Below are 45,312 nucleotides of genomic sequence, written 5' to 3'. Positions count from 1 at the left end.
GTACAGAGGGCGCAGAGCGCCCTCTGACAGACCGTCAGCGCAGAGCGCTGACCGGCCCGCCAAGGGCCGGTTGTGGAGCCGGCCCGCGGGGCGGGCCGGAGGCCGGCGGATGGTTCGGCCTCGAATTCGGGTCCTCTTTCCGGGGGTTGGGGTCAGAGATTGGCTGGCTAGGTGGGAGGGGGTTCCCTCGTGGTCCTGGCGGGCCTTTTCTGTGGTTTCTCGACGGGTTTTCAGGTTGTCCCGGTGGTGTTTCTCTGCGGGTGGTCCTGATTTCTCGTGCGGCCTGATCATTCTAAGGGCTCGGGGCCCCGGAATTCAAGTTGTGGGGCGGGAATTGACGGGGTTTCCGTTTCCCCGGCCCCGGGGGTGACTCCGGTCCGGCCGGGCGGCCCCTGTGCGGCTCTGGCGGCAGCCTACAGGGGTGTTGGCAGTCGGGGAAGGGGATAGCGGGGGCGAGGCTCCAGGGGGCCGTGTGCGGCAATCCGGGGCGTGCGTGAGGGTGGCGTTAGATTCGCGTTCCGGGAATTGGCGGGTTGTTAGATTCGGTGGACCGGTGGTGTTAGATCCGGGGTCGCTCCAATCGTCGTGCGTGGGGCGGGTGTTAGATTCGCCGGTTGGGTTGGTGGGGGGTTCCCGGGGTGCCGTTAGATTCGGGTCGAGGGTCGGTGGGGGTGTTAGATCCGGGGTTGCGCGGGGGTGGGGTCGGGTGGCTCCGGTGGGTTCGGGGTGGGTTGGCTGCGCGGGCTCGGGTGGGGGGTGGGGGTGGTCGTTGGGGGTGAGGGGAGGGGGTGAGGTTTCTAGTTGGCGCTGGGTTTGGTTGAGCGTATGGGGGTGATCCCGTTCCGGTGTTGCGTATTCACGGTTCGGTGTGTACTGTAGTTCTCACGAGGTCGGCGGAACGAAGAACCGGCCGAGAAACCACCTACTGACCCTGTTGGAGGGGATCTTCATGTCCGGTACCCAGACGTTCACCACCCCGGCCGGTAACACCTACTCGTACGCGGTCGAGACGGGCGAGAACGGCGAGGCGGTCTACGACCTGTCCCGCGTCCTCCAGGACGGCGTGTTCCCGATCGGCACGGTCGTGGTCCACCCGAACTGGGAGCTGTTCCCGAAGGTCGCGGGTCTGCTGAACGTCCAGTTCGGCAAGGGCAGCGCGACCGACCGCCACGAGCGGACCGACGCCCCGAAGCTGGGCGACATGGACCTGCCGTACGTGGTCGGCAGCCACCTGGTCAACCCGGCCGACCTGACCGCCGAGACGGACAACGGGGCCGCGCCGCTGCTGACGTTCCGCAAGCGGATCATGGGTGCGGCCTTCGAGACCAACTCCCCGGCCGAGAACGCCAGCCAGGACACCTTCGAGAAGGTCCGCGACCTCGTCACCGGCCTGGTCACCACCTACCAGGCCGACAAGAACACCCCCAAGCGCGAGGCCACGTACACCAAGTTCCTCAACGGCAAGCGCGCCGAGGCCGTCCAGGCCGAGATCAACAAGCTCGACGACAAGGCACAGGCACTCGCCTTCATGCGCGCCGAGCTCGTCGAGAAGCTCAACGGCTACAAGACCGCCTGACCCCCCCCCCACCCCCGGCGGCCCCAACCCCCAACACGGGGCCGCCGAACCCCCACACCCCCCACCCCCGCCCGTGTCCGGGCCCCCACGGGGCCCGGGCACCCACCCGCACCAGTAGAGATGAGCCGAGGATGACGCAGCGCAACAGCCAGCCTGAGATACCCGCCACCTGCCCCGGATGGGGCGAGGAGTGCGGCAACGAGACGGAGAGGGGAGCCGACCTCTGCCCTGACTGCCTCATGGGACGGCTGGACGCGCAATCCCCCCGGATCCCCTGTAGCCCTTCCCCGAGACGGCAGTAGCCCCAGACCAGGGTCGGGCGGCCCCGCCCTCCAAGGGCCGCTCGCGCCCGCCACAGGCCCGGCCCCGGCCCCCCTCACCCACCGGGGCCGGGCCGCCCCGCCCCCGCCGCCTGCCTTACCGCTCGACCGTTGCGTATTCGTGTTTCATTGTGTACTGTAATCACATCAGCCGGTCGCCGTCAGCGCCAAACTCCTGGGAGATTCCATGCTCGCCCTGCTTCGCCGTTCGCCGAAAGGTCGCTACGCCCGTCACCGAGAAGTCGGCGATGTGCCCCACGACCGGGCTCCCGTACGGCGAGCCTGGCTCCGTGGAGCGACTGACCTGGATTTTCGCCGAGCAGGACCTGGAGGACATCCAGGAGCGCATGGAGTACTTCGCGGCACGCGCCGCCGCGCGCCCCGAGTCCGGCCTGGTCGTGTCCAACATCAAGACCCCCATAGCCCGTCCGCACATCCTTCGCATCGGCGACTTCGAGTCCGACGGGGACCGGCGCGGCGGCACATGTGTTGAGTGCGGGGCGCACGGTGAACTGTCCGCGCTTCGGGACCTTGCCCGGCACGACCTCGGCTGTGAGGCGACTTGGTTCTAACGCCGGGTGCCGCCCCCCGGTGGGGGCGGCACCCATCCGACCGCACATCTCCGCGCCACCCTCACAAGCTAGGAAAGTGGGAGCAATGATGAACCACAGGATCGGCCGCAGGATCGGGCGCAGGACTGGAATCTTCCTGGGTGTTCTGCTGGGTGTCTCCGCGATCGTCCTTACCGTGTTCTGCTTCAAGATCTCCATGGATGCTTCGCGCGCGCTCTCGAACCCCGCCGCCGAGTCTCAGACCATGCCGCATTGCCGGTAACGGCTCGCGCTGGTGCGCCCCGAAAGGACCCCTGATGACTGACAGCAAGATCACGGAGTTGCTTGCCCGCGCAGCGGGTGGCGACTCTGAGGCGGCCGCCGCGTTCGTGCGAGCGCGAGCACTGCGACTCCACGCGGCGGAGCGCGTCAGCGCCAGCGGCCGGGCGGCCGCACGGCGGATGCTCCGGACAGCCTCCTAATCTCGCGCGCCGCGCCCCCCCTTCCGGCGCCCCCTCCCCCGCCTCCCTTGTTCGCGCCCCGCTCAGCGTTTCGCTGGGCGGGGCCGCTTGCGTTCCGCAGCCCTCGTCGCGACCTGCTCAACTCCCCGCCCCTCTCGATCCTGTCTCGGTTCTGCCTCGTGCTGACGGTCCCTGGCTTTCTCGCTTCCGTGCTCCCTGTCTGGCTCCGTGCTTCGTGGTCTGTCTGTGTCTCGTCTGTCGTTGTGTGCTTCGGCTGCTCCTCTGTCTCTTCGGCTCTTGTGCTCCTCGGCCTCTTCGTCTTGCTTGCCGTTGCCGGTCCGCCTGTTCTCTCTGTTCGCTGCTCCTCTCTCCCTCGCTCCTCCCGTCCTGCTGCTCTCCCCTTCCGTCTCCCTTCCTCCTCACTCCCCGCCGGCTTCCTCCTTCCTGTCGTTCGCCTGTGGCTCTTCGCTGATGTCCTCAGTGCCCTTGGGGGTCTCGTAGAGAAGTAGTCGGCGCACTCCAACCCCCTTGACCGTCGCCCTGAAGTGCAGGTTTCCGTGTCGAGGGCGCAGCCTGGGGGCAAGTTGTAGGGCAAGTTGAAAGGCAAGCTGTAGAGCAAGTTGTAGGGCATGTTGTGGGGCAAGTTGTAAGGCAAGCTGGCTTCTGGCGGTGGTCTGCGCGGCCAAGTCCCGTCTTTCGCGGGGGGTGATTTCTCTCCCCTCCGGCATTCACGGAGGGGAGAGAAATCACCCTCCCCTGCAGTTGGGCTCCCTGGGAAGGGGAGGAGAAATCTCCCTCCTTTCAGGTCAGGGGGGAGATTTCTCAGTTGCCGCGCTGGGGGGAGAGACTTCTCTCCCCCTCAGGTCGGGGGAGAGAAATCACAGTCCAAGGGAGCGGCCCTGGGACGGCCGGCGCCTGCGCAGGTGGGGCGTGCCGCTCGGCGCCGGCTGTTCTGGCTGCCTGGGACGCGGCGGGGTCATGCTCCCTGCGACGCCACGGTGGCCTCGATGGGCTCGCCGTCGCAGATGCGCCCGTCGAGGCAGAGCTCGCGGTAGCCGGTCGTGTAGGTGAAGCCGTGTCCGCCGCAGGTGGCGCAGTCCGAGGCGTGGGCGGTGGGGGCGCCGAAGCAGAGAATCGGCTCCTGGTGGACGGCGGTGTAGTTGTCGTCGCCGTGGTGCTCCCAGGTGAGCACGGTGAGGACTTCGCCGGTGCCGTCGCAGCGCCCTGCGCAGTTGTGGGGGTGCGGGTCCTCGTCTTCGTGCTGGTCGTCGAAGTCGCGGAAGGCGTCCAGGAGGTAGGCGCGGGCGCGCAGATCGTTCAGGGCTGGCCGGCGGTCGAGGGCCCGCAGGGCGTGGCCGGCGGTGGCCGCGGCCACCGCTGCGGCGCTGTCGGCCGGTGCCGCGGTGGCGGCCCAGTCGAGTAGGAGTCCGCGGGTCATGAGGTGTCGCCGTTGTTCGCTGGCCACGTCGACGGCGGGGAAGCGGGAGGTGAGGCCGAGGTTGGCCCAGGCGTAGGTGTCGAGCATTTGGCGAACCAGCCGGGGGCCGGGTCGGAGGAAGGGGCGCTTGGGTGGCAGAGAGTCGTCAGTGGCTTGGGGGGCTAGGCATGAGTCGCCGTGGGTGTGCTGGTGGAGTCGGGCGTACTGGGCTCGCAGGTGGTCGAGACCGTTGTGGGGGTGGTCGTCGAGGGCCAGGCCGTCGACCTCGCGGAGGAGGGCGCCGTGGTCGCGGGCGGCTTCGTAGAGGTCGGGGTCTCGGGTGCGCAGGGCGAGGACGTCGACGAGTGCGCCGGCGTGCAGGAGGTTGAAGCGGCGCAGGGCGGGGACGGCGTCGCTGTCGGGGTCGTATTCGAGAGCGTCGGTGAGGCGATAGTGGGCCCAACGCGCTTCGAGGATGAGCCGGGTGATGGACGGGCGTTCATCGCGGTACGCCTTTACGGTGTGTTCGGGGTGGTGGCTGACGGGCACGAGGGTTCCCTTCAGGTGACTGGTGGCGGGTTAGCGGGGCCTGGTCGGCCCGGGCTTCATCGGGTCGTTGCAGGCGAGGTCACGATGGCGTCGGCTAGGCGGTGAAGGCTGTCGCCCTGCGGAGCTTCAGCCTTGAAGACGCGGTGCGCCGCTCCGGCGGGGGCGTGGGGCAGTGCGAAGACGCGGCCGCGGTCGAGGACGGCGAGGAGGCGTGCGGCGTGATGTTCGCATCCATCGGCGCCAGCGTTGTCCGCGTCGAGCACGGTCACGGCGACGGGGCCGGCGCAGGTGGTGTGATCCGTCGGGAGTGTGGCGGGGCAGCGGGCCATCGGTCCTCATCTGGTGGGCTGGGTGAAGTGGCAGTATGGGGCTTCGAGTTGGCGGGGACGGAGCCTGGGCTGCGGCTAGCACCGTTCTTCGTCGAGGAGGTGCGCGTGGCCCCAGGGGTTCGGTTCCGGGACCGGGCGTCGTGTGCGATGTCGCGGAGGCGCTCGCGGCGTCGTTCTTGTACGTAGCCGCGGCAGTGCAGGGGCGTGCTGGGAGGTGGGCCACGCCGAGGCGGTGCGGTCGCCTGGTCAGGCGCCGGCTGAGGGCGAGAGCGAGCAGGGTGACGACGGCTCGGAGGACTTTTCCGAGAACGAAGGGGTGCATCTGGTGTCTCCCACTGGATGATGCGGGGCCACCGGGTGGTGGCCCCGCATCGGAGGTAGTCGGGACGGGTGGGCTGGGGGTGGGTAACTGGTCGCGTGGCAGCGGATCGCCAGGGAGGAGGGCCAGTCGTGACTCGCCGGGGCTCCGTGGCGTCGGTCCTCGTTCCGTTTCGATCACCACCAGTGCCGGAACAGGTAGTCACCGCGCGGGATCTCGCCGCGCCGGATGAGATCGGCCAGGACCAATTTCAGCGAGGGAGAGAAAGCGCGATCGGCGAATAATCGGTTCTCGAACACGGCGTTCTCAAGGTCTTGCGTTTCAGGCGGGTTCGCCTCGACAGTGGCTGGCGTGTTCTCGTCAGCGACGCGGATGCTCAGCCAGTAATCCAGCTCAGTCATGCCGGTCTTGACGACGCTCTCGCCGGTACGGGAGTCCCAGCCCAGGTACAGCTCGGCGTCGTCGAGGTCTCCGAGTGCTTCCAGGTAGTCGTCGTCGGAGGTGAGTTCGTACAGCTTCACGCTGTCATTACCGATGTGCTCGTCGTCCCGCTGGCATCCGCGTAGCGAGCTATACGGCTTGCCGTAGACGCGTTCGGCAATGGCTTCGATCGGGATGTGGCCGTTCTCGGCGGTCGCATGATCAGCGTGTGGCTCCAGCATGTAGATGCTGTAGGGCGTGTACTTGGGTGCGTCGGGCATGACCGATCTTCCTCGTGGGTCTCCGGGGTCGGTCAGATGTGGTCGTGGAGATCGGTGTCGTTGTAGGTGGTCTGGGAGACCGTGATCCAGCCGGTTCGGTCGCCGTCGCGGAGCTGGAGCTCCCACTTGCCCGGCTGCCAGTGCTGACCGGTCTGCTTCCGGCCGACGTATTGCCGCTGGCACTGCTTGGTGGGCTGGCTGCTGCCGTCTGTGGTCGAGCCGGAGGAGCCGGGCTGGGTGGTGCCGGAGGTGCCTCCGTTGGTGAGCGACTTGCCGGGCTGGGTACCGCCGGACGAGCCGCCGGAGCCGTCGGGGGTTGTGTCGTTGTTCTTCTTGCCGGTGCTGCCGGACGAGCTGGACTTGCCGCTGCTGGACTTGCTGCCGCTGGAGCCGCCGCTGCGGCCCGCGAAGGCGGTAGTGGTGAACGAGCTGGTGCGGATGGTCGAGCAGTCCTGGCGGTACACGTCCTCGTAGTCGGTGATCCAGCGACCGGCGTAGCCACGCTTGTCGATGACCTCGCCGTGCTTGATGGGCTCGTTGGTGCAGCCGGTGAGGGCGAGGAGCGCGGCGGCCGTTAGGGCGGTGCCGAGCGTCAGGGTGCGGGGCGTGGGCACGTTGGGCTCCAGGAGGTGTGTGGGTGCGCTCGTCTGCTACTGGTGTTGTGCGCGAGCGGCGTGTGACACAGAGGCGGAACTTTCTCCGTGAAGATCACAGTACACATTGAATCTTCAATACGCAACGCACAGTTGAGGTGTCGATCCGTCTCCTCGTCATGAGGCGTTGGGCAGCCCGGCGTTGGGCGCGTCTGAGCGCTGTGTGAGTGCTTGCGCGTCAGCTAATGGACTGGATGATCCAGGCGAGCAGGCAGATGCCGGCGATGACCGCCCACATGCGCAGGGCGGCCGGATCCTTAGCGATCGACTTGGCGTTGGACTCGAACACCTCGGCCGTCGGCATCATGCCGGGGTGGACGGTGTCCCTGTGCTCATCCCGCTTGGCGGCGGCCTGATCCTTCGGCAGCCACCCGGTCGTGATCCCGCATGGGCCGCACTCGTACCGCCATGCCACTGCGGGCTCCTCTTCCGCCGGTCCTGTCGGATGTGGTTCGACGGTACCGGGGTGCCGCGCCCTACGGGATCGGAACAAGCCGATAGGGAACGGTAGATGGGGGCGGTAGATGCTTCTAGCGTTGGCATAGATGCGCAGGTCAGACGGTCGTAGATGTCGCCGATAGATGGCTGGCGGCGCCTCCGCGGGGGAGGGGAGTGATGGCCGGCCGAGAGGGGTTTCGGGCGCCCGGGAGCCCCCTCTGGCCGGCGGCCGGGGGGAGCTCCCGGGCGGATGGTTCAGGCACTGTCCGCAGGGGCCTCGAGGAAGGCGACTTCGGGGGGTGGAGCGGGGGGCTCGGCAGGGGGTGCGGCGGGGGCGTTCGGGGTGAGGTCGGGGACCAGCTGGGCGGGGATCCGTAGGGCCCTGCCGAGGGCCTGCTCGAGGTCGGCGATGTGCACGCCGAAGTAGTTCCTCCCCTGGATGCCCATCTGGGTTCGGACGGGGATGTCGAGGGCTTTGCACTTCTGTCTGATCATGGGTTCCGTCCAGTCGGCCAACATCCTCTCCCGGTGGATCCGTTCGAGGAGAGTGTCGGTGTGGACGCCCTTGCGGCCCTGGCGGACGGCGAAGGCGACGCTGTGCTCGACGAACGCTGCGAAGGCGGCGTCGGCTTCGGCAGAAGTGACTTGGGCCTGCGTCGTTTCGGGGTCCCACTCCCCCGCCGTTTCATGATCGTTTAGGGTGTCGGTTCCCTGAGGCGCTTCCTCCTCGGCAGTGGTGTGCGCGTCTTCCAGGTCCTTCACCGTGCGGCCGGCCGACAGTCCGGTACGGACGGCGACGGTCGTGACGATGACCAGTCCGGTTGCGCCGTAGGCGTACCAGAGGCCGGGGTGCTTCTGAGTGAAGTAGAGGGCGATGTAGCCGGCGGTGCCGAGAGCACCGAGGCGGACGAGGAACCCCCCGCTCTCCTGGTCGCCGGCGCGCAGCCAGGCTCCCACGTAGCGCAGGGCGACCATGGTGGCGCTGGCCACCACGGGCACCTCGCGCACGAACGGGATGTGCTCCAGCCTGATCTTCCGCCGGCCCTGCTTGGCGGTGTTCGTCGTGTCCGGCTTCCCGCTCATGCCCCCACCAGGGACAGCCCGGCGGTGGCGACGGCGATGACCGCCCGCCAGATGGAGCCCTGTGCTGCGGACATGGCGGCCGCAGTGAGCATCCCCCACAGGGCGCCGGTGAACGGCACGATGGGGGCGAAGGCGGACAGCACGAGCAGGATGATCACGACGGCAGTCATGCCGATGGATCCCAGGTCGGGGTTCTCGGCGATCTGGCGCGGGATGTCCTGGACGGCGGTGCCGAGGTCGTGGGGCCAGGAGCCGGCGCGAAGGAAGGCGAGCTCGGCGAAGAAGCCGATGGCCTGGGCTGGGCCTCGGGCCAGCTTCTTCTTCCCCTTGCCCCAGATGCCGTAGATGAGCGTGACGATCAGGATGACGCTGACGGCTGTGGCGGACATCGGGCCGAGGGCGCTGGTTCCGGCCCCGGCGGCGAGCAGGGTGGTCACGGGTGTCCTTAGAAGGTGGGGGCGGAGAACAGCAGGACGGCGATGCCGGCGGAGGCGACCGGGATGTGGGTGAGGAAGCGGACCGCGGCGCAGAACGAGGGCAGCCGGTACAGCCACCTCTCCACGAAGGCGGAGATGCCGCCGCCGACGACCGCGGCGAGCAGGATCACGCCGCCGCCGACGATGAACGGGGTGGACGGCTCGTTGCTGCTGGCCGCAGCGTCGTGCATGACGGCGAGCGTCCATTGAGGCAGGCCGGTGTTCCACTGGGCCGTGAAGACGCCCCAGCTCCAGGCGCCGGCGGTTGCCGCGGCTCCGTTGTGGAGGATGAACCGCTGCAGCGGCGTGAGCGACGCCCACCAGGCAGTGAGGGAGCTGCGGTTGCGGCCCGGGCCGGCCGGGCCGGTCCCTTCCCCTGCGGGGGGCGCCGGCTCCTGGCCGGTGCCGTAGTAGTGGTTGTGCACCTCGTAGGGGTCCGGATCCGGTGCCTGCGGATCGGCGGTCTTCCGTACGCGGAACCAGTCGGGCCCCTCGCCCTCCGGACCCGGGAGGTCTTCGTCCGCGTCCGCGGCCTCCGGGCCCCCGGCCCCCTCGGCCTGGTCGTCGTCCTTGCCCCGGCGCCAGGGGACACGAGACGACCACGTGCTGTTCGCCGGCTCCCCTGCGGGCTCCGATTCAGCCGTGGTGTCCTGGTCTTCGGCGGGCATCGGCTCGTCGGCCGGGTTCTGCTGGTCGTCCGTGAGGTTGATGGTCTGGCCGGGAAGGGGCAGCCGTCCGCCGGGCGACATCGAGATCCGACGGGTGGAACCGGCGGATTCCAGGTCCCGGTCGGGGCGGGCCGCGCCCGGCTCGGGCTCCTCCTCGACGGGCTGCTCGGCGTGGCCGAGCGGTCGGACGCCGATGCGGGACAGGAGGCGGCGCAGCCGCGTCTCGTCGTCCGGCATGCCGTCGCCCGTCTCCGGGGTCTGGGGCGGTTCGTTCTCGGTGGTGGCGGTGTTTGCCTGGTTGGTACGGCCGCGGGTGGAGGGTGTCGTGCTCACTGCTCGCTCCCCTCGTGGGAGGCGGGGCGCCGCACGAGGGCGAGGCGGGGCCGGCCGTGCTGCGGGGCGCCGGCGGATCGGGCCGGCCGGGCGGAGGTCACCGGGCGGCGGGCCGGGGCGATGAGGGCGAGGGCCTCGGTGACGTGCTGGTCGAAGGTGGTGGACATGTGTGGTCCTCACGGTCGTGCTCGCGGGCAGCCCTGCGGGGGCGCCCTGCGGAGCGGGGCGTCAGGGTCGGCTGCCGGCGGCGGGGACGAGGAGGCCGCTGTCGTGCTCCTCGAAGTGGTCACCGGCGGTCGGGTGGAGGCGGAGGAGCTCTTCGAGCTGCTGCTGGCCGGCCGGCGCCGGGGCGGGCTGGGGGTCTTGGGCGTGGGCGACCGGCTGCGGCGACTCGTTGGCGAGGGCGAGGGCCTGGTCGAAGTGGTCGGGCTCTTCGCCGTCGGCGCCGTGCGCGACGGGATGGGCGGCCAGCGCCTTGGGCAGCCATTCGGACTGGGTGTCCAGGAACTTCTTGGCCCGGCCGTTCCCGATGCCGAGGGCGGCAGAGATCTTGTTGATGCCCCAGGCGAACGTGCCGTCCTCCTTGCGTGGGACGGTCTCGACGAAGGCGGCCATGACTTCCTCGTCTGTCTTCCGCCCGGCAGCCGCGTCATCATCCTGCCCGGCGTCGGCGTCCGGGTCCGGCGAGGCGGTGTCCTCGTCGCCGGTGTCCTCCCCTGGCTCGTCTCCCTCGCCCATCCCGGCCTTGACCTGCCGGTCTTCCTCGTCGCGGGAGTGGGATGACGGGGCGGCATGGGGGTCGGCCGTCTGGGATGGGATGGCCGGGATGGTGCCGATCAGGGTGTTGAGGATGCCCTCGAACGCGACGGGATTGCGCAGGTTCATCCCGGCGATGTCGGACTGGCGTACGCGCAGCTGCAGCCGGGCGACGACGCGCTTCAGGATGGCGGGGTCGGAGCATCCCGCTCGTTCGCTGGCATCCTGGGCGCGGCCGTCGGCATGCATCTCGGCGAGGCGGTATGCCCAGCGGGTCATCCCACCGGCCCTCTTGACCGCGTCCTGGGCACGGCGCAGCCGGTACCAGCGGTAGGCAGCCCGGGAGATGCGGACCTCGGCGGTGGCCTCCTCCTGGGCCAGGTCCTGGCGGGCGGCGAGCAGCAGTGCGACGCGGAAGGCCTCGACGGGGTGGAGCAGGCGCACCAGCGCGATGCGGCGGTCGGGGCGTCCCCCCTTGGTGCGGGCGGCGCGGCGCTCCTCGAGCGAGCCGATCTCCCAGAGCACGGCCGCCAGGACCGGCCACACCGCGCGGACCGCGCCGCCGAGGAGGGAGCCGGCTTCGGACGCGGAGAAGACCGAGCTGATGCCGGCGAGGATCCAGAAGAGAGCGCCGGACAGACCCGATCCGTCGCCGTCGCGGGCACGGCGGCGGGCTCGGCGGCCGCAGACCATCGCCGCGACGTCGAGTGCGACGAAGGGCAGGAGGTCGAACGGGGCGTCCAGGCCCATCTGGTGGTGTCCGACCCGGCGCAGACCGGTGGCCGACAGGGCGGCCGCGGCTGCGGCGATGACGACGGTGAGGAGGTCCTCGACCCGGCGTCCGCGCCGGTCGGCTGCCGCGGCGCGCTCGACGTCGGTGAGCGCGGCCAGGGCCATGCGGCGTCGGCGCAGGGCGATCGCCGGGCCGAGGGTGAGGACGAGCGCCCCGAGGACGAACTGCCAGCTGCCGAGGAGTTCGGCGAGAGCCGCGCCGTGGGGGGCGAGGTCGGGTGTCACGGGGAGTCCCTCCGGGCGAGGTTGCTGGCCGCTTCGGCGGCCCGGGCGCGCAGCGGGTCGTCGCTGGGCGGGATCGGGTCCTGGGTGATCCAGTCCCTGTAGGCGTCGCGCTCGGCGGTGGCCTGGCGGAGCAGGACCAGGAGCAACGCGGTGAGCGGGTTGACGGGCGGTATGTCGGCGCCGGCCGGTACGAGGACGGGGAGTAAGAGGACGTCGTCGCGGCGGGCGAGCGCGCTGACCAGGGCGCGGTTGAGGGCGTGGGCGTCGCCGGCGGGGTTCATGCGGCGGCCGTCCAGCCGGCGGAGCGGCGGTGGTCGGCGACGAGCTCGTCGCGGTGACGTGCGGCCTTGCGGACGTTCTCGATGTTCTCCAGGCGCTTCTCGGGCTTCCCGGAGGTGCCGAGGTACTGGCCGGCGAGCCGCTGCACCTCGCGCGCCGCGGCGATGCGGGCCTGCTGCCTCTGGGCGGCGCGCTGGTCCTCGGCAAGGGCCTGGTCGAGCCGGTCGCGCTCCATGACGAGCCGGCGCTTGAGCTTCTCGGGGGTCAGCCCGCCGCGGATGCCGACGGTGTCGCCCTCGCGGAGGGCGAGTTCGGCGCACGCGGCGCGCACCGGGCACACAGCGCAGTGGTCGCGTACGGTCTGGGCGCGGCGCCGGCGCCAGTCGGTGTCCGGCTCTCCGTCCTCCTGGTAGAAGTGGCCGATGTCCGGGTCGGCGGTGAGGCAGACCGAGTACTTCATCGTCTGGCGCAGCTGCGGGGTGCGCAGCTCCTGCGCGACGTAGTGGCCGTCCTGCCGGTCGAGGAAGCCGCTGGCGACGAGGCTGTCGAGCGGATCGGTCGCGGCGACGAACTGGGCGATGCTGGCCTCGGCCGTGCCCGGGATGGCGCGGGAGGCTGGCGGGCGGGCTGCCATCATGGTGTTCACGCGTTCTCATCTCCTGTGACGCTCTGGTGGGTGGTGAGGCGCGTTCGCGGCCTCCGGGGGGACCAGCCCCGGGGGTCGCTTGCTTTTCCACGCGCCATCTGCCTTAACTGCCTTAATGCAGATGCGTCAGATGATGCATGCTGTTGGCGATCACGTCAAGGAAGAAGGTCCAGCGGATGAGCCGTGCGCTCTGGCGGGTGCGGCAAGATGTGCCCATGCCCATGACGTCCCATCACCCGCACGAGCAGGTCGCGGCCGCACTGCGCGCCGACATCCTGAGCGGCAAGCTGGCCCCGGGCGAGCAGCTCCCCGGTCAGCGCGAGTTGGGTGAGAAGCTCGGCGTCGCACCGAACACCGTGGCCCAGGCCCTACGACTCCTCGAGAAGGAGGGCCTGGTCGAGACGGCGCCGCGCCGCCGCAGTCGGGTACTGCAGCCGGCCTCCGCCATACAGGTCCGACTGCACGAGGACGGGCTGCTCCGGCCGAGGGATCCCGGCGACAGCGGCCACGACGACATCAGGCGCGGGGATCCCGGCACTGATGCCGCAGCCGTCGAGGCTCTGGCCGTCGCACCGGACGCCGCCCTGTCCGTCCGGCAGGCGGTGCTGCTGCAGGCCGGCACTCCATGGGCACTGCAGACCCTCTTCACCCCGGCCGCGCTCACGGTGACCGCGGCCGAAGCCGCCACCGTCGCGCCGTTCACGGTTGGCCCGCTGCGGCGCGAGGACAGCCACGCCAGCAACTGGGACGCGAGGCCGGCCACCACCGAGGAGTGCTCGCTCCTCAAGTCCAAGGTCGGCACCACGGTGTTCGAGATTCGAAGAGTCGGTTTTACGGATGAGCGCCCAACTTCATACCTTTTGACGGTAGTACGGGCGGATCGCGTGACCATCCGCACGGGAAGCGCCAGTTAGAAACTCTCCGAGTCAACTGCCCCTTTTGGTCGCACTTTTCGACGTCGAGTGGACAACGCGTCGAGTGCGTGTGCACGACGGGCGTCAGGGGATAGGGTGACTTTCGCTTGATCCAATACGCCTCCCCTCGGGCCCCCGGCGCACGGCGCCGAGCCCGGCGAACCGAGAAGGCGGTTCTCCCATGACCAGCACCGCACAGGCCCCGAGCGGATCCACCGCGCCGGGCGCGGAGCTGCCGTGGGCGCTGCCCGGCGTGTCCTGGCCCAGAAACGCGAATGCCCCCTGGAAGGGGGAGTTGAGGATGTCGTAGGTCTTCCGGGCGGGCGCCTCTAGCAAAGGCTGCTCCTCGCCCCTCTCCGCCGGCTTAGGAGTTAGCAGCTCCTCTGCCGGCCGTCACCGCTCAGTCCTGGGTTAGCAGCCCAGCTTGAGCGAGGGCCAGACCGAATGGTCCGGCAATCACTGCCCTCCAGCAGCAATTCCCCCGAGGGGGTTTGTCGTTTCCCGGGGCGACCCGGGAGAACGGGGTCCATCTTGCAGTACACCCATGCCCTTTGTCAGCTCGGACGCCACCGAAGCACGCCGATCACGGCTGTTTTTCGCCCGTCCGTGACTTCGACGCCACGCTGCGTACCCGCTCTCGCGACCGGTGCTCCCGCCGGGACCGGCCGGAGCGCAGCGCGGCCCGGTGGTCGGCCCTTGACCCGCTGCAGCCAGCACCCCTTGACCGCCTCGCTTCCCACGCCTGCCCGACGGGCCTTCACGGCCCCGGCCAGGTGGCTGGTCAAGGGGGTCTGCCGCCGCCCCGGGCACCCCCTTGACCCGCAGGTCACAGGCTCGCCAGGGATTTTCTCGGCCGGACTGTCACACCGTCGGCTTTTTCAACACCCGTAGCAGCTGAAGGACCTGTTCCTTCAGCTTCCGCCCGAGTGCCTTTGGCCAGACCCCAGACCGCGCGTCCTTGCCGGACGCCGCCGAGACCCAGCGCACCCGACTCGCCGCCCCGCGGCACCGGTGCGCCAGGAGAAGCGTGCCCCGCACAGCAGCAGTTCCCAGTAGCCCGCCGCCGACGGGCGATCAGGCGCGCCCGCAGCGCCGCCAGCGGGTGAAGGTGCCCCTGCGCCTCGTCGCCAACCCGCACTACGCCGACGTCGCGGTGACCGTCTACGTGAAGATCGCCGCGCTGGCGTCGCGTCCGGAAGGATGCACGGCGGCGACCGTGACCATCGCGGAGTACCTCGGCCTGTCGAAGTCCTCCGTCGAGCGCGGGATGACGCAGCTGATGCGCCCCGGACCCGACGGCGTCGTCGAGCTGTCCTCGACCCGGCGTTCCCTGCCCGGCGGGAACGGCACTTCGGCGGTGCGCCGTACCCGGCCGCTGTCCGCGACGGAGCGGTTCGTGTGGATCCCGGTGGCCGCCTCCGAGGACCTCACCCCGCGCCAGCTGCGCGCGTACGCGCTCATCGCCTATGCCCAGGCCCAGAAGATCCCGCTCACCGAGTCGCAGATCGCGGGGGCGCTGCACCACCACAGCGGCCAGCGGGCCGGTCAGCCGCTCACCACGGCGGCCGCCGGCGAGATCGTCGACGAGCTGGAGGCGACGCGGTGGATCACCGTGGAGCGGCGGGCGGGCGTACGCGGCCGCCACCACTTCGTCGCTCACGACATCCCGGCCGCCGCTCAGGACGCGGCCTGTGGACAGCCGTCCTCCACGGGCGTCGCGCCCTCCTCCACCTCTGGTCCTGGTGAGGGATCGGGTTCGTCGGCTGGTGCGGGATCACTCGCGACTATGGAAGAACCTAGGACTGACCGACCTGATGACGAGCGCGCCCTCTTCTCACCCGCCGTAGGCGAGGTACAGGTTGGTGAAGGTGTGGAAAACCGCGATGCGCAGCCGCAGCACGGCACCGGCGAAGGTGGGCTCGCGCTGCGCGCGGATGACCACCAGACCCCCTTGACCACCCCCTTGACCGAGCCCTCGGGCACCCCCTTGACCAACCGCGCAGGCGCCTACGGCGGGCCCGGGCTGACCATCAGCGCCCGGGTGCACGCCGTCCTCGAGCCGGTGCATCGGCTCTATCGGCAGACCAGCGTCTACATGCAGCGGCGCATCGCCCGGGAAGTCGGCAGCCAGCTGCGTTCCGGCATCGATGACGCCCGGCTTCGGCAGCGCCTGGAGACGCGACTCTGCCGCACCTTCACCGACGAGATCCGCGACCCCGGCCGGTGGATCCTCGGCGTCGGCCTGCCCCGCTGGGGCTGCGGCATCTTCGACTGCGAGGCCGGCGTCCTGTGGAGCAGCGGCCGCCAGTGCTCAGTGTGCGAGGAGATCGTCCGCGACCGGTGCCAGGGCACCGCACAGTCCGGCGCATCCACTCTCTCCATCGTCCGCCCCACCCCCGCTCGGGTTCCCGTCCCTCGGTCCACTCCTGCAGCTCCGCGGGGCCGGTGCCCTGAGTGCGGCTGCGCCGTCCTGGTGCTGAACCCCGCCGCCTCGGCCGCCCCCCGGTGCAGGCCGTGCCGAGAGGAGCACGAGGGTGGACGTGCCGGCGGTCCATCCCCGTCGGAACACCCCGAGGTGTGCGCGGGGTGGGACGGCAGTGGATGCACCCGTCCGGCGCTCGGCTCCACCGGCCTCTGCGTCCGGTGCCGGACCCGCCGGATGGAGTGGGCCGCATCATGAGCTGCGCACTCCACCCCGTCGAGGATCGCCACTGCCGGGTGGGGCAGGACCCCCTCCACTGGAGCGCGCTCCACTGCGCGCCGATGGGGCAGAGCTCGGCCACCCACCTCGCCGCTGCTTCAGCGGCCGTTCCCGGACAACGGGGCGCAGGCGTGGTCGACCCCCATGAACCGGACCCGGGCCTGAGGGCCCCTTGACCGGCCTCCCCGGCCGCCCGCGTTCCTCCTTGACACGCAGTCCGGGTCAAGGGGAAACCTCGCTGTGCATCGCCCAGCGCTGCGGCATCGGAAAACGTCGGCGCGGAGTAGGGCCGGGGGTGGCGGCCACCCGATGAGTGGACGCCACCGGGGCCAGTGCGACGGCCTCCTCCACCCCGGGCCACTCGCGAAGCCCACCATCCATCGCCGGCGCCGCGCACTGAGTGGGCTCCATCCGGCCCCACCGCGTACACGGTGGAGCCCACTCAACGGTGGAGCCCACTCAGTGGAGTTCAGCCCGGCCTCCGCCACCGAGTGGCGCCCACCGGCCCACTCCACTCGATGGGCAACACCCGATGGATCGGCCATGGTCCATCCACACGGTGGGCTCCACTCGATGCCCCGATGCACTACACCAGTGGCTCCCACTCTCAACCCATTGCTGAGGGACGGGCGATTGACGGAAGACGCCGTCAGCCCGAGGCACGGGACGGTCGTGGTGGAGCGGAGCGTGTCACCCACCCCGGGGGGCCGCCGCCGAACACCTTCGGGCGATGCCCCCTTCTCTCCGATCCACCCCTTGACCAGGTTCACCGCACGAGCTGCTCCCCCCTTGACCGGCCTCGCCTCCACCCCTTGACCATGGGTCGGGGCACCTGCTGTTTCCCCTTGACCTCGGCCCGGGGCAAGGGGAAACCCGGCGGCCGCTCACCGTGCCTCACCCGATGAGGCTGAGGGCTGCACCGACGCCAGCGGAAGCCGACCGGAGAGACGCCGGCCGGCCAGCGGATGGGCGGTGCGGCCGGACAGGGCTTCCTCCCGAGCGCGCGCCGGAGTCGTACAGGACGCCGTGCGGAGGCGATGGCGGCCCGGGGGATTCAGTCCGAGTTCGCGGTGGCGTCCATCGCGATGGACGGATGGGGGGCGGTGGCCCACCGTGGCCGGAGTGCGGGTGGACCCGAACGCCATGCGGCGGGTCATGGTCCACCCACTCGGTGTGCTCCATCCAGTGGATGGAGCGGGGCAGATGCGCCGCACTCCATCCACTGCCAGTGGGAGTGGTCTCCATCCCCTCCTCGGTGGAAGTGGGGCGCACCCATCCACCCCGCTATGTGGACGTCCATCCCCCTTGACCACTCCGCGCCCCCCTTGACCACGGCCCCCTTGCCCAGCTGGGCCACCCGGGTGGGCAAGGCCGGTTTCCCCTTGACCTCGTCAGGCCGCAATCGCGGTCAGACGGCGGTCAAGGGGCCCGTCGGGAGTGTGAGCGCCATCGAGACCAGATGGCGCGAAAGGACGGACACGGACGTGGCCACCACCCAGCACACCCCGGCACTCAACTTCTCCGAGTCCACGCCCCGCTACGACACGCTCACCGTGATGAACCGCGACTGGGCCGCGCTCTGCCGAGACCTGCGAGCGGCGGACCGCGTCGCCGCGTGGGCCGGGGAGCACCCGGACCTCGTCGGAGCGGCCAGTCCTCAGGACGTGGTCGACAAGATCTCCGCGTACCACCGCTGCGGGGACCTGGACGGCCACGACCGCGTGATGCACCTGCTGGTCGAGCGGGCCGGGGGGACCGGCTTCGACGCTCACCTCGCGTGGCGGGTGGCGGTGCGAGTCCTGCTGCCCAAGGCGGTCTTGATGGCGAAGACGCAGCGGCGGTCCTACGGCCTTCCGTGGGACGACGTCTGTGCGACGGTGCTCGGCGCCGCCTTCGAGGTCGTCCGCACCTACCCGCTCGACCGGCGGCCGCGGCGGATCTTCAACAACCTCGCGCTCGACACCCTGCAGCTGACCCGCCGCACCCTGGCCGCCTGCCTCGACGACGTGGAGGACGTCCAGGAGTTCGCCGCCGGCGTCGCGCCCTTGGCCGAAGCCGAGTCCCACACCCGATACGCGCACGTCGTCGCCAGCGAGGACCCCGACACCCCGCACCACACGGTCGAGCTCGCCGATCTCCTTGTGCGGGCCGCGCAGATAGAGCTCGTCGACGTCGACGAGCCGGCCCTGTCGCGTCACGAGACGCGGACGGAGGTCCTCGACCTCCTGCTGTGGGCGGTGGAGGTCGGAGCGCTGAAGGAGCTCGAAGCCCAGCGCATCGCCCGGTACTACCTGTCCACCTCGCAGCGCCCCGACCAGCGCCACATGACCACCCGGTCCATGGGCCACGAGGGAGACCTGCTGCGGCAGCACGCCAGCCGTGCCGTGCGCACGCTGCGCGCGCAGTCGGACCTCGCGCAGTACCACGCCGCGGCCTGAGGGCGCCCGGCGCCCCTCGGATCGGGCGCCGCAGAAGTCGTTCGAAAAAACCTCGGCCCCACTGTCACACCGCGCGCTTTCTCAACACCTGTAGCAGGCGAGAGGGCCGCCAGATCGGCTCCGCCCCACCTGAACACCCCCGCCCCCGCCCCTTCTCGACTCCGGGAGAACCGACGTGACCACGATGCCCCCGGCCTGCACCGGCCGACAGCTGCTCGACGCCGACGAGGCCCGTGTGGCCCGTGCCTCGCGCGAGCTGACCAAGATCGCTGCCGCTCTGGTGAGCCGGCCGATGGACCGTGACCTGCACGAGCAGATGCGCGCCTTCCTCGACAAGGAGTCAGAGGCCTCTCTGGCGTCGTGGGATGTGCTGCTGCAGCGCACGCCGGACCAGCTCAAGGAGCGCATCTCGACGGTCCTGACCGTCCAGGCCCTGCGGACGGCGTCGTGAAGCGGCAGCGCCGGCCGCGCAAGGCGGCCAAGAAGCAGCTCGTCGAGGCGGAGGCCTGGGACGACGAAGTAGACGAGCCCCAGGAGACGCCGGCGGACGAGCCGGATGAGACCGGGTGGAAGACGAGCACGGCCCAGATGGCCGGGCTCTCCCGGCTGGTCCGTGCCGGTGTCTGGGCGCTCGTGGTCTCCGGCCCCGTCCTCGGCGCGCTCGCGTTCCTCTCCTCGTCCGCTCCCGCCCAGGGGGCGGCCAAACCGGCCGCCGCGGCGTCGCCGGCGTCGCCGGTCGGGCCGGCCGGCTTCGCTGAACTGTTCGTCTCCGCCTATCTGCAGGCTGGCCAGGGCACCGAGCGGGACCTGGCGCCGTACTACTCCGGCTCCGTCGCGCTCGCGGTCAAGCCCGGAACCCGCACGGCCACGCAGTCCACCGTGATTGCCTCCCGCGAGGTCCAGCCCGGCTACTGGTCCGTCACCGTCGCCGCCGACGTCACCGCACACGACGACAAGGGCAAGTCCACGCGGCTGGGCGTCCAGTACTTCCGTGTCGGTATCCAGGCCACCGGCCCGGCCGGCGCCGGCGGCACGGAGCAGGGCGCCACCGCCGGCTACGCGGCGACGTCGCTGCCGGCGCAGGTGGCCGCACCGGCCGCGCTCAAGCCGGGCGGCCTGGCGTACGAGACCGACCGCGGGTCGAGCAGCGCGGACCCGTCGGTCGAGACCGCCCGCGGATTCCTGGCCGCCTACCTGACCGGTACGACCGAGCTCGACCGCTACACCTCGCCCGGCACGCGGCTCCAGCCGATCAGCCCTGCACCGTACGCCGCGGTGAAGGTGACCGGCGTCCAGGACGACTCGTCCGGCTCGGGCCAGCAGAAGGTGCCGGCCGACGGCACGGTGCTGCACCAGCTGGTCCAGGTCGATGCCACGGACCAGGCCGGCAGCCCGGTCTCGCTGAACTACGCGCTCACCCTCAAGTCCCGCGCCGGCCGCTGGGAGGTCGCGTCCGTCGACGACGCCCCGGCTATTCGCGCGAGCAGCCCGCCCTCGGCGGCGCCGCACACCACCACCCCAAGCCCCGACGCAGCCACGGCATCTGACTCGCCGTCGCCGTCGAACTCCTGAGAAAGAGGAATCGTTCATGCGCACTCTGGCAGCAGCCAACCCCGACCACGTCGTCCTCGCCGGCGACGTCCTCGACTGGGCCAACACCAAGACGGGGCAGGTCCGCACGCTGGTCCTCGCCGTGGCCGCCCTCATGGCGATCATCGCCGTGCTGATGGCCTGGTGGAAGACCCGGTCCTTCGTCGGCACCCTCGTCGCCTTCGTCCTGGCCGCCCTCGTGCTCTGGGGCATCAGCAACCTCAACGTCCTCAAGACCAAGGTCGGCTCCGAGATCGACGACACCGCAGCGTCGGTGTCCGTCGTCCACGTCACCGGCGACGCCCCCGCGCTGGCGGGTGAGGGCTGGCGGGTCTCGTGAGCGCCTCGGAGGAGGAGCTGATCGGGCACTCGTACACGCGAGCCCGTAAGCACCCGCTGGTCATCGGCAAGCTCCCGGGAGCCGGCCGGCTCCCGGGAGGGCCCTACACGATCACCCAGGTCATGACCATGGTGATCAGCTTCGGGCTCCTCGTCATGACCCGGGACCTGTGGGCCCACTTCGGCGCCATGAACTTCATCCTCATGGCACTGATCCCCTGGGGCCTGGCCTGGGTGCTGCGGTACGCGCGGCTCGACGGCCGGGACCCGGCACGCGCCGTGCGCAGCCTACTCATCTACTCCTCCACTCCGGCCCAGGGACGTCTGGCCGGCAAGCCGCAGCGGGTCGCTCGACCGCGACTGGCGACCGCCACCTGCACGGTGCGCGTCCGGTCCGCCGAGCGGCCCGCCCCGGCGGCCGCCGCCAAGCCCGCCCCGGTGCCCGCTCCCGTAGCCCGGCGCACAGCCCGCCCGGTACCGATGCCAGCCGCGGCCGCGGCGGTCCGGTCGGAACCCAAGACCGGGCTGCAGGCCCTCTTGGCCTCCCTCGACGAGCAGTGACGAACCGTCTCGTCATCACCACCAGCACAGAAGGAAGAACCCATGCGTCTCCCCGTCCGGCACATCAGCGGCCACCTCATCTGGACCACCGCCGCCACCGTGTGGGCGGTGTGGCGCGTCGACACCGAGAACTACACCCACGCCAGCAAGTCCACGAAGCGTGAGCGGCTGGACTCCCTGGAAGCCCTCTTCAAATCCCTTCGGGGCGAGGCCCTCCTGCTCAGCCTGTGCCCGAGCGTCGACGCCGCGTCGGTCGTCACCCGCATGACCGCCGGCGTCGACCTCGACGCCTCCCCCGAGTACGTCGACCTGGCACTGAAGGTCCTCGACCAGCTCCAGGACCTCGAACTCACCGGCCGCGTCGACTTACTCGCCGTCCCCCTGCCCCACCTCGACTTCAAGCAGAGCAGCCGGGCGGTCCTGTCCTCCCTCCAGGTCGAGGTCATGGGCGCACTCGGCCTGCCGGTCGCCCCGATCTCCCTCGCCGAGGAGCGCCAGCGCCTGGAGCAGGCCAACCGCCTGGCGGCCGGCTGGCCCTCCGGCATCAAGATGCGGCCGGCCACCGAGGCGGAGATCCTGTGGATCTACGGGCACAGCGCCCGCCGAGGCCTGAGCGAGCCGCTCCTTCCCGAGGACGGCGCACCGCGCGCCCTGCGCGGCCGCGGGCACACGGTGACCGCCCACACCCAGGTGATCCTGGACGAGGGCGGCCGCGGTACCCGGGCCTCCAAGGGCCCGACCAACCCCTTCAAGCGCCGCTACCTGCGCGCCACCAGCGAACACGGCGACTCCTACCAGGCGTTCTGCGTGCTCAGCGAGATGCCCGAAGCCTTCCGCTTCCCCGGCAGCGAGTACCTGGCGGCGCTGGACGAGTTCAACTTCCCCGTGGACTGGGCCGTCCGGCTGCACGTCGAGTCCGGCTCGAAGGCAGAGCCGAAGAGCCGGCGCCAGCAGCGCGAGCTCGCCCACCAGCGCGGCGAATACGACGGGGAGACCTCCGGGGTGCCAGCCTCCCTCGACAAGGCGTCCTTCGCCCTGGACGAGTACCGCGACCGGCTCACCGCCTCCAGCACCGAGGTCGAGATCCGCGCCACCGTCGCCACCTGCGTGTGGGGAACCACCCCCGAAGAGGCCGACGAGAAGGCGACGTCGCTGGCCAACCACTTCGGCGGCAACGACTACACGCTCGTGAGGCCCACCGGCGACCAGGTCGCGCTCTTCCACGGCATGCTGCCCGGCACCAAGACCCCGGGGCCGATGCTCGACTACACCCAGTACCTGCTGGCCAGGGACTTCGCCATGTCGATGCCGTTCTGCGGCGCCGGCCTGGGCGACGACTCCGGCAGCCTCTTCGGCCTCCAGCTCAACGGCGGCGGCGTCCGCCCCGTACTGGTCGACTTCTCCCACGGCCCCCGCGTCAACGCCTCGGCATCCGCCGCGTTCGTCGGCGAGCTCGGCTCCGGAAAGTCCGTCGCGATGAAGTGCGCGATGTACTCGATCCTCACCACCGGCCACCGCGCCGGCCAGAGGAACTCCCGCGGCCGCGCCCTGGTCATCGACCGCACCCCGCAGCAGGAGTGGTCGCGATTCGCGAACGCCTGCCCCGGCACGACCCAGATCATCAACGTCGACGAGAACGCCGGCGTCTCCCTCGACCCCCTGCGCGTCTTCCGCGGCCCGCGCGCCGCCCGCTACACCGAGTCCTTCCTCACCCCGCTCCTGGACATCGGCTCGATGAGCATCGAGGGCATCACCCTCGCCGAGGCGATCGAGGCCACCCGGCTCGGGCCCAAGCCCAGCATGACCGCGCTGATGGACACGCTCGCCGACCGGGCCCGCACGCCCGACCCGGAGGAGCCGAACGACAATGCGGTCCGCGCCGCCGCCTCCGAACTCGTGCGCAAGCTGCGGTCGCTGGCGAAGAAGGACCTCGGCCGCGTCATCTTCGACCCCACGCTGCCGGTCGTACGGATCACCGACGCCGACAGCATCGTCTTCGCCGTCGACCGCCTGGGCCTGCCCACCAAGGAGGAGCTCTCCGAGCACCGCCTCCCGAGCCTGGAGGTCGAAAAGCGCTTCGGTTGGCGGCTGATGTACCTGATGACGGCGCTCTGCCGGGAGATCGCGTTCGCCGACCCGAACGAGTTCGCCGGCGTCTTCCTCGACGAGTGCTGGTGGCTCACCTCGTCCGCGGAGGGCTCCAACCTGCTGCTCGAGCTCATCGCCGACGGCCGCAAGCACAACGCCGGCGCTTTCGCAGGCTCGCACGACCCGTATGACATCGGCCCGAAGTCGGAGATCGGCGACAAGATCCGGGCGCTGTTGTCCCACATCTTCGTCTTCCGTCACCGCGGCAAGGCGCTGGCCGCCAGGTGCCTGGAGTTCCTGGATCTCGACCCGGCTGACGAGGAGATGCTCAAGGTCATCACCGAGAACCTCTCCCCGCTCAACGTCAGCGAGACCGAGCGCGCCCTGCGGGCCGGCGAGGGCCTCTACCGCGACCTCCGCAAGCGGATCGCGGGGATCAAGGTGCTGATCCCGGCGGACGAGAACGCCGCCGCCGCGATCACTACGACGCCTGGGCAGGGCGCCGAGGAGGACGACGAGGCCGTGGAGTTCGCCGAGGCGGACGGAGCCCTCGCATGAGCCGCATACAGCGAAGGGGGATCAAGCGGCGCCTCGGTCTGATCGCCGTCCTGGTGGCCCTGTTCACCGTGGTGCTGGCCCCTGCGGCCACGGCAGACCCGTCGCCTTCGCCCAGCACCTCCGCGCCGGCTGCGGGCCCGGCCGGCAAGAACCTGAACCAGAAGCCGAAGGACGGCAGCGACGGCTTGCTCCAGCCGTTCAACGTCACCGACAAGGACGGCGTCCCGATCAGCTCCTACACCGTCAAAACGGATACCGGTGGCTGGAAGGACATCGACCTCAAGATCTGGAACATCGTCGCCCAGCTGCTCTTCGGCGTCTCGAAGTGGGTCATCGGCTTCACCTGCTGGCTGATCAAGTGGGCTCTGAACTTCGGGCTGGCCAAGGTCATGGTCGGCCCCGTCGAGGACATCTCCAGCACCATCAAGAACCAGGTCATCGACAGGTTGGGGCTCCCCGGCCTGTTTCTGACGTTCGCCGGCTTCTACTGCGGCTGGCTGATCCTCTTCAAGGAGCGCTCACGAGGCTTCGCCGAGATCGGGGTCTCCCTCGTCGTCGCCGCACTGACCACCACCGTGCTCGTCTCGCCGGCCCAGGTGCTGCTCGGCCAGCACGACCAGGCTCAGCCGCAGGGCTCCACCATGCTGCTCTCGGAGGGAGGCCTGGTGGGGAAGTCGAAGGACTTCACTCTGGAGGTCGCCTCCATCGTGCTGGCCGATGACCCGGCGAGCGCCAAGGGCAGCGCCGACCCCAACAACGTGGCGAAGCCGATCACTGACGCCCTCGTGGAGGCGTTCATCGTCAAGCCCAACCAGCTCATGGTGTACGGGCAGACCTTCGACGGACAGTGCGACAAGGCGTTCCGCGAGTTCAAGCTCGCCGAGTTCAACCTCGACCAGCTCGGGATGAACTACTGGGACGCCGCGATGATGGACTCGATCTACGACACGAACTTCATCGGGCAGCTCACCGAGAACTCGAAGAAGTTCGAGGCCGCGTGCGGGGACGTGAAGCCCAAGGCCAAGCGGGCCTCCGCCGACCTCGCCTTCTCCGCTCTGTTCGTCGCGATCGCCGCCGTCATCGTGGCCATCCTCATGATCCTGGTCACCGGCACGTTCCTCACCGCGCAGGGCTGGCTGGCCTTCGAGGCGATCCGCGGCCACTGGGCCCTCACCGCCGGCATCCTGCCCGGCGGCGGCCGCGCCACCCTGTGGCGCTGGTTCTCCGCGATCACCAAGGCAGTCCTCGGCGTCATCATCTCCATCCTCTTCCTGGCGATCTTCATCCTGATCGTCCTGGCCCTCATCGACGCGGACACCGGCGACGTCCTCGCCGTCAAATTCATCGTCATCGACGTCACCGCCGTCGCCGGTCTGGCCGGCCACAAGCGCATCAAGCAGACCGCGCAGAGCATCGCGGTCAACCTCAACCGCAAGCTCGTCAACGCCCGCGTCGGCGGATCCCGCCGCTCGGTGTTCAACAGCCCCGGCCGCTATGCCGAGACCGCCCCCGGCCTGAAGCAGATGTGGGGCGAGGCCCGCGGCGAGGCCCGGCGCGTGAGCAGGCCCGTCGGCCAGGGCATGAAGGCCGCCAAGAACGCCTGGGTCGGCTCGCCGCAGGCCAACCGCAAGGCCAGCCGACTGCGAACCGCGGCCCGGCTCGCCACCAACGCCGCCGCAGCCGTGGGCACCGGCGGCGCGAGCGCGGCCGCAAAGGTCGCGGCACAGCAGGCGGCCAAGCAGACCCTGAAGAAGCGGTTGGCCACGGCCGCCGCGAACAAGATGTCCCAGACCCGGGGCGGCAGGGCCACCATGGCCACCGGCAAAGCGGCCGCCGCCACCGCCAAGTACGGCGCGAAGGCAACCAAGTTCGCCTTCATGGCCACCGTCGGCGCGCCGGTGGGCATTCCCCGCGGCGTCGCCGCGACCAAGCGGGGCGCCGCTGCGGCCACCGCCCGGGCCGGGCAGGTGCGCGACCAGCTCAAGGCCGTCAAGGAACGCACCATCGACAAGAAGGTCCAGGAGGCCAAGGACTTCGGCGCCGAGTACAAGCGCAACGTCGCCACGGCCGGCAAGTTCGTCGCGAAGCAAGGCACGAAGGCGCAGGTCAACCTCGGCCTGGCACAGATCCAGTCGAACCCCAGGGCCGCGACTCCTCCCGGCCCGCGAGCCGGCGCCATCGCGCCGAAGACTCCTGGGGGCGCGCCGACGGCGGCCGGAGCCAAGACACCCGGCAAGCCCGCGACCACGACAGCCGGCACGAAGACGCCAGGTTCGGTGAAGCCCCCGGCCGCCGGGCCGGCGGCGGTGCCGAAGATGCCGACCCCGCCCACCCCTGCACCGCCGACACCGCCGGCCAAGCCGTCTGGTCCGCCTCGGGCCATCCGGCGAGCCACCCGGCCGCCCGGCCCGCCCAGGCCCCGGCCGTAGCCGGGGCGCGGCCGGGACCTCCAAGGTCCCGGCCGCCCAGATCACCGCACCAGAACCACCTCACGGGGGACCTCCATGCCCAAAACCGATGCCGCGCGTGTACGTGCTCAGCGCGGGACGATCGCGCTGTTCGTCGCTGCGGCTGTCCTGGCAGCTGTTGGTGTCGCCCTGCTCCTCGGACTCGGTGGAGGCGAGCGTCCCGCCGGCTCGGGATCGGCTCCGCGTACGACCGCGCCATCCAGCGCAGCGGTCGGGAACGGCAAGGACGACACACCCCCAGCCGAGGCCTCGCCCAATGCCGAACCGTCCGGGTCTCATGACGTACCGGACCCCGACCCGGCGCGGGTTCCAGCGCCGGTCGACGAAGTGGCCCGCGCCTTCACGACGGCATGGGCCAGCCACGACGCCCGGCCGGGCCGGGACTCGTCGTTCGACGACGCATCCAGGCGTGCCGCCGCCTACGCCGCCGGGGACCTCGCCGACGACCTGCGCACCCACACCAGCGGCAGCGCCGGCACGCAGCAGTGGCTGAGCTGGAAGGACCGCCAGGTCCAGGTGACCGTGACGGTTCTGCGGGTGTCGCTGCCGGACGGAGCGCCTGCCCCCAGCGAGGACTCCAGCTTCGCGCGCGTGATCTACAAGCTGAAGGAGTCGCCGGCCAAGGGGCCCGTCACCGAGTCCGAAGAGCAGGTGGCCCTCAAGCTGCGCCGCGGCGCCGACGGCAGCTGGCGTGTCGTGGGGCTGCCCAATGTCTGAGCAGGGCGAGTCCAAGGTCCTGCGACGGGTGCTGATCGCGGGCCTTGTCTCCTCCCTGCTCGGACTCGGCCTGATCATCAGCGCCGTGCTGGCACTGTCGTCGGCGATCGGTGAGGACAACACGAGCGACGCACTGGAGAACGCGGGATTCGGCGGCGGCCTGTCGGACACCAAAGAGATACCCGACTGGCTGCGCCCCATCATCCTCGATGCCGTGTCGAGGTACGGCTGTGCGGAGGTCACTCCCTCGCTGATCGCCGCCCAGCTCTACCAGGAGTCCACCTTTCGCAAGAACCCGCCCGACGGCGGAGCCGGCGCGTTGGGCATCGCCCAGTTCATCCCCTCCACCTGGGCGACCGAAGGCATCGACGCCAACAACAAGGGTGGTGCGGACCCGCTGGACCCCGAGGACGCGGTTCCGTCGATGGTGGCCTACGACTGCAAGCTCGCTGATGAGATCCGCAGCGTGCCCGGTGACGTCGTCGACAACATGCTCGCCGCCTACAACGCCGGCGGGAACAACGTGAAGAAGTACGGCGGGATCCCGCCGTACGAGGAGACGCGCAAGTACGTCCGCGAGATCCGGGACCGGGCTGAGCGCTGGTCCGCACCGATGGACGGCAAGACTTCCGGGGGTCTGGCCAAGGTCGTGGCGGGCGCCAAGGAGGCCTACAACACCCCCTACGTCCTGGGCGGGAACTGCAAGCCCCCGTTCCAGGGCTCCAACGGGTGCGACTGCTCCAGCCTGGTCAAGTACGCCTGGAGCAAGGTCGGCGTGAACCTCCCCAGGGTCACGTACGACCAGGTCGACATCGGCACCAAGGTGAACTCGCAGAAGGACCTGCGTCCCGGCGACCTGCTCTTCTCGGGCGGCAGCGCCTCCAGCCCGGAGCACGTCGCCATGTTCATCGGCGGCGGGGAGGTGATCGACGCGCCGCATACCGGTGCCCGCGTCCGGATCAAGCCCCTCTCGTTCTGGAAAGACCGGATCTTGATCATGAAGCGGCCCAACTACACCGAGCCCGGCTCGGGCAGCACCTCGGGCTCGTGGGTCGCCCCGGTCGCCGACAAGCACATCGGCACCGGCTACCGGGTCTCGGGGTCGATGTGGTCGAGCGGCTACCACACCGGGATCGACTTCCCGGTGCCCACCGGGACCGCGATCCGCGCGGTGGGCCCGGGCACCGTGGTGACGGCCGGCTGGAACAGCGCGTACGGCTACCAGGTGGTGATCAAACACGGGGACGGCAAGTACTCGCAGTACGCGCACCAGTCCTCGCTGAACGTCTCCGTGGGCCAGAAGGTGAAGGGCGGCGACCGGATCGGATACTCCGGGGCCACGGGCAACGTCAGCGGTCCGCACCTCCACTTCGAGATCCGCACCGGACCGGAGTACGGATCGGACATCGACCCGCTGGCCTACCTCCGCGGTCACGGCGTCGACATCTGACCCGTCGGTCGGCGTCACGTGCCCCTGCAAGGGGTCGTGACGCCGACCGACGCAACACCGCGAAGAAATTCGGAGCGGAGTGTCACACCGAGCCGGATCCCGACACCTGTAGCAGGTGAAAAGCCCGTTTGCTCTTTGGAGGTGCCGCCGTGCTCCCGACTCCCCCCGTGCCCGCTCCGGCCGCCGCGGCGCCGCCGCGCGACTCGTCCTCGGGCGGTGGGCGATGACCACGAACGACCTCGTCGACGGCGCGATCGGCTTCATCGGCGACCTTCCGGGTCACGCCGAGCGGCTGACGGACTCGGTGATGGCCAACGCCTGGTGGGTCGCGCTGCTCGCTCTTGCTGCCGGCGGCGGCGCTGCCGCAGTCCGCTGGGCCCTGTCCCGCGGCCCGATGGCCAAGCGAACGGCCCTGGAGGTACTGCCGACCACGGGCTTCGACCCGAAGCCGGAAGAGGTCATCCGCTTCGGACACCAGATGGCCCGCGCGCACAAGAGCGTGTCGCGCTGGCTCGTCTTTTCGACCCGCACCAGCGCCCTCCGTGTCCGCTTCACCATCTCCAACGGATCGCTGTCCATGAGGGTCGAGGGCCCGGACCGAGCGATGTTGGTGCTGCGCCACCAGGGCTACGCCCAGGTGGAGATGCGGCCGGTGGAAGCCGACGGCCGGGCTACGCGCGAACGGCCGCAGATCCAGCTCGGCTCCTGACGCCCCGACGCACACCACAGACAGGTAGATCATGACCATCGCAGCAGACCCGACCGTCGCCCGATCGGTCGACCTCGCCAAGCCGGAAACAGACGGCCGCGGCAGGCCGGCCACCCGGGAGATGCACTACGCCCGCGCCGAGCTCGCCCTGGCCCTCCCCGATCACCTCGCCCTGCGCGAAGTGCCGCTCACCCCGGATCCGCTCGAGGCCCTGGCCAACGCGGTAGCCGACGTCCGCGAGGACCTCGGTGAGAGCGCCGACGTCGTCCTGGACCTCGTGCCCGTTTCCCCAAACCGTGTCAGCAGCCGCCGCCGGCGCCTGCTGGCACAGGCCCGCCGCAACCCTTCCGACGGGCCGGCCATACCCGGCATGCCCCAGCAGCGCACCAACCGGTTCGGCTTCGACCTCGGCGCGGTGATGTCCGAGATCGCCACCGAGATGAAAGGCAACCAGGGCGGCGGCGCACGGCAGCGGCAACACCACCAACAGCGCACCACCTACCGCATCACGGACATGAAGGCCGCCATGGGCAAGCTCGTCCCCGGGGCCGAGCCCGTCTTCTCCATGCAGCTGCTCGTCCGCACCTGCGCTCGCGACGAGTACCGGGCCCGGATGCTGCTCGACCAGGTCCTCGCCGCCCTGGAGCCGTGGTCCGGCGACAACCACCTGCGCCCCGTCGGTCTCCACCTCGGAGTCACCCGCGTCCGGGCGGACCACTGGATCTACCGGGGCAGGTTCGACCGCCGCTTCGAGACCGGGCTCTTCGTACCGCGCCGGCACTCCTGGGTGACCGCCCAGGAGATCGCCGGGCTGCTCAAGCCGCCCACCAAGCACAACATGGCCCCGAACATCGCCCGCTCGGGCGGAGTCGTCCCGCCGCCGCCCGCCGCACTGCCGACGTGGACGGGACAGCGCGGTCTGCTGCCTCTCGGGTGGGTGGCGAAGTCCGGAGGCGGGGAGCGCCTCGCCGGCGTCCCGCTGAAGTACCTGCTCTTCGCCCTGTTCCTCGGCAAGTCCGGCTTCGGAAAGACCGAGATGTCGCTCGTGCAGGCGATCGCGATCGCCCACGGCGGGTTCGGCGTCCTCTTCCTTGATCCCCATGGTGACGGCTGGACCCGTGCCCGGCCGTACCTGGCGCACAAGGAACTGGCCGACCGGATTTGGGAGATCGACCTCACGAGCCCCGAGCTCGACAAGATGGTCGGCTCCTGGAACCCGCTGTCGATGGAGCGCCGGCGCGAGTCCGAGATCCCCGACATCGTCCAGTACATCGTCACCGGCTTCGCCGCGGCCTTGAACTGGTCCGACTCGGCCGGCCGTGCGAAGACCATCCTCACGCGCGCGGTCGAGTCCTTGGTGTACCTGTCGTGGCACGTCTGCCGCGCCGGCCGGCCCGACCTGGCGCCCACCGTCTTCCAGATCCGCACGATCCTCACGGACGCCGTCTGGCGGACCAACGTACTGCCGTACCTGCCTAAGGACATCCGGGACTTCTGGGAGAACGTCTTCCCGGGCTACAGCAAGGAAGCCATCCCGGTGGTCACGAACATCATCGAGCGGTTGTCCTCCTCCAACGCGATCAAGGCGTTCCTCGGGTCGAGCCGGTCGACGTACGACATCCGGCACGCCATGGATACTGGGAAGATTGTCTTTGTCTGCCCCGCCGGCACCGGCGACGTTGACCGCATCATCAGCTCCCTGCTGATCTACGACCTCTTCCGGGCCGGCCTCTCGCGGCGGGACACCCCGCCCGACCAGCGGCGCGACTTCTACACCTTCATCGACGAGCTGACCAGCGTGGACGGCGCATCGAAGGGCACCCTCGCCCAGATCACCGAGCAGCTGCGCAAGTACAACGTGAAGTTGCTCGCCATGACGCAGATGGCGCAGCGGTTGAGCGCCACTACCAGGCAGGGCCTGCTGCAGAACCTGTCCATCCTGTCGACGACCGCGTCCGACGTCGACGAGGCGACGCTGGTCACCCGCCGCTGGGGCAAGAAGGTCGCCCCCGACACGATCGTCCAGCTCAACCGGTACAGCTACGTGATGTCCGTGACGCTCGAAGGCGGCACGACCGACCCGTTCCGGGTCCGCGGCGCCTCGGTGGAGGACTTGTACGGCGACTACTACCGGCCGCAGAACGAGGAGCGGCTGGCGCGGGCCATCGACGAGAACCTGCAGCGGCGCTCGGTCCGCGACATCCTCACCGACCTGCGCCGCCTGGACTCGCGGCTGCGCCGGTTCATCGTCACCCTCCCTGTCCCGCCGGACGACGACGAACCGGCCGGCGCCGATCTGCCGCCGGACGAGCCCGACTTCGAAGAGGCCGCACCGCCCGACCCCGAGGGTCCGGACGGACCGGTCGACGTCACCGCGTCCGACAGCGGAGCGGCAAGGCCGCGAGTCCACGACAGCGAAGGCACCGTCATCAGCGGCGCGGAGCCGAACCCGGCCGAAGAAGCCCCCGACAACGTCCACCCGATCAACCCCCACCAGAACCAGTCGAGGCTCGGATGACTCTGTCCCCTGTCGAAGCGGCCGCCGCGGCGGCGCCTACGCGTAGCTTCGCGTCACCCACGCGCAGCTTCCACGCGATCGGCGGCGAGGTCCTGGAGCTGCTGTACCAGCACCGGGTGCTCTCCACCCACCAGCTCCACGTGCTGCTGACCCTGCCGGAGAAGCGGCCGGCCCGCCCCGTGTACCTGCGCTGGCAGCTCGCCGAGCTGCTCCAGGCCGGACTGGTCGACCGGATCCGGGCCCAAGGGCCAGGCGGCCGCGGGCGGGTGCAGAGCCAGCCGTTCTTGTGGTTCCTCACCGAAGCCGGCGCCGAGTCCGTGGAGGAGGCCGGCGAACTGCCCGCGCGGCCGTACCGGGTGACGCCCGAGTCCGTCGCCGGCGCCCGGCAGGCGCACACGCTCGCGGTGAACGAGGTCGGGGTCGCCTTCGTCGAGTGGGCGCGTCGGCTGGGGCACGAGTGCGGGCCGCTGGACTGGACCCCCGAAGTCGCCAACCGGATCCGCGACGGCCAACGACGCTTCGAGGACGACCACGTCATCAGCGACGCCGTCCTCAACTACGTGCACGTGGAGAACGGGCGGCGCACCATGCTCAGCTTCTTCGTCGAACTCGACCGCGCCACGATGACCTCCGCGCGGCTCGCCGCGAAGCTGCAGGCGTACGGCCGGCTGTACGAGTACGTCCCGCAGAGCGCGGATCGCACGCGACGCACCCCGAATGCGACCAGGCCGGCGTGGATGTACAACTACCCGGTCTTTCCCCGGGTCCTGGTTGTTCTCGACGCGGCGCCGCCGAAGGCCGGGGAGCCGGACCGGCGCCCGCAACGGCTGGCCGCGCGCACCGAGGACCTCTACACGCGCGCCGGTGCGGACGTCCGCCTCAGCCGGCTCAAGGGCGACATCAACATCGGCGTCACCACCCTGCAGCAGCTCCAGGAACACGGGCCCTTCGCCCCGATCTTCACCCCGCTGCTGCGTGGCACTCCGGCCACCCGGCCCGCCCCCACCGACCTCTACCTCGCCACGAAGTGACCGGCCGCTCCCCGCGGCCCTGAAGGAAGCAGCGCCATGACCAGTACCTCGTTCGAGGCTCCGCCGGACGGCGGGAGCATGATCCGGCTCACCGAGATCCTGCACCGCAGCGTCAAGCTGCGGCAGCGGCGATTCGAGATGCTGCCGCTACGTGGCCAGGGCGCCCCCTTCACTGAGCCCCACGCCCGCAACCCCTCCGACACCCTGCCACCTTCCGAACTCGCCGACCTGATCTCCTCCATGTCCGTCATCGGCCTCCTGGAGCCGGTCCTGGCCGAGGAGATCGTCGTCGACGGCAAGGCGCCGACAATCCGCCTGGTCACCGGGGAGCGCCGCCTGCGCGCGATGCGCTGGGGCGCCGTCAACCGGCCGGAGAACCCGCACTTCCAGGCGCTGCCGGCCGTGGTCTGCCCGGGCCCGTTGTCCGAGGAGGAGCGTCACATGTGGCGCTTCGTCGAGAACTTCGCCCGCGAGCCCCTCCGGCCCGGGGAGCAGGCCGCCGCGTTGCTGTACCAGCGGTGCGCCATCCTCGTCGGCAAGCTCCTCAAGGCCGGCAAGCCCGTGCCGCAAGAGGTCTACGCGATCCCCGACCCGGCCGAACGCTTCCTTGCCCTGGAGAAGATCCGCGGCACCGACAGTTCCTGCGCCGCCCCCTGGAGCGAGGTGCTGGACCGCCTGGGGCTGCAGCTCAACGAGCGCAAGGCCAGTGAACTCGTACGGGCCTTCCGCGCGCTGCCGCGTGACCTCACCGAGGAGATGGACGAAGCCGCGATCCGCCTGAACACGAGGATCAGATTCGCCGAGCTCCGCAACGGCCGGGCACAGGCTGCCGAGGGCATCTGGGCAGCCTTGAAGTCCTCCAAGCGGCTCCACCTGCTCCCGACCGCCGTGAACGTCGGCCTGGAGGAGCCCGAGCTCGGACCAGAAGAGATCATCACCGAAGCCGAGGAACGGCAGGACGCGGCGAACGCCGACCGCCGGGCGAAGCTCACCCGGGTCCCCACCCGCGCTGAGGACCAGGAGGAGACCGACGAAGGCGATGACGCTGCTGTTCCGTCGGCCCTCGGCGCGGATGAAGGGGCAGAGATCGCTGAGCTGGGCCATCCGATGCAGCCGACGGCGCCAGCGGAAGCCGCCGCAGAAGCGATGCCGGCCGACACCGCCCCGAGTCGTCCGGCGGTGGAGTCGAACACGATCCGTACCGCCCTGGACGGCATCCGCGGGCTGCTGGCCGAGGTCCGGGCCGGCAAGGAGATCGCGCGGTACGACCGCGGCTCCCTGCGCCTTGCCCTGCGCGAGCTCCACGACCACCTCGAAGGCGCCACCGCCGACGGCGCGACGGACCACGATGCAACCACCGAAGGAAGCGAAGCAGCATGACCAGTGTCTCCCTGCCCATCCCGACCGTCGGCGTGCCCCTTCCGGGCCGAGGCTGCGACTGCAACAGCTGCGCCTTCTACGCCGGGCCCGACGGCCGGGGCGGCCCGGCGACCGTCGAGCCCCTGTGCACCGGCCAGAACTCCGACTGCCGGTTCTGCGGGTGCTCGGCGGCCGAGGCGGACGCTCCGGCGAACGCGTGCGTGACCCGCAAGTGCCCGATCCGGTGCGGGAGCCGGACCGACATAGCCGGGTGGATGGCGGACGTCGGCGGCACCCTGACCTTCGACGACATCACCGTCGACAGCACGCTGCCCGACGGCCTGCCCGCCTTCATCCCCATGACCGACGGCTCCGCGGTCGCCAAGCTCGACGCCAGCCTGAACTGGCCTGCCTACGGAGTCGGTCTGCGGCGCGTGTTCTCGCCCGACACCCACACGCTCTACAAGCGGTTCACCGAGCAGACCGCCCGCCAGGCCCTCGCCCTCGGGGACCACCAGAAGGCCGTGCTGGTCGGCTACGGCGAGGACCCGCTCGTCGAGGCCTTCTGGACCCGCCGCGGCCGCGACAGGCTCGTCGAGCGGATCGCGGAGCAGGAATGGGACCTGGTCCTCTCGTGCAACTACAGCATCTACGGGGACTGGCCGCGCACCGAGCACCTGCTCAACATGCGCCGATCGCTCCTGCTCGCGCAGGAGTTCGCCGAGGCCGGCGTGAACGTCGTGCCGAACGTGTACTGGTTCCGGCTCGAGGACCTCCAGCGCTACCTCTCCTGGATCGAGGACACCCAGCCGGCCGGCATCGCCATCAACGTGCAGACCGTCCGCGACAACGCCGACTGGGACAGCTGGGAGCGGCCCGGCCTGCACTTCCTGGCCGAGAACCTCCCCGACGACATGCCGGTCATCCTCACCGGCCTGTCCCGGGCCAACCGCATCGCCGAGATGGCCCAGATCTTCGGCCCCAGGCTGACCCTGATCTCCCAGAACCCCCACCAATACGCCCTGCACGGCGCGGTGATGACCGCCAACGGGCGCGAAGACGTCCACGCCCGGACCGAGGACGCCTTCGCCGCGACCGTCCAGTACATGGCCTCGCTCCTGCCCAGCCGCTGAAACTTCTTCGCCCGCACTGTCACACCGGCGGCTCCTCCCACACCTGTAGCAGGTGAAAGCACCTTCGGGAGGAGCCTCCGTGACGACTGAACCCAACCCCACCGATGCCGAGACGGCGGAGCCGTCACCGGCCGCTCCGGCCTGGCGACTGTGGATCCTGCTCGTCTGGCACCCCGGACTCGGCCTCCCCGTCGACCCCGTCGCCGTGCTCGGCCTCGACGAGGGCCGGCAGCCGGCCGAGCGGGTCGTGCGCTGGGTCCCCCTTGTCTACGAGCAGGCCGATCCCTGGCGCGAGCGCCTGGGCGAGACCACGACCAACAAGGACATCGAGCGCTGGATCGCGCAGTCCGGCGGCGCGTGCTCGCTCGAGCCCGCCGACGTTCCAGAGGGTGCGCTCGACCTCACGCACGCCGCCGACCTCGTTCTGGACGGACTGCTCGTCGAGGTCATCCCTGCGCTCCCACCGAGGGGTGACGGCTGATGGGCACCGGCAGCAAGTCCTCGCACGCCTCCTACGCTGTCGGGCCCACCACGGCGTCCGAAGCGGACGACGTGGTGGCCGAGGCGCCCGCGGAGCCGATGTCCGACGAGGAGGTCCAGGCCAAGGCCGACCTCCTGGTGGCGATGAACCTCATGGAGGAGATCGCCGACCCGCCGTTCGCCGTCGACCCCGAAGACGAGGTCCCGACGGATCCCGTCGAGCGCTACGACCTCTTCGTCGGCCAGGTCGAGCAGGCTCAGGAGGCCATCGAGAAGCTGAAGGAGGCGGGCGCCTCCGACGAGGAGATCGAGGCCCACACCAAGGCACTGAAGGCGCAGACGCTGGCCTATCTGAACTCGCTCGACGAGGACGACCTGCGCGAGATCGCCGAGGCCAAGGGCTTCGAGCACCCCGCGCTGTTGGGCCTGTCCGGCAAGGGCCAGCATCCCTTGGTCCACTGGCTCGACCCGGCGTACCCGGGCGACATTCCGTCCAAGGCCAAGATCCAGGCCGCCGCGCTCAGCCGGTACAACGAGCTGCTCGCCGGCAAGACGGTCGGCGGAATGACGCTCGCCGACCTGCACGAGATCGAGGGCACCGAGCCGCCCGTCAGCGGCGGCGTATGGAAGGCCACGCCGGACGAGGTCGCCTCCTCCGCCCAGGCAGTGACCGCGTCGATCGACGCCTGGAACGAGGCGAAGAAGACCTACGGGCCTCAAGCTCAGGAACAGAGGGCCGAGGCCCTGCACACGATGCTCGCGGCCGAGCAGAAGCTGGCGTCGGCCGACTGTCCCGAGCTCGGCGAGGACCTGACCAAGGCCAAGGCCGAGGCCAAGTCTGCGGTCGACGAGGCTCTCAACCACACGTACGTGCACGCGAAGGACGTCCAGCCTCTGGTGCAGCAGGCTCTCGCTTCGGGGCAGCTGAGCGAGACCGAGGCGATGCACCTCGGTGGTCACCAGCTCGTGGCACTGATGCGGCCGAGCACACCCGAGAGCGAAGTGCAGTCGCTGAAGGCCCTTGCGGCCAAGCGGCAGGAGCAGCTGGCGAACCTCGACGCCGGCTACGCCGCCCACGTCGCGATGGCTCCCGGTGGCGACCAGCCGCTGAACCTGCCGCCGGCGGGCGACCCTGGCGCGCCGCAGGCGATCGCCGCGTGGGCGAAGAACGCCGGCGACGTCCGGGACATGCAGACGGACGTGAACGCCTGGTACCCCTACACCCAGCAAGGCGGTGCCAGCGATACCCCGTACGCAGAGCACCCGGCTCTCGGACCTGGGAAGTACCTTCACCCCGGCGATCTGACCAGCGACTTCAAGTCGTGGGCCGCGAAGCAGAAGCTCTCCGACCTGCGCACCGTCGCGGGCGAGCTGGGCATGGACAACAACGCCAAGGCCACTCGTGCCCAGGTCCAGAACTACATAGCCGCGAGCTTCAACAAGAAGTACGACCAGCAGGCCATCAAGGACAAGGTCAACGCGGACGTCGCGAAGAAGGAGGCGGCCAAGGCCGCCAAGGCGGCAGCCGCCGCGGCCCCTTCGACGAAGCCCGATGACGGGTTGGCGTCGGACGAGGCGGTCCAGGCTCTGGCGAGCAAACTGCCGGCGAAGGGCACCGGCTCGGCGGCGAAGCCGGCCGCGCCTGCGGCGAAGCCGGTGAAGGCACCGAAGCCGGGCTCGTTCAACGCCAACGTCCAGGCCATGATGGCTGCCGTCCAGCACGCCAAGGCGACCAACCAGGACCTGCCGGCCCGCGTCGACGCCAAGGAGGTCGCCAGCTGGACCTTCGGCGCCGGCACGACGGCGTCCCACCTCGGAGGGATACACGCCAAGACCATCCATGCCGCCCCGGACGGATCGCCGTGGATGTTCAAGGCCGATCACAACCATGGCGGCGCACTGGGCCACACCGAGGCCGCCGCATCCCAGATCCTGGCCTTGAGCGGCGTCCCGTCGGTGCCGGTCTACCACCACAAGACCAAGGACGGCACAGCCGGCTCTGTCCAGCCGCTGCTGCAGGGCGCCAAGCCGTTCACCTCCAGCCCGAGCCAGTGGACACAGACCCAGGTGGACACCATCGTGCGGTCGCACGTGGGTTCGTGGCTCATCAGCGATCACGACGGCTACCAGGACAACTGGCTCCAGACGCCATCTGGAGGACTGGTGCAAATTGATCACGGCCAGTCGTACAAGTTCTTCGGTGCGGACAAGCTCTCGGTCAATTACGACCCCAACGGGGTCACTCCCATCCACCAGAAGCTCTATCAGGCGGCGCTCTCGGGCGGCCTTGCCAACGGCGTCAAGATCAATCCAGCCGCCGCACACCCGGTGATCAAGAAGTTCGAGTCCATGCCGGACGCACAGCTGCGCTCCGTCCTGCACTCCACCGCGTACGAGGGCGCCAAATCCGGTGTGGCCTGGGTCCCGCAGATGCGCAGCCGGGCGGCCAAAGCCCTGAAGATCCCGCAATCCCAGGTCACGCATGACCAGATCGCCACGGCGTTCCTGGACCACGCCGTAGAGAGGAAGAACAACTTGCGCGAGAACTTCTCCGACTTCTTCGTCCAGCAGCTGGGCCTGCCCTCCGGCGCCTCCCTCAAGCACGGCGGTGGTAGCTGATGGGAACCGGATCGAAGTCGAGCCACCAGAGTTACGCGGTCAGCCCCACCGCGCTCGCCGAGGCCCCTGCCGCCCCGTTGGACATCACCGGTGCGCCGGTGGCCGGTGAGGGGGCCGACCTGGCGGGCGTGTCCGCGGGGGCTTCGGGGGAGGCGGCGTTCGAGGTGCCCGAGCTGCCTGAGCCTGTTGCCGAGCCGGCTTCCCCTGCGGAACCTCCTGTCGACGAGGACCCGCTGGCGGAGCTCGATGGGCTCCTGGGCACCGAATCTGAGCCCGAGCCTGTTGCGGCCGCCGCGCCGTCTGAGGAAGAGGCCCAGGAGGCGTCCGCCGAGGGGGAGCTGCAGAGCAGCGGTGAGGAGCCGTCGGCGGAGGAAGACGTGCTGCTCCAGGCCGAGGACATCGAGGAGGTCGAGGAGGAAGAGGAGGAGACGGACCCCCCGCTGACCCCGGTGCCGGCGGCGCCTCCGGTGGGCGAGCCCACCGGGACGCCGATTCTGGTGGGTGGGGACGACTTCATCAACTCCGAAGCAACCCTGGTCGCCTACGACTCGCCGGACGGGCCGCGGGAGGTGCTGCTTACGCACATATCCGAGGAGGCCGAGGAGAAGCTCCTCGACGCGCTGAGTATCCCCGGCACGCACATGGAGGAGATCCAGGTCGAGGAAGAGGTCAAGGAGCGCCTCGACCTCGACAAGGAGAAGAAGCTGGCCGAGCTGACCAAGACCGCAATCACCTCCGTGCAGCACAAGCTCAAGGGCGGCCTGCCGATGTCGGACGCGTCGATCGCCAAGCACCAGGCGGCCGTCGACGCGGTCTCCGCCGTCCTCAACGACCCGTCGATCAGCGACGACGAGAAAGCCATGGCCCAGCACTACATGGACCAGCTGGACGTTGTGAAGGACAAGATCGACAACGGCGGGTCGGTCATGCCGTGGATGGACGCCTACGAGATCACCGCGACCAAGATGGTCACCAAGCAGATACCGGTGCCCGACGGGGATCCGGAGCCCGGCACGCTCGCCGCGACGGTCCGCAAGGCCAGCAGGATCCAGGCGAACCTCGACCCGGCCACCGGGCAGACGTCCTGGGACGGTGTCAGCCGCTCTTCCGCCAAAGGCACGGAGTACGAGATCGGCATGGGCGACGGCTGGAAGGCCGTCTACCGCCCGTACAAGGACAACGACCCGGCGAACACAGAGTTCTCGCTGAGGGGACAGCTTGAAGTCCACGCCCCTGCGGGCGCCGGCCACGGCAAAGACCTCGTGGATCGGCTGGAACAGCTGCACCTGATGAACAAGCCCATGACCGCGGCCGAGGGCGAGTGGACGTACCTGGCGAACAACATCCAGGCCCAGGGGCTGGAGGGCTCCGCCGGCATGAAGGCCGCCATGGAGACGGCCCAGGGACTCCAGGATCTCCAGGTCCAGGAGATCGTGCACCAGCGCATGGAGTCCCTCATGGGGCTCGACAGCGACGCGCTGCAGACGGCCATGAAGAGAATCCACCTGGAGGCATCCCACAAGGTGCTGCCCATGAAGGTCGAGGTCGTCCGAGACGCCGTCGCGAAGGCCTCCGGGTTCTCCAGCGGCGCCGAACTCGCGGCCAGCCCGGGCTACGAGCCGACGCCCTCGACCGGAGGGAAGTGGCTGACCTGGTCCCGCTTCGATGTGACCAGCAAGAAGGCGGAGATCCAGAGTGCATTCAAGGGCCGGTCACTGAGCCACAACCTCAACGGCGGCGATCTCGCCAGTCTCCTCGGCGTCGGGGTCCTGGCCTCCACGGAGAAGCGGGCCGTGATGGGCATCGGCGGGGGACTGGGCTTGAGCGAGCAGGCCGACAAGATGACCGGCGGCGCCAACAGCGTGTTCCTGCGGGTCAAGAAGACGCCCAGCTCCCCCGGTGGGGGTCGGCTGATCTGGGACGACCCGAGCGTACTCATGCAGCGCAGCGACTACTACGCCTACAACGGCGACCATTACGGCGCCATCAACCCCGCGCACCACAACTACAACGCGGGGGCCATCACACGGGACCCGATGAAGATCGCCAAGTTCACCGGCAGCAGCAACGAAATCATGTTCCGGAACGGGATCGACCTGCTGGGGGCCGAGGCTCCCAGCAGGATCGTGTGCCACACCGCCGCGGAGCGCAGCAGCATCCTTGCCTCCCTCACCGCGCGGGGCATCACCCAGCTCGGCGGGAAACCCGTCGAGGATGTCCTGTGCACGGAATCCGACTACTAGGGCTGACCAGGAGCGATTCGATGACAGCAACACAGCAGCAGTGGCGCCAGCGGTTCGCAGACCTCGTCGCAGGCAACCACAGTGCGACCGGGGACCCGGTGGATGCCGGCGCGCGACTGGTCGTGTCGGGCCCTGACGGGACGGAGGTCTTCCGCGCCGCTCTCGCCCGCCACCACCGCTTCGAGGACGACGACGAACAGGTCATATGGATCAGGCCCCTGGTCGGTGGCCAGGACGCCGAGGGCGGCGGCTACCTGTTCAACCTCAACCTGACTCGGCGGCGATCTCTTTCGGTAGCCAGTGCCGACCTCGTGGACGACGGCGTGGAGATGGAGCTGACCACGGGGCAGAAGGCACGGATCGAGCCGGCCGACGGCCCCGAACTCGAGCAGCTGATCCGCTGGGACGACTTCACCAACCGCCTCACCCCAGAGGAGGACGCCGCACTGGAGCGGCTGGACGCGGACTCATGGCACGGACGCTATGCGTGAGCAGCGCCGTCGCCGGTGCCGAAGGGCGGCCGCGGGACGTGTTGGCATGATGTCCCCGCGGCCCGACCGCCGCGAGACGACCACTGGCCGGCCCGGGGATGGGGACGGCCGGCCGGACGCCCTGGCGGAAGAGCAGGACCCCACTCGAGAGGAGGAAGCACATGGTAGATCGAGCACATCCGGTGACCGAACAGCGGCACGCTGATCTGCGGAGCCCGCTGCCGGAGCACGAGCGCGACCTCCCCGTCGACGTGAGCTGGCTGCGCCGGCGCGCCAAGCTGTTCGCGACGGTGTCCGAGCGCAACTTTCACCTCGTCACCGATCTTGCGGCATATGCCTCGATCAGCGGCATGCCCTACCTCTCGCACTATGCCGCCCAGGTGTATCTGGGCCCGAAGACCGCACGGCTGAAGGTGCCGTTGATGGCCATCAACCTCGGGCTGGTGACCACGCGCGAGGAAGCCGATCGCGCCCTGGCACACGAGACCATGCACCTGGTCGTCCCGTCGTACGGTCACAAGGCGGCAGCCTTCGCCCGGGCCCAACTCCTGCTTGACCAGGTCGGTCAGCTCACCACCGCGCCGGCATAGGCCGGCCACGTCCGCAGCACACAGGCCGGCCGTGCCGCTGCCCCCACTCGTACGTCTTCCCTGGGAGCAGCGGCTGGTCGGCCGTCCCTTCAACCTTCGTGTTGCGTATTCTTGTTTCAATAGGTACTGTGATTGGCGTCGGGCGGGAGATTCCGCCGGCCGGAGCCGCTGTCCGCGGCCTTCGATTCCAGCCCCGGTGTCCGTGAGGCGCGCAAGCGTGCCGATCACGGACCCGATCCTTCTTCTCGGAGATCCGATGCCGAGCACCACGAGGACGCCTTCCAACCCCATTGAGGCCGCAGCCATCCAGGCCGCGGTGAAGCGCGCACAAACCGGACAGGCCAGCCGGATCGGTCCGGACCCGGCCCTCCACAGCCACGACACCGAGCTGCGCTGGGTGGAGGCGGTACTGCGCCACCGTCTCTCGCTCAACTCCCTTGGCCGCCCGGTCAGCATCCGCACCAAGGACGACGACACCCATCCGCTCGTCGCGGACGGCCAGCACTTCCCCGCGGTGGCGCTGTCCATCCCCTTCGCGGACAGAACACTGAACTTCCTCGCGACCTACGACGATCGCCGCCGCCTCACCTTCGACCTCATCGGCCCGTGCGACCGGTGCGGCAAGCCGGTGCCCGTCGAAGAGATCAACTCCCTGGAAGATCTGGGCGATCACTTCCTCCAGACCCGCGACGGCCTCGGGGGATCCCCCCGCCTCCGTACCTCCCCCGCACACGCCGACGGCTGCCTCGCCCGCGGCAACTGATCGCACTCCCCTCCCTGACGGGCGGCCCCGGCTGAATCAGCCGGGGCCGCCCTGCATGAAGCGACACCTCACCACGCCGGCTTCCGCTCGGCCGGGTCGCCGTAACCCCGGGGAGACAGTGCGACGTCCGCGTCGTCGACGTCGCCGAGCGTCGCCGAGTTACAGGGCCTCCTGGAGCCCGAGACCAAGCGCACCTCGCCACGGCCCACCGGCTTGATCGCCAGTCACGGTGACGACGCCCAGTTCGGCGGCCACCACCAGCGCAGCGCGCACCGCCAGCGCCATCGCCAGGACCGGCTGTGTTCACGAGAGCCGACTGCGGCGTGATCGCGCTCGGATCCACGCACGCATGCGCCCGCACGCGGGATGCCCGGCGCCTCACCCGCCCGCCCTCCCCTTCGGAACACAAGGAACGAGATGTCTGAGAGCTCCAACGCGACCGGCCGCACCGCCACCAAGCGGCTCCTCACCCAGAACTCGGATCTGAGGAGGATCGGCGTATTCAACTGGACACTGCCAGCTTTCGTGATCGAAATGCCTGATGGAAGCCATTTCAACGTCTGCCCTCAGGCCGGCGTGTGCGCACAATTGTGCTACGCCCGGGTCGGCACGTACCGGTTCAAGAACGTCCGCGCAGCACACATTCGGAATCTCCTCCTCTGCCGGGACAACCCGGAGGAATTCGAGAGGCAGATGACGGAGGAACTCACACACAAGAGGTACGTCGGCAAGTGGATTCGCGTGCACGATTCAGGCGAGTTCTTCTCCGACGAATACCTTCTCACCTGGCTGCGCATCATGCGCAGCTCCCCGGGCGTTCGCTTCTACTGCTACACCAAGGAGATCAGCCGTTTTAGGCGGCTTGTCGCCAATGATCCGCCCGGAAACTTCCTCTGGTGCTACAGCCTCGGAGGAAAAGAGGACCACCTCATCGACCTGAGCACTGAAAGGCATGCGGACGTCTTCCCCAACGTCGAAGCGCTGATCGCCGCCGACTACACCGACCAGACGGAATCGGATCTTCTGTCGGTGCTCAGCGAGTCCCCTCTCGTCGGAATCCCGGCGAACCGGATTCCGCACCTTCTCAAGAAGCAGGGGCAGGAGACATTTGGCAGCCTTCAGCGAGCGCGCGACGAGAAGCTGCGCGCGAAGAAAGCGCGCGCGGGCCAGAAGTTCGCGCTGGCGCACTGAGTACTCACGGGGGTGTCTTCGGGGCCGGGCGGACATGCGCCCGACCCCGAAGACACCCCTCCGGCGTACGGAGGCACCACCTCGAGCGCGCGTTGCGTATTGTTTTACCGTGATGTACTTTAGCGCCTGCCCCTGCGCGATCGGGGCCGGCGCAGCCGTGGAGCCGGCGGTGCCGGCTCCACCTCGAGCTTGACCGACCAGGCCCCCACCCGCGGGACCTCGACCACGGCCTGCGGGTTCACTGCCGGTCCGACAAGGAGTAACGGTGATTCCCGCCGACGCTGATGAACTCGTGACCTCACAGGACATCGCGGAGAAGTACGAGGCCAACGAAGGCAACGTGGCCTACTGGACCACGCTCCCGGGATTCCCGGAGGGTTGGCCGTCCGGTCCCGGACGGACCTTGGTCCGCGACGCCGCGTTGGTGGACGAGTGGCTGAAGGAGAACCTTCCGGTCCACTGGGCGAAGGGGCAGGACTCGGACAACCCGTTCGGCCTGCCCGCCGGCAGGCCGAAGGACTTGGTGACGCTGTCGGACATCTGCGCCTGGGAGGGCCAGGCCCTCGGGCGGACGGAGCCGGTGCCGGAAGCCACCCTGCGCGGGTACCTCTCCAGGAAGGTCCTGCCTGGCCCCGACCGCACGCCAGGTGACGGGAAGAAGCCGGAGGTCACGGAGCGGAGGTGGTACCGCGAGACGGCCTACAAGTTCGTGAACCGTAAGCGGCGCATGCGCCGGCAGACGACGGCCGAGGAGCCGGCGGTCAGCGAGCAGCCCCCTGCAGCCGGCAGCGAGATTCCGGACCGTTCGACCATCGCGCGCACCGGGCACCTGGACGCCCAGGGCATCGCGACCACGTACAGCGTCAGCGGACAGACGGCCCGGGGATGGATTCGCGCTGAGGGGTTCCCTGCGGCCGGCGAACACGGTTACAGCGCGGCCGAAGTCGACGAGTGGGTGCGCGAGAATCGCCGGAGTACCTGGGCCAAAGCTCAACGACGCGCTCAGCTGTCCAGCCATGCGTGGGCCGACTCGTCGGCAACCGACGAGGACGCCGGCGCCCAGAAGGAACTCGCCGACCGGGCGCCGGCGGCGGAGCCGGCCGCCGAGGCGCAGGGCGAACAGGCGGAGCTCACTGCGGAGATGATTGGTCCGCGGTACGGCGTCTCCGAGTACACCGGTCTCCAGTGGACCAAGGTCACGGAGAAGCGCGAGGGCGACAAGGTCGTTCGTCGGGCTTTCCCTGCGCCGCGGAGCACGCAGCCGCGTACGTATGACCAGCACCAGGTCGACGCGTGGGTGGAGAAGCACCGTCCGCATGTCTGGGCGGCCTTCAAGGGAACCGGGCCGGCCCTGGTCCACGATCTGCCCGAAGGGGATCCGCGGGACCTGCTGGATATCTACGACTTCGCCGAGGTGCTGGGCATGACTACCCGTGGCGAGGCCCTTGCGCGCGAGACCATCCGTGCCTACCACGCCCGCGGACAGGTCCCGTTCGCCGACCGGACTGCCGATGACGGCAAGAAGCCTCGGGTCTTCCAGGACCACTGGTATCGCGAGACGGTCTACGAGTTCGTCCTCAGCCGCAGGGGATCCGGCCGCTTCGGTCCCAGGCGCTAGGAGGCCTTGGTGGCCTTGCCCTGTCGACCGGCTCCCGGCTTTTGACCGACCAGATGGGGCAGCCCACGGAACGGTAGGGCGGACGGTCGCTGGAAACGAGTGAGCCCGCCGGTCAGGCGACCGGCGGGCTCTCGGCTCTCCTGCTGGGGGTCTCGCACGTCGTGGTGAGAT

Annotated in this window: 40 protein-coding genes; 28 read left to right on the top strand and 12 right to left on the bottom strand. The window is 69.8% G+C overall.

Going from position 1 to position 45,312, the window contains the following annotated elements; translation table 11 throughout:
* The first annotated feature begins 949 nt into the window (after positions 1-949).
* The 3 genes from JEQ17_RS49735 to JEQ17_RS49725 all read left to right on the top strand — a co-directional run bounded on the left by JEQ17_RS49735 (position 950) and on the right by JEQ17_RS49725 (position 2,929).
* Complete coding sequence (locus JEQ17_RS49735) at positions 950-1,576, top strand: hypothetical protein (RefSeq protein WP_024126614.1); 627 nt, start codon at positions 950-952, stop codon at positions 1,574-1,576.
* Between the two features lie 568 nt (positions 1,577-2,144).
* A complete protein-coding gene (locus JEQ17_RS49730) occupies positions 2,145-2,468 on the top strand; it encodes a BAR domain-containing protein (protein ID WP_200402316.1) in 324 nt (107 codons plus the stop codon).
* A 296-nt stretch (positions 2,469-2,764) separates the two neighbouring features.
* Entirely contained in the window at positions 2,765-2,929 is a 165-nt protein-coding gene (locus JEQ17_RS49725) for a hypothetical protein (RefSeq protein WP_166634929.1), read from the top strand.
* Positions 2,930-3,884: 955 nt separating this feature from the next.
* Here the strand turns inward: JEQ17_RS49725 and JEQ17_RS49720 are convergent.
* The 12 genes from JEQ17_RS49720 to JEQ17_RS49665 all read right to left on the bottom strand — a co-directional run bounded on the left by JEQ17_RS49720 (position 3,885) and on the right by JEQ17_RS49665 (position 12,563).
* Complete coding sequence (locus tag JEQ17_RS49720) at positions 3,885-4,874, bottom strand: hypothetical protein (RefSeq protein ID WP_200402315.1); 990 nt, start codon at positions 4,872-4,874, stop codon at positions 3,885-3,887.
* A 56-nt stretch (positions 4,875-4,930) separates the two neighbouring features.
* On the bottom strand, positions 4,931-5,203 hold the full coding sequence (locus JEQ17_RS49715) for a hypothetical protein (protein WP_234048914.1): 273 nt from the start codon (positions 5,201-5,203) through the stop codon (positions 4,931-4,933).
* Positions 5,204-5,698: 495 nt separating this feature from the next.
* On the bottom strand, positions 5,699-6,223 hold the full coding sequence (locus tag JEQ17_RS49710) for a hypothetical protein (protein ID WP_200402314.1): 525 nt from the start codon (positions 6,221-6,223) through the stop codon (positions 5,699-5,701).
* Between the two features lie 32 nt (positions 6,224-6,255).
* Positions 6,256-6,837 carry a hypothetical protein gene (locus JEQ17_RS49705; protein WP_200402313.1) on the bottom strand — a complete coding sequence of 194 codons (582 nt, stop codon included), beginning with the start codon at positions 6,835-6,837 and terminating at the stop codon, positions 6,256-6,258.
* Positions 6,838-7,054: 217 nt separating this feature from the next.
* Complete coding sequence (locus JEQ17_RS49700) at positions 7,055-7,291, bottom strand: hypothetical protein (protein ID WP_024126621.1); 237 nt, start codon at positions 7,289-7,291, stop codon at positions 7,055-7,057.
* Positions 7,292-7,569: 278 nt separating this feature from the next.
* Positions 7,570-8,397: a hypothetical protein gene (locus tag JEQ17_RS49695; protein WP_234048913.1), complete on the bottom strand. Its 828-nt coding sequence runs from the start codon at positions 8,395-8,397 to the stop codon at positions 7,570-7,572.
* Positions 8,394-8,834, bottom strand: a complete 441-nt coding sequence (locus JEQ17_RS49690; protein ID WP_024126623.1) for a hypothetical protein — start codon at positions 8,832-8,834, stop codon at positions 8,394-8,396. The genes JEQ17_RS49695 and JEQ17_RS49690 overlap by 4 nt, the downstream gene beginning before the upstream one ends.
* 8 nt (positions 8,835-8,842) lie before the next feature.
* Positions 8,843-9,874 (bottom strand): hypothetical protein, encoded by a 1,032-nt coding sequence (locus tag JEQ17_RS49685; RefSeq protein WP_200402312.1) that lies wholly within the window; start codon positions 9,872-9,874, stop codon positions 8,843-8,845.
* The gene (locus JEQ17_RS49680; RefSeq protein ID WP_200402311.1) at positions 9,871-10,041 is read right to left on the bottom strand and encodes a hypothetical protein; all 171 of its coding nucleotides are present in this window, start codon (positions 10,039-10,041) and stop codon (positions 9,871-9,873) included. The genes JEQ17_RS49685 and JEQ17_RS49680 overlap by 4 nt, the downstream gene beginning before the upstream one ends.
* A 61-nt stretch (positions 10,042-10,102) precedes the next feature.
* Entirely contained in the window at positions 10,103-11,647 is a 1,545-nt protein-coding gene (locus JEQ17_RS49675; RefSeq protein ID WP_200402310.1) for a DUF2637 domain-containing protein, read from the bottom strand.
* Positions 11,644-11,928 (bottom strand): hypothetical protein, encoded by a 285-nt coding sequence (locus tag JEQ17_RS49670; protein ID WP_200402309.1) that lies wholly within the window; start codon positions 11,926-11,928, stop codon positions 11,644-11,646. The genes JEQ17_RS49675 and JEQ17_RS49670 overlap by 4 nt, the downstream gene beginning before the upstream one ends.
* Entirely contained in the window at positions 11,925-12,563 is a 639-nt protein-coding gene (locus JEQ17_RS49665) for a WhiB family transcriptional regulator (RefSeq protein ID WP_208106602.1), read from the bottom strand. The genes JEQ17_RS49670 and JEQ17_RS49665 overlap by 4 nt, the downstream gene beginning before the upstream one ends.
* A 224-nt stretch (positions 12,564-12,787) precedes the next feature.
* Here JEQ17_RS49665 and JEQ17_RS49660 point away from each other — a divergent pair, with 224 nt between their 5' ends.
* From JEQ17_RS49660 to JEQ17_RS49545, 25 genes are all read left to right on the top strand, one after another.
* Entirely contained in the window at positions 12,788-13,486 is a 699-nt protein-coding gene (locus JEQ17_RS49660) for a GntR family transcriptional regulator (RefSeq protein WP_166633251.1), read from the top strand.
* A gap of 181 nt (positions 13,487-13,667) precedes the next feature.
* Complete coding sequence (locus JEQ17_RS50630) at positions 13,668-13,796, top strand: hypothetical protein (protein WP_267924850.1); 129 nt, start codon at positions 13,668-13,670, stop codon at positions 13,794-13,796.
* Positions 13,797-14,513: 717 nt separating this feature from the next.
* On the top strand, positions 14,514-16,166 hold the full coding sequence (locus tag JEQ17_RS49655; protein WP_234048912.1) for an SMC-Scp complex subunit ScpB: 1,653 nt from the start codon (positions 14,514-14,516) through the stop codon (positions 16,164-16,166).
* A gap of 1,505 nt (positions 16,167-17,671) precedes the next feature.
* The gene (locus JEQ17_RS49650) at positions 17,672-18,625 is read left to right on the top strand and encodes a hypothetical protein (protein WP_200402307.1); all 954 of its coding nucleotides are present in this window, start codon (positions 17,672-17,674) and stop codon (positions 18,623-18,625) included.
* A 184-nt stretch (positions 18,626-18,809) separates the two neighbouring features.
* A complete protein-coding gene (locus JEQ17_RS49645) occupies positions 18,810-19,076 on the top strand; it encodes a hypothetical protein (protein WP_234048919.1) in 267 nt (88 codons plus the stop codon).
* On the top strand, positions 19,073-20,197 hold the full coding sequence (locus tag JEQ17_RS49640; protein WP_200402305.1) for a conjugal transfer protein: 1,125 nt from the start codon (positions 19,073-19,075) through the stop codon (positions 20,195-20,197). The genes JEQ17_RS49645 and JEQ17_RS49640 overlap by 4 nt, the downstream gene beginning before the upstream one ends.
* 16 nt (positions 20,198-20,213) lie before the next feature.
* Positions 20,214-20,555: a hypothetical protein gene (locus tag JEQ17_RS49635; protein WP_024126634.1), complete on the top strand. Its 342-nt coding sequence runs from the start codon at positions 20,214-20,216 to the stop codon at positions 20,553-20,555.
* Positions 20,552-21,115, top strand: coding sequence for a hypothetical protein (locus JEQ17_RS49630; RefSeq protein WP_200402304.1), 564 nt, complete (start codon positions 20,552-20,554; stop codon positions 21,113-21,115). The genes JEQ17_RS49635 and JEQ17_RS49630 overlap by 4 nt, the downstream gene beginning before the upstream one ends.
* Before the next feature lie 42 nt (positions 21,116-21,157).
* The gene (locus JEQ17_RS49625) at positions 21,158-23,761 is read left to right on the top strand and encodes an ATP-binding protein (protein WP_200402303.1); all 2,604 of its coding nucleotides are present in this window, start codon (positions 21,158-21,160) and stop codon (positions 23,759-23,761) included.
* Positions 23,758-26,190, top strand: coding sequence for a hypothetical protein (locus JEQ17_RS49620; protein WP_234048911.1), 2,433 nt, complete (start codon positions 23,758-23,760; stop codon positions 26,188-26,190). The genes JEQ17_RS49625 and JEQ17_RS49620 overlap by 4 nt, the downstream gene beginning before the upstream one ends.
* 75 nt (positions 26,191-26,265) lie before the next feature.
* On the top strand, positions 26,266-26,946 hold the full coding sequence (locus JEQ17_RS50420; protein ID WP_234048910.1) for a hypothetical protein: 681 nt from the start codon (positions 26,266-26,268) through the stop codon (positions 26,944-26,946).
* Positions 26,939-28,396 carry a peptidoglycan DD-metalloendopeptidase family protein gene (locus JEQ17_RS49610; protein WP_234048909.1) on the top strand — a complete coding sequence of 486 codons (1,458 nt, stop codon included), beginning with the start codon at positions 26,939-26,941 and terminating at the stop codon, positions 28,394-28,396. The genes JEQ17_RS50420 and JEQ17_RS49610 overlap by 8 nt, the downstream gene beginning before the upstream one ends.
* A gap of 223 nt (positions 28,397-28,619) precedes the next feature.
* Positions 28,620-29,105, top strand: coding sequence for a hypothetical protein (locus JEQ17_RS49605; protein WP_200402302.1), 486 nt, complete (start codon positions 28,620-28,622; stop codon positions 29,103-29,105).
* 31 nt (positions 29,106-29,136) lie between these two features.
* Positions 29,137-31,623, top strand: a complete 2,487-nt coding sequence (locus JEQ17_RS49600; protein ID WP_200402301.1) for a type IV secretory system conjugative DNA transfer family protein — start codon at positions 29,137-29,139, stop codon at positions 31,621-31,623.
* Entirely contained in the window at positions 31,620-32,654 is a 1,035-nt protein-coding gene (locus JEQ17_RS49595) for a replication-relaxation family protein (RefSeq protein WP_234048908.1), read from the top strand. The genes JEQ17_RS49600 and JEQ17_RS49595 overlap by 4 nt, the downstream gene beginning before the upstream one ends.
* Before the next feature lie 36 nt (positions 32,655-32,690).
* Positions 32,691-34,034: a ParB N-terminal domain-containing protein gene (locus tag JEQ17_RS49590; protein ID WP_031062184.1), complete on the top strand. Its 1,344-nt coding sequence runs from the start codon at positions 32,691-32,693 to the stop codon at positions 34,032-34,034.
* On the top strand, positions 34,031-35,146 hold the full coding sequence (locus tag JEQ17_RS49585) for a DUF4417 domain-containing protein (RefSeq protein WP_200402300.1): 1,116 nt from the start codon (positions 34,031-34,033) through the stop codon (positions 35,144-35,146). Before JEQ17_RS49590 ends, JEQ17_RS49585 begins: the two co-directional genes overlap by 4 nt.
* Positions 35,147-35,225: 79 nt before the next feature.
* Positions 35,226-35,627 carry a hypothetical protein gene (locus tag JEQ17_RS49580; protein WP_234048907.1) on the top strand — a complete coding sequence of 134 codons (402 nt, stop codon included), beginning with the start codon at positions 35,226-35,228 and terminating at the stop codon, positions 35,625-35,627.
* Positions 35,627-38,245 carry a hypothetical protein gene (locus JEQ17_RS49575; protein ID WP_200402298.1) on the top strand — a complete coding sequence of 873 codons (2,619 nt, stop codon included), beginning with the start codon at positions 35,627-35,629 and terminating at the stop codon, positions 38,243-38,245. The genes JEQ17_RS49580 and JEQ17_RS49575 overlap by 1 nt, the downstream gene beginning before the upstream one ends.
* Positions 38,245-40,488, top strand: a complete 2,244-nt coding sequence (locus JEQ17_RS49570) for a hypothetical protein (protein ID WP_200402297.1) — start codon at positions 38,245-38,247, stop codon at positions 40,486-40,488. Before JEQ17_RS49575 ends, JEQ17_RS49570 begins: the two co-directional genes overlap by 1 nt.
* A gap of 20 nt (positions 40,489-40,508) precedes the next feature.
* Positions 40,509-40,979 carry a hypothetical protein gene (locus JEQ17_RS49565; protein WP_200402296.1) on the top strand — a complete coding sequence of 157 codons (471 nt, stop codon included), beginning with the start codon at positions 40,509-40,511 and terminating at the stop codon, positions 40,977-40,979.
* Between the two features lie 161 nt (positions 40,980-41,140).
* Positions 41,141-41,569 carry a hypothetical protein gene (locus JEQ17_RS49560; RefSeq protein ID WP_200402295.1) on the top strand — a complete coding sequence of 143 codons (429 nt, stop codon included), beginning with the start codon at positions 41,141-41,143 and terminating at the stop codon, positions 41,567-41,569.
* 256 nt (positions 41,570-41,825) lie between these two features.
* Complete coding sequence (locus JEQ17_RS49555) at positions 41,826-42,332, top strand: hypothetical protein (protein WP_166633249.1); 507 nt, start codon at positions 41,826-41,828, stop codon at positions 42,330-42,332.
* Positions 42,333-42,749: 417 nt separating this feature from the next.
* Positions 42,750-43,523, top strand: coding sequence for a GP88 family protein (locus tag JEQ17_RS49550; RefSeq protein ID WP_200402294.1), 774 nt, complete (start codon positions 42,750-42,752; stop codon positions 43,521-43,523).
* Between the two features lie 265 nt (positions 43,524-43,788).
* Positions 43,789-45,141, top strand: coding sequence for a hypothetical protein (locus JEQ17_RS49545; protein WP_200402293.1), 1,353 nt, complete (start codon positions 43,789-43,791; stop codon positions 45,139-45,141).
* Positions 45,142-45,312 lie beyond the last annotated feature (171 nt).

It is taken from the genome of Streptomyces liliifuscus (assembly GCF_016598615.1).
Lineage (GTDB): Bacteria > Actinomycetota > Actinomycetes > Streptomycetales > Streptomycetaceae > Streptomyces > Streptomyces liliifuscus.
Note: the sequence above shows the minus strand (reverse complement) of the source record. Positions and strands in the feature narration are given on the sequence as shown.

Excerpts from the sequence above, each read along its gene's own strand:
- JEQ17_RS49735 (WP_024126614.1), top strand. The coding sequence starts at position 950 with ATGTCCGGTACCCAGACGTTCACCACCCCGGCCGGTAACACCTACTCG.
- JEQ17_RS49730 (WP_200402316.1), top strand. The coding sequence starts at position 2,145 with ATGTGCCCCACGACCGGGCTCCCGTACGGCGAGCCTGGCTCCGTGGAG.
- JEQ17_RS49725 (WP_166634929.1), top strand. The coding sequence starts at position 2,765 with ATGACTGACAGCAAGATCACGGAGTTGCTTGCCCGCGCAGCGGGTGGC.
- JEQ17_RS49715 (WP_234048914.1), bottom strand. The coding sequence starts at position 5,203 with ATGGCCCGCTGCCCCGCCACACTCCCGACGGATCACACCACCTGCGCC.
- JEQ17_RS49710 (WP_200402314.1), bottom strand. The coding sequence starts at position 6,223 with ATGCCCGACGCACCCAAGTACACGCCCTACAGCATCTACATGCTGGAG.
- JEQ17_RS49695 (WP_234048913.1), bottom strand. The coding sequence starts at position 8,397 with ATGAGCGGGAAGCCGGACACGACGAACACCGCCAAGCAGGGCCGGCGG.
- JEQ17_RS49680 (WP_200402311.1), bottom strand. The coding sequence starts at position 10,041 with ATGTCCACCACCTTCGACCAGCACGTCACCGAGGCCCTCGCCCTCATC.
- JEQ17_RS49670 (WP_200402309.1), bottom strand. The coding sequence starts at position 11,928 with ATGAACCCCGCCGGCGACGCCCACGCCCTCAACCGCGCCCTGGTCAGC.
- JEQ17_RS49665 (WP_208106602.1), bottom strand. The coding sequence starts at position 12,563 with ATGATGGCAGCCCGCCCGCCAGCCTCCCGCGCCATCCCGGGCACGGCC.
- JEQ17_RS49660 (WP_166633251.1), top strand. The coding sequence starts at position 12,788 with ATGCCCATGACGTCCCATCACCCGCACGAGCAGGTCGCGGCCGCACTG.
- JEQ17_RS50630 (WP_267924850.1), top strand. The coding sequence starts at position 13,668 with ATGACCAGCACCGCACAGGCCCCGAGCGGATCCACCGCGCCGGGCGCG.
- JEQ17_RS49645 (WP_234048919.1), top strand. The coding sequence starts at position 18,810 with ATGCCCCCGGCCTGCACCGGCCGACAGCTGCTCGACGCCGACGAGGCC.
- JEQ17_RS49635 (WP_024126634.1), top strand. The coding sequence starts at position 20,214 with ATGCGCACTCTGGCAGCAGCCAACCCCGACCACGTCGTCCTCGCCGGC.
- JEQ17_RS49625 (WP_200402303.1), top strand. The coding sequence starts at position 21,158 with ATGCGTCTCCCCGTCCGGCACATCAGCGGCCACCTCATCTGGACCACC.
- JEQ17_RS49620 (WP_234048911.1), top strand. The coding sequence starts at position 23,758 with ATGAGCCGCATACAGCGAAGGGGGATCAAGCGGCGCCTCGGTCTGATC.
- JEQ17_RS50420 (WP_234048910.1), top strand. The coding sequence starts at position 26,266 with ATGCCCAAAACCGATGCCGCGCGTGTACGTGCTCAGCGCGGGACGATC.
- JEQ17_RS49610 (WP_234048909.1), top strand. The coding sequence starts at position 26,939 with ATGTCTGAGCAGGGCGAGTCCAAGGTCCTGCGACGGGTGCTGATCGCG.
- JEQ17_RS49605 (WP_200402302.1), top strand. The coding sequence starts at position 28,620 with ATGACCACGAACGACCTCGTCGACGGCGCGATCGGCTTCATCGGCGAC.
- JEQ17_RS49600 (WP_200402301.1), top strand. The coding sequence starts at position 29,137 with ATGACCATCGCAGCAGACCCGACCGTCGCCCGATCGGTCGACCTCGCC.
- JEQ17_RS49595 (WP_234048908.1), top strand. The coding sequence starts at position 31,620 with ATGACTCTGTCCCCTGTCGAAGCGGCCGCCGCGGCGGCGCCTACGCGT.
- JEQ17_RS49590 (WP_031062184.1), top strand. The coding sequence starts at position 32,691 with ATGACCAGTACCTCGTTCGAGGCTCCGCCGGACGGCGGGAGCATGATC.
- JEQ17_RS49585 (WP_200402300.1), top strand. The coding sequence starts at position 34,031 with ATGACCAGTGTCTCCCTGCCCATCCCGACCGTCGGCGTGCCCCTTCCG.
- JEQ17_RS49575 (WP_200402298.1), top strand. The coding sequence starts at position 35,627 with ATGGGCACCGGCAGCAAGTCCTCGCACGCCTCCTACGCTGTCGGGCCC.
- JEQ17_RS49570 (WP_200402297.1), top strand. The coding sequence starts at position 38,245 with ATGGGAACCGGATCGAAGTCGAGCCACCAGAGTTACGCGGTCAGCCCC.
- JEQ17_RS49565 (WP_200402296.1), top strand. The coding sequence starts at position 40,509 with ATGACAGCAACACAGCAGCAGTGGCGCCAGCGGTTCGCAGACCTCGTC.
- JEQ17_RS49560 (WP_200402295.1), top strand. The coding sequence starts at position 41,141 with ATGGTAGATCGAGCACATCCGGTGACCGAACAGCGGCACGCTGATCTG.
- JEQ17_RS49555 (WP_166633249.1), top strand. The coding sequence starts at position 41,826 with ATGCCGAGCACCACGAGGACGCCTTCCAACCCCATTGAGGCCGCAGCC.
- JEQ17_RS49550 (WP_200402294.1), top strand. The coding sequence starts at position 42,750 with ATGTCTGAGAGCTCCAACGCGACCGGCCGCACCGCCACCAAGCGGCTC.